The sequence below is a fragment of the Gillisella vitis genome, assembly GCF_001541345.2.
GTDB lineage: Bacteria > Pseudomonadota > Alphaproteobacteria > Rhizobiales > Rhizobiaceae > Allorhizobium > Allorhizobium vitis.
The window spans coordinates 115,344-172,894 of the sequence record NZ_LMVL02000001.1 but is presented as its reverse complement, the minus strand read 5'-3'; the positions used below and the strand labels follow the sequence as shown (position 1 = coordinate 172,894).

Annotated in this window: 52 protein-coding genes and 1 tRNA gene (2 of these 53 cut by a window edge); 25 read left to right on the top strand and 28 right to left on the bottom strand. The window is 56.2% G+C overall.

Going from position 1 to position 57,551, the window contains the following annotated elements:
* A protein-coding gene (locus ASB66_RS00750) for a sensor histidine kinase (protein WP_060716046.1) crosses the window boundary here: on the top strand, nt 1–316 show its 3' end. Its footprint begins 1,007 nt before the window's first position; the window shows 316 of its 1,323 coding nt (coding positions 1,008–1,323); its start codon lies off the left edge, out of view; its stop codon occupies nt 314–316.
* A gap of 8 nt (nt 317–324) precedes the next feature.
* Here ASB66_RS00750 and ASB66_RS00745 read toward each other — a convergent pair whose 3' ends face one another.
* Nucleotides 325–2,796 carry a beta-glucosidase gene (locus ASB66_RS00745; RefSeq protein WP_060716047.1) on the bottom strand — a complete coding sequence of 824 codons (2,472 nt, stop codon included), beginning with the start codon at nt 2,794–2,796 and terminating at the stop codon, nt 325–327.
* Between the two features lie 229 nt (nt 2,797–3,025).
* Between ASB66_RS00745 and ASB66_RS00740 the strand changes: the two genes are divergently transcribed.
* Together ASB66_RS00740 and ASB66_RS00735 are read left to right on the top strand one after the other, a co-directional pair.
* The gene (locus ASB66_RS00740; protein ID WP_060716048.1) at nt 3,026–3,685 is read left to right on the top strand and encodes a TetR/AcrR family transcriptional regulator; all 660 of its coding nucleotides are present in this window, start codon (nt 3,026–3,028) and stop codon (nt 3,683–3,685) included.
* A 158-nt stretch (nt 3,686–3,843) separates the two neighbouring features.
* Nucleotides 3,844–4,236 (top strand): acyl-CoA thioesterase, encoded by a 393-nt coding sequence (locus ASB66_RS00735; protein WP_060716049.1) that lies wholly within the window; start codon nt 3,844–3,846, stop codon nt 4,234–4,236.
* Nucleotides 4,237–4,240: 4 nt separating this feature from the next.
* Here the strand turns inward: ASB66_RS00735 and ASB66_RS00730 are convergent, their stop codons facing one another.
* The 7 genes from ASB66_RS00730 to ASB66_RS00700 form a co-directional block, all read right to left on the bottom strand.
* Nucleotides 4,241–4,996, bottom strand: coding sequence for a copper homeostasis protein CutC (locus ASB66_RS00730; RefSeq protein WP_060716173.1), 756 nt, complete (start codon nt 4,994–4,996; stop codon nt 4,241–4,243).
* A gap of 24 nt (nt 4,997–5,020) precedes the next feature.
* Entirely contained in the window at nt 5,021–6,229 is a 1,209-nt protein-coding gene (locus tag ASB66_RS00725) for an MFS transporter (protein WP_060716050.1), read from the bottom strand.
* Nucleotides 6,230–6,339: 110 nt separating this feature from the next.
* Entirely contained in the window at nt 6,340–7,806 is a 1,467-nt protein-coding gene (locus ASB66_RS00720; RefSeq protein ID WP_060716051.1) for a M81 family metallopeptidase, read from the bottom strand.
* A gap of 11 nt (nt 7,807–7,817) precedes the next feature.
* Nucleotides 7,818–9,737, bottom strand: coding sequence for a beta-N-acetylhexosaminidase (locus ASB66_RS00715; protein WP_060716052.1), 1,920 nt, complete (start codon nt 9,735–9,737; stop codon nt 7,818–7,820).
* A gap of 34 nt (nt 9,738–9,771) precedes the next feature.
* Nucleotides 9,772–10,548 carry an SDR family oxidoreductase gene (locus tag ASB66_RS00710; RefSeq protein WP_060716053.1) on the bottom strand — a complete coding sequence of 259 codons (777 nt, stop codon included), beginning with the start codon at nt 10,546–10,548 and terminating at the stop codon, nt 9,772–9,774.
* Between the two features lies 1 nt (nt 10,549).
* Nucleotides 10,550–11,413 carry a MurR/RpiR family transcriptional regulator gene (locus ASB66_RS00705; protein ID WP_060716054.1) on the bottom strand — a complete coding sequence of 288 codons (864 nt, stop codon included), beginning with the start codon at nt 11,411–11,413 and terminating at the stop codon, nt 10,550–10,552.
* A gap of 19 nt (nt 11,414–11,432) precedes the next feature.
* Nucleotides 11,433–11,819: a RidA family protein gene (locus ASB66_RS00700; protein ID WP_012654461.1), complete on the bottom strand. Its 387-nt coding sequence runs from the start codon at nt 11,817–11,819 to the stop codon at nt 11,433–11,435.
* Nucleotides 11,820–11,931: 112 nt separating this feature from the next.
* On the opposite strand from ASB66_RS00700, the gene ASB66_RS00695 reads away from it, so the two are divergent.
* The 3 genes from ASB66_RS00695 to ASB66_RS00685 are packed head-to-tail and all read left to right on the top strand — an operon-like array spanning nt 11,932 to nt 15,046.
* Nucleotides 11,932–12,423: a hypothetical protein gene (locus ASB66_RS00695; RefSeq protein WP_060716055.1), complete on the top strand. Its 492-nt coding sequence runs from the start codon at nt 11,932–11,934 to the stop codon at nt 12,421–12,423.
* 39 nt (nt 12,424–12,462) lie between these two features.
* A complete protein-coding gene (locus tag ASB66_RS00690) occupies nt 12,463–13,944 on the top strand; it encodes a M81 family metallopeptidase (protein ID WP_060716056.1) in 1,482 nt (493 codons plus the stop codon).
* A gap of 1 nt (nt 13,945) precedes the next feature.
* Nucleotides 13,946–15,046, top strand: a complete 1,101-nt coding sequence (locus ASB66_RS00685; RefSeq protein ID WP_060716057.1) for a D-TA family PLP-dependent enzyme — start codon at nt 13,946–13,948, stop codon at nt 15,044–15,046.
* A 25-nt stretch (nt 15,047–15,071) separates the two neighbouring features.
* Here the strand turns inward: ASB66_RS00685 and ASB66_RS00680 are convergent, their stop codons facing one another.
* The 5 genes from ASB66_RS00680 to ASB66_RS00660 form a co-directional block, all read right to left on the bottom strand.
* Nucleotides 15,072–16,205, bottom strand: coding sequence for an ABC transporter ATP-binding protein (locus ASB66_RS00680; RefSeq protein WP_060716058.1), 1,134 nt, complete (start codon nt 16,203–16,205; stop codon nt 15,072–15,074).
* A gap of 103 nt (nt 16,206–16,308) precedes the next feature.
* The gene (locus ASB66_RS00675) at nt 16,309–17,511 is read right to left on the bottom strand and encodes an extracellular solute-binding protein (RefSeq protein ID WP_411910101.1); all 1,203 of its coding nucleotides are present in this window, start codon (nt 17,509–17,511) and stop codon (nt 16,309–16,311) included.
* Nucleotides 17,512–17,588: 77 nt separating this feature from the next.
* Nucleotides 17,589–18,449, bottom strand: a complete 861-nt coding sequence (locus ASB66_RS00670) for a carbohydrate ABC transporter permease (protein WP_012654455.1) — start codon at nt 18,447–18,449, stop codon at nt 17,589–17,591.
* Nucleotides 18,446–19,330 (bottom strand): carbohydrate ABC transporter permease, encoded by an 885-nt coding sequence (locus ASB66_RS00665; protein WP_060716174.1) that lies wholly within the window; start codon nt 19,328–19,330, stop codon nt 18,446–18,448. Before ASB66_RS00665 ends, ASB66_RS00670 begins: the two co-directional genes overlap by 4 nt.
* 9 nt (nt 19,331–19,339) lie before the next feature.
* Nucleotides 19,340–20,521 (bottom strand): Gfo/Idh/MocA family protein, encoded by a 1,182-nt coding sequence (locus ASB66_RS00660; protein WP_060716060.1) that lies wholly within the window; start codon nt 20,519–20,521, stop codon nt 19,340–19,342.
* Between the two features lie 430 nt (nt 20,522–20,951).
* Here ASB66_RS00660 and ASB66_RS00655 point away from each other — a divergent pair, with 430 nt between their 5' ends.
* The 4 genes from ASB66_RS00655 to ASB66_RS00640 are packed head-to-tail and all read left to right on the top strand — an operon-like array spanning nt 20,952 to nt 24,859.
* Complete coding sequence (locus tag ASB66_RS00655) at nt 20,952–21,704, top strand: GntR family transcriptional regulator (protein WP_060716061.1); 753 nt, start codon at nt 20,952–20,954, stop codon at nt 21,702–21,704.
* A 28-nt stretch (nt 21,705–21,732) separates the two neighbouring features.
* On the top strand, nt 21,733–22,755 hold the full coding sequence (locus tag ASB66_RS00650; RefSeq protein WP_114386149.1) for an SIS domain-containing protein: 1,023 nt from the start codon (nt 21,733–21,735) through the stop codon (nt 22,753–22,755).
* Nucleotides 22,752–23,954 carry an N-acetylglucosamine-6-phosphate deacetylase gene (gene nagA / locus ASB66_RS00645; protein ID WP_060716063.1) on the top strand — a complete coding sequence of 401 codons (1,203 nt, stop codon included), beginning with the start codon at nt 22,752–22,754 and terminating at the stop codon, nt 23,952–23,954. Before ASB66_RS00650 ends, nagA begins: the two co-directional genes overlap by 4 nt.
* Nucleotides 23,951–24,859 carry an ROK family protein gene (locus tag ASB66_RS00640; protein WP_060716064.1) on the top strand — a complete coding sequence of 303 codons (909 nt, stop codon included), beginning with the start codon at nt 23,951–23,953 and terminating at the stop codon, nt 24,857–24,859. Before nagA ends, ASB66_RS00640 begins: the two co-directional genes overlap by 4 nt.
* A 28-nt stretch (nt 24,860–24,887) precedes the next feature.
* Here ASB66_RS00640 and ASB66_RS00635 read toward each other — a convergent pair whose 3' ends face one another.
* Nucleotides 24,888–25,079 carry a hypothetical protein gene (locus tag ASB66_RS00635; protein WP_147273996.1) on the bottom strand — a complete coding sequence of 64 codons (192 nt, stop codon included), beginning with the start codon at nt 25,077–25,079 and terminating at the stop codon, nt 24,888–24,890.
* Between the two features lie 26 nt (nt 25,080–25,105).
* Nucleotides 25,106–25,402, bottom strand: a complete 297-nt coding sequence (locus ASB66_RS00630) for a hypothetical protein (RefSeq protein WP_060716066.1) — start codon at nt 25,400–25,402, stop codon at nt 25,106–25,108.
* 332 nt (nt 25,403–25,734) lie between these two features.
* Here ASB66_RS00630 and ASB66_RS00625 point away from each other — a divergent pair, with 332 nt between their 5' ends.
* Entirely contained in the window at nt 25,735–26,457 is a 723-nt protein-coding gene (locus tag ASB66_RS00625; RefSeq protein WP_060716067.1) for a TetR/AcrR family transcriptional regulator, read from the top strand.
* Between the two features lie 29 nt (nt 26,458–26,486).
* Here ASB66_RS00625 and ASB66_RS00620 read toward each other — a convergent pair whose 3' ends face one another.
* Nucleotides 26,487–27,863 carry a sigma-54-dependent transcriptional regulator gene (locus tag ASB66_RS00620; protein ID WP_060716068.1) on the bottom strand — a complete coding sequence of 459 codons (1,377 nt, stop codon included), beginning with the start codon at nt 27,861–27,863 and terminating at the stop codon, nt 26,487–26,489.
* A complete protein-coding gene (locus ASB66_RS00615) occupies nt 27,860–29,731 on the bottom strand; it encodes a sensor histidine kinase (RefSeq protein WP_060716069.1) in 1,872 nt (623 codons plus the stop codon). The genes ASB66_RS00620 and ASB66_RS00615 overlap by 4 nt, the downstream gene beginning before the upstream one ends.
* 230 nt (nt 29,732–29,961) lie before the next feature.
* Between ASB66_RS00615 and ASB66_RS00605 the strand changes: the two genes are divergently transcribed.
* Nucleotides 29,962–31,296 (top strand): dicarboxylate/amino acid:cation symporter, encoded by a 1,335-nt coding sequence (locus ASB66_RS00605; protein ID WP_060716071.1) that lies wholly within the window; start codon nt 29,962–29,964, stop codon nt 31,294–31,296.
* A gap of 76 nt (nt 31,297–31,372) precedes the next feature.
* Here ASB66_RS00605 and eglC read toward each other — a convergent pair whose 3' ends face one another.
* Nucleotides 31,373–32,800, bottom strand: coding sequence for an endo-1,3-1,4-beta-glycanase EglC (gene eglC, locus ASB66_RS00600; protein WP_060716072.1), 1,428 nt, complete (start codon nt 32,798–32,800; stop codon nt 31,373–31,375).
* A 177-nt stretch (nt 32,801–32,977) separates the two neighbouring features.
* Complete coding sequence (locus tag ASB66_RS00595) at nt 32,978–33,667, bottom strand: NnrU family protein (protein ID WP_060716073.1); 690 nt, start codon at nt 33,665–33,667, stop codon at nt 32,978–32,980.
* A 299-nt stretch (nt 33,668–33,966) separates the two neighbouring features.
* Between ASB66_RS00595 and ASB66_RS00590 the strand changes: the two genes are divergently transcribed.
* Nucleotides 33,967–34,416: a pseudoazurin gene (locus ASB66_RS00590; protein ID WP_060716074.1), complete on the top strand. Its 450-nt coding sequence runs from the start codon at nt 33,967–33,969 to the stop codon at nt 34,414–34,416.
* 113 nt (nt 34,417–34,529) lie between these two features.
* On the opposite strand, the gene ASB66_RS00585 is transcribed toward ASB66_RS00590, so the two are convergent.
* The 3 genes from ASB66_RS00585 to ASB66_RS00575 form a co-directional block, all read right to left on the bottom strand.
* Nucleotides 34,530–35,246: a Bax inhibitor-1/YccA family protein gene (locus tag ASB66_RS00585; protein ID WP_060716075.1), complete on the bottom strand. Its 717-nt coding sequence runs from the start codon at nt 35,244–35,246 to the stop codon at nt 34,530–34,532.
* A gap of 95 nt (nt 35,247–35,341) precedes the next feature.
* Nucleotides 35,342–36,166, bottom strand: a complete 825-nt coding sequence (locus ASB66_RS00580) for an anti-sigma factor (RefSeq protein ID WP_060716076.1) — start codon at nt 36,164–36,166, stop codon at nt 35,342–35,344.
* Nucleotides 36,150–36,749, bottom strand: a complete 600-nt coding sequence (locus ASB66_RS00575; RefSeq protein WP_060716077.1) for a sigma-70 family RNA polymerase sigma factor — start codon at nt 36,747–36,749, stop codon at nt 36,150–36,152. Before ASB66_RS00575 ends, ASB66_RS00580 begins: the two co-directional genes overlap by 17 nt.
* 385 nt (nt 36,750–37,134) lie before the next feature.
* Here ASB66_RS00575 and cyoA point away from each other — a divergent pair, with 385 nt between their 5' ends.
* The 5 genes from cyoA (at nt 37,135) to ASB66_RS00550 (ending at nt 42,191) form a co-directional block, all read left to right on the top strand.
* Complete coding sequence (cyoA, locus tag ASB66_RS00570; RefSeq protein WP_060716078.1) at nt 37,135–38,313, top strand: ubiquinol oxidase subunit II; 1,179 nt, start codon at nt 37,135–37,137, stop codon at nt 38,311–38,313.
* 40 nt (nt 38,314–38,353) lie between these two features.
* Complete coding sequence (gene cyoB, locus ASB66_RS00565) at nt 38,354–40,357, top strand: cytochrome o ubiquinol oxidase subunit I (RefSeq protein ID WP_060716079.1); 2,004 nt, start codon at nt 38,354–38,356, stop codon at nt 40,355–40,357.
* Nucleotides 40,358–40,361: 4 nt separating this feature from the next.
* A complete protein-coding gene (gene cyoC / locus ASB66_RS00560) occupies nt 40,362–40,979 on the top strand; it encodes a cytochrome o ubiquinol oxidase subunit III (protein ID WP_060716080.1) in 618 nt (205 codons plus the stop codon).
* Nucleotides 40,976–41,374 carry a cytochrome o ubiquinol oxidase subunit IV gene (gene cyoD, locus ASB66_RS00555; RefSeq protein WP_060716081.1) on the top strand — a complete coding sequence of 133 codons (399 nt, stop codon included), beginning with the start codon at nt 40,976–40,978 and terminating at the stop codon, nt 41,372–41,374. The genes cyoC and cyoD overlap by 4 nt, the downstream gene beginning before the upstream one ends.
* A gap of 64 nt (nt 41,375–41,438) precedes the next feature.
* Nucleotides 41,439–42,191, top strand: a complete 753-nt coding sequence (locus ASB66_RS00550) for an SURF1 family protein (protein ID WP_060716082.1) — start codon at nt 41,439–41,441, stop codon at nt 42,189–42,191.
* Nucleotides 42,192–42,364: 173 nt separating this feature from the next.
* Here ASB66_RS00550 and ASB66_RS00545 read toward each other — a convergent pair.
* Nucleotides 42,365–42,454 (bottom strand) — tRNA-Ser (locus ASB66_RS00545).
* A 139-nt stretch (nt 42,455–42,593) separates the two neighbouring features.
* Nucleotides 42,594–43,334, bottom strand: coding sequence for a YoaK family protein (locus tag ASB66_RS00540; protein ID WP_234613834.1), 741 nt, complete (start codon nt 43,332–43,334; stop codon nt 42,594–42,596).
* Between the two features lie 270 nt (nt 43,335–43,604).
* Between ASB66_RS00540 and ASB66_RS00535 the strand changes: the two genes are divergently transcribed.
* Together ASB66_RS00535 and ASB66_RS00530 are read left to right on the top strand one after the other, a co-directional pair.
* The gene (locus ASB66_RS00535) at nt 43,605–44,294 is read left to right on the top strand and encodes a response regulator transcription factor (protein WP_060716083.1); all 690 of its coding nucleotides are present in this window, start codon (nt 43,605–43,607) and stop codon (nt 44,292–44,294) included.
* Nucleotides 44,294–45,598, top strand: a complete 1,305-nt coding sequence (locus tag ASB66_RS00530; RefSeq protein ID WP_060716084.1) for a HAMP domain-containing sensor histidine kinase — start codon at nt 44,294–44,296, stop codon at nt 45,596–45,598. Before ASB66_RS00535 ends, ASB66_RS00530 begins: the two co-directional genes overlap by 1 nt.
* Before the next feature lie 62 nt (nt 45,599–45,660).
* Here the strand turns inward: ASB66_RS00530 and ASB66_RS00525 are convergent, their stop codons facing one another.
* From ASB66_RS00525 to ASB66_RS00520, 3 genes are all read right to left on the bottom strand, one after another.
* A complete protein-coding gene (locus ASB66_RS00525; protein WP_060716085.1) occupies nt 45,661–47,472 on the bottom strand; it encodes an ABC transporter ATP-binding protein in 1,812 nt (603 codons plus the stop codon).
* A gap of 488 nt (nt 47,473–47,960) precedes the next feature.
* A complete protein-coding gene (locus tag ASB66_RS26970; RefSeq protein WP_267889532.1) occupies nt 47,961–48,089 on the bottom strand; it encodes a hypothetical protein in 129 nt (42 codons plus the stop codon).
* Nucleotides 48,090–48,228: 139 nt separating this feature from the next.
* The gene (locus ASB66_RS00520; RefSeq protein WP_060716086.1) at nt 48,229–48,591 is read right to left on the bottom strand and encodes a hypothetical protein; all 363 of its coding nucleotides are present in this window, start codon (nt 48,589–48,591) and stop codon (nt 48,229–48,231) included.
* Between the two features lie 222 nt (nt 48,592–48,813).
* Between ASB66_RS00520 and ASB66_RS00515 the strand changes: the two genes are divergently transcribed.
* The 5 genes from ASB66_RS00515 to ASB66_RS00495 all read left to right on the top strand — a co-directional run bounded on the left by ASB66_RS00515 (nt 48,814) and on the right by ASB66_RS00495 (nt 55,757).
* On the top strand, nt 48,814–49,284 hold the full coding sequence (locus ASB66_RS00515; protein WP_060716087.1) for a BA14K family protein: 471 nt from the start codon (nt 48,814–48,816) through the stop codon (nt 49,282–49,284).
* 162 nt (nt 49,285–49,446) lie between these two features.
* Entirely contained in the window at nt 49,447–51,627 is a 2,181-nt protein-coding gene (locus ASB66_RS00510) for a mechanosensitive ion channel family protein (protein WP_158544194.1), read from the top strand.
* Nucleotides 51,628–51,947: 320 nt separating this feature from the next.
* Nucleotides 51,948–52,937 (top strand): iron ABC transporter substrate-binding protein, encoded by a 990-nt coding sequence (locus tag ASB66_RS00505; protein WP_060716090.1) that lies wholly within the window; start codon nt 51,948–51,950, stop codon nt 52,935–52,937.
* Nucleotides 52,938–53,172: 235 nt separating this feature from the next.
* On the top strand, nt 53,173–54,714 hold the full coding sequence (locus tag ASB66_RS00500; RefSeq protein WP_060716091.1) for an ABC transporter permease: 1,542 nt from the start codon (nt 53,173–53,175) through the stop codon (nt 54,712–54,714).
* Nucleotides 54,711–55,757 carry an ABC transporter ATP-binding protein gene (locus ASB66_RS00495; RefSeq protein ID WP_060716092.1) on the top strand — a complete coding sequence of 349 codons (1,047 nt, stop codon included), beginning with the start codon at nt 54,711–54,713 and terminating at the stop codon, nt 55,755–55,757. Before ASB66_RS00500 ends, ASB66_RS00495 begins: the two co-directional genes overlap by 4 nt.
* 224 nt (nt 55,758–55,981) lie before the next feature.
* Here the strand turns inward: ASB66_RS00495 and ASB66_RS00490 are convergent, their stop codons facing one another.
* Nucleotides 55,982–57,551, bottom strand: the 3' portion of a protein-coding gene (locus ASB66_RS00490; RefSeq protein WP_060716093.1) for a DNA translocase FtsK. It continues 1,295 nt past the right edge of the window; the window shows 1,570 of its 2,865 coding nt (coding positions 1,296–2,865); its start codon lies off the right edge, out of view; the stop codon is at nt 55,982–55,984.

Genomic DNA, 57,551 nt, shown 5'->3' with positions numbered 1-57,551 from the left:
CAGCGAAGATGCCTTTGCCATCGTCATCCGTAACATGATCGAGAATGCTGTGCGACATGGAACACAGGGCGTGCCGGTTGAGGTGATGCTTGGCGAAGATGACACGATCAGTGTCATCAATGGCTCTCCAATCTTGCCCCCCGAACAATTGGTGGCCATCCGAAAACGCTTCCAACGCGCCAATGCCACTACGCCCGGGTCAGGCCTTGGCTTGTCGATTATCGAGCGTTTGGCAGAGCAGATGAATGCCCGTTTCGACATCCTTACGCCCGCCAGCGGGCGAAAGGATGGATTTGAAGCCCGGATAAGGATTTAAGCCACCGATCAGATCGTCCTATCGCCAACAGCACCAAGCCATTCCTGCGGATTAGCTATGGTAATGGTGCTGCGAATATCCTGGGCATGGGCACCAATCAGCAGCCGATACTGACCCACAGGCGCCCGGAATGCCGCTGCGTCGACATCGTAATAACTCAGGTCGCGCGGGCTGATTTCAAGGCTCACTTCGCCGCTTTCACCCGCCCTCAAGGCAATCTTGGCGAAGGCCCGCAACTCCTTCAATGGGCGTTCAACGCCAGAGACAGGTGCGTGGACATAAAGTTGCACCACTTCGGACCCCGCCCGTTTTCCGGTATTGGAGATCCTGACGGTAACTTTAATGCCGGATGCGGTCATTTCGGACGCGGAGGCCTTTGGCTCATCCCACTCAAAACTAGTATAACCAAGCCCGAACCCGAAGGGAAAAAGCGGCTCGATGTTACGGCTGTCGTGATGACGGTAACCGACAAAGACACCTTCCTCATAACGCACATGGCCATCTTTGCCGGGATAGATCGACGGGTCATTTGTGATGGCGGAATTATCCGACAACCGCTTTGGAAACGTCTGCGGGAGACGCCCGCCCGGTTCCTGATCGCCAAACAGCATATCGGCCACAGCATTGCCAAGCTCCTGGCCGGGATACCAGACCTGAAGCACCGCCTTGACCTTTTCCAACCAAGGCATTTTAACCGGCCCACCAGTTTGCAGCACAACAACGCAATTCGGATTGACCGCACTGACGCGCTCGATCAATTCCTCCTGGCGACCCGGCAGACGCATATCGGGTAGATCGAGACCTTCCGTATCCCATTGCCCCTCGCGCCCGACAAAGAGTAGCGCCACATCCGCGCCTCTTGCGCATTCGACTGCTTCCACCATAGCGTCTTCACTGAGAATTCTTTCGATACCGAAGCGAATCGCGGTAATATGGATGCCGTATTCCTCTGGCGGTGGCGACAGGTATTCAACTTTGATTGCGTAGCTACGGCCAGCCTTCATCTCCACCGAGTGCCGAATTTCATCATTGGCAGTGCCGAAGAAATTCTCGCCGCGCTTCCAATCGGTATAACCGTCGATCACCAGTTCCCCATCGACATACAGCTTGGCAAGACCCGAATTGGTCATGCCAAGCAAATGTGGACCATCCTCCTGCGGCGTGAAGGTGCCGGTGAACCGCACCGAGAAATCCGTCAGAGACAGATCCGGCGATGGCAGCTCGAACCAGAAAAACTCCCCTGTCTGCACCGCTTCCGTTGCAACAGGAGTACCCTTACAGTTGACGCCCTTGAAATACTCAACAGTGACCGGCTGCGAAAACAGCTTGACCAACCGGCTATTGCCGCAGGCCACACTGTGCCGCACATCAGCAGTGCCTTGCAAAGCCGCGCGAATGCCCTCCAGCGGGCTGATTGTATAATGTGCATTGATCTGGGCGCTGCCGCCGCCCATCACCCGGGCAACAGCCGCATTCGGCCCGATAACCGCTATACGCTTCAGGGATGCCTTTTCCAGCGGCAGGATGTTGTCATTCTTCAGAAGAACCGCGCCTTCTGCACCAATTTTGCGGATTAACGCCCGGTCAGCCAGCAGATCCTCGGCATGTTCGGACAGGTCAGGCGCGGACGAAAACGCCCCTACACGCTCCAATAGAGTGAGAATGCGCCCCGCCGCTTCGCGCACCGTTTCCGGTTTGACAGCACCGTCTCGAACCGCCTGCACCAGCTTTTCGCCACGGTCACGGGTTGGGCCAGGCATTTCCAGATCAAGCCCGGCATTGACGGTTTCGGATGTGGAATGCGAGCCAAACCAGTCGGACATGACAATGCCGTTGAAGCCCCATTGCTCGCGCAACACATCCGTCAACAGCCAGGCATGTTCACTTGTATAGGTACCGTTCAGTCGGTTATAGGAGGACATCACAGCCATGACGCCAGCCTTTTTCACCGCCTGTTCAAAGGGCAGGAGATAGATTTCGCGCAAGGCGCGTTCATCGATATCCGAAGACATGGTCTGCCGTTCGATCTCGGATTCATTGCCCGCGAAATGCTTGATCGTCGCTGCGACACCCTGGCTCTGAACACCCTTGATATAAGCGACAGCCAAAGCCGCCGTCAGCATCGGATCTTCGGAATAGCATTCGAAATTGCGCCCGTTCAACCCGGACCGATGGATATTGACGGTTGGCGCAAGAAGGACGCTCGCGCCCTTGCTCTTCACCTGTCCCGCCAGGGAAACACCCATGGCTTCGATAAGCGCTGGGTTCCAGGTCGCCCCGAGCGCAATCGCAACGGGATAGCAAGTCGCCTTGACGCCGCCAACCAGGGACCCGCCGCCGCGCGCACCATTGGGACCGTCAGTCACCTTGATCTTTGGAATACCAAGCCGCTCCACCGGCACAGTGGTCCAGAAATCCGCACCCGACACCACGGAAACCTGTTCCTCAAGGGTCATCTCATCAAGCAGACTGTCGATCATGTGATACTCCTCCCTATTTACCTACCAACTACTCGGTATTATTATTTATCGCAAGAGATCCTGTCTGCCTTCACCCGGTTTTCGATTGAGTTCTAAAGGCGATAAGGTTCGGATTGAGCCATCACCCTTGGCCTCTTACGTTTTCGTTTGTCTTTTCAGAAAATTGGGTTCCACTTTTCCCAAGACAAGCTCTAAGGATGGCATACGATGCAACCTGAAAGTGAGATAAATGGCAAGACAGGACATATCCGATGCAGGCCTACCTCCCGTCGATACGGTCGCAGGCCGCCGCCGGAATTCGGTGAAAGGGGCCGCGCGGCGAGAAGAAATCCTGCAGGCTGCCCTCAACCGTTTTGCCAAGGATGGCTTTCAAAATGCTGCAATTGCAGACATTGCTGAGGATGTCGGCCTGTCTCTTCCTGGTCTTCTGCATTATTTTCCGACCAAGGTTGACCTTCTCCTGGCGATCCTGGAACGGCGAGACAAAGAGACAGCGCCGGACTTAAACAAGAAAACTCCCCATTGGCGCGATTTCCTCGGCTTATTGGTTGAGGTCACCAACCAAAACATGCAATCGGAAGGGGTTGTGCGGGCATTTTCGATCCTTAACGCCGAAAGCTTGCTTGCAGGGCACCCGGCCCAGGCATGGTTTCACAAACGTAGCCTGCAACTGCGCCACAAACTGGCCAGTATCTTTGCAGAAGGCATTCTGAATCACGAAATCAAATCCGACATCGATCCCCAAGGGATCGCAACGGAAATTATCGGCCTGATGGATGGATTGCAAATGCTCTGGCTGCGGCTGCCCGACAGTACCGATATGGGCGTCCTGTTTTCCGCTTATGTTGAGCGGCTGATCGCATCCATTGAGGTCGCTGAAAAGCCGTAAAATCACAAGGTAAAGCTTTTCGGCAAAGCCGCAGTGTCGCTGGCGCATGCCTGCGCTCTCGACCTTTCCGCGCTGAGAGCCTATTTCTCATTTCGATTAGATGGAGGATTGCGGCGGCACCGCAGGGTCCCCCTCCTCAAGGCGAAAGTTGGAAGACAATGACTGAGATTGACGAGCCTCAGGGCGAATTGACATTACGCACACTCGCCATGCCAGCCGACACCAATCCCGCCGGAGATATTTTCGGTGGCTGGGTTCTGGCACAGATGGACGCAGCCGCTGGCATCCGCTCTTCCGAGCGTGCGAAAGGCCGCACGGTCACGGCAGCGGTCAAGGAAGTCAGCTTCAAACGCCCGGTCAAGGTCGGTGATACCGTGTGCATCTACACATCCATCAGCCACGTCGGTCGCACCTCCATGACACTCTATGTCGAATGCTGGGTCCGCAGGCAGTTTACGCAGGAGCGCCAAAAGGTCACCGACGCCCATTTCATCATGGTGGCGCTAGACGAAAAAGGCGCGCCCCGCCGGGTTGAATCGGAGGCCGTATAATCCATCAGGGCAGAGTGCGGCAGGTCTCGATGGCCGCGGCAAGTCTGCGCACCACATCGCTATCAGTCCGCGCCTGCCCCACCGTGGCAAAACCAAAATCGATCAGAACGGGATCAGCCTCTATCGGTACGCTGCAAGAGGCGTGAAACTCCCGCAGGCCAGCCTGCCAGAACGGCGCTATACGCTCTGGTCGCAACCCGCCACCGGGCATGATGGTGATCCGACCATCTGCCCTCTTTGAAAGCGATTTCAGACGATCGAAACCGGTAACGACGGATTGCTCGCCACCGGACGTGAGGATTCTTCCGAACCCGAGCGCAATCGCCTGCTCCAGCGCTACCTCAAAATCCGGCACAAGATCGAAAGCACGGTGCAATGTCATGGCGAGGCCAGACGCAACCGCCGTGAGATGACCAAGCACCTCAACGTCCAGACATCCGTCAGACCGAGACGCTCCGAGAACGACACCCGCCAGACCTGCCTGCTGTGCGGCCTGGATATCTGCCACCATGACGGTGACCTCATCCGGTGAAAACACGAAACTGCCCGCCCGTGGCCGGATCATCGCAAAAACCGGGATGGGTGCCTGAGCAGCGCGCTGCATCAGACCTGATGTCGGCGTCAGCCCCCCGCAGTCAAGGGCAGCGCAAAGCTCGATCCGGTCGGCACCACCGGCAATCGCCGCCTCCAGCCCCGCAACGGAATCGACGCAGACTTCAAGCAAACCGCCATCGTTCTTTTCTGGTTCACTTCCCGCCATCATGGTCTCTTCTCTGTCTTCCCGTCATTGGGCCCCCCTGAAGGACCGTGGCTTTTCCAGCATCAGCAACAGCAAAATACCGCAGAATCCGGCCAATGCCCCGAGCATTGCCGTGCCGGAATAATTGCTGATGCCGGTGCCGAATGCAAAAAGCAGGGAGTTCAATCCGCCACTCAGGAAAATATTCACCGCAATGAGCGAACTGCCAAGCCCGGCGCGATCGGCAATCAGGTTTTGCAAATAGGTAATCGGCACGCTGATAATCGCCGCCGCCCCGAAACCGGCAATGCCGGAGAGCAGATAGACATGTTCTGGCCGCGAGGCGAGGCCGAGGCCTAGCAGGTAGACGCAATAGATCAGCGAACCGGCAACAAGCGTCGCCACACTGGAGGTTTTGCGCTCCACCCAGCCCCAAAACAGAATGAAGACGATTTCCAGAAAGGCGACGATACCGACGATAATACCGACATCGCCGGTCGTGCCATGCGCTGGCCCGGTCATCACAAGGGGTAGCACGACGCCGTTCATTTGCAGCATGGCCGTGATCAGAGCGATGGCGCCAAGCCGCAACAATAATCCTGGCGAAGCGATTTTCGACAAGGATGAAAAAAACGCCAGACTTGCGGAGGGTTCGGCCCGTGCCTCCGCCTTCGGCAACCAGACCAGAAACAGCACGAAGCAGGCGAGTCCACCAAGGCTGGCAAACAGAAAGGCAGGCAACATGCTTTTCTGACCAGCCAGAAAGAAGCCCACCAGACCCGGCACCAAGACCCAGGAGGCAGAGATAACAGCCCGCACGCCGGAATTGACGGCAATCAGTTCACGTACCGGCATATCCCTGGATGCGGCTCGCACATTGGCAAATATCAGCGAATTCAAGGCGTTATAAACTGGCAGCAAAAGGAGCGCAGAGCCAACGAAGATGAGCTGGTTCGGCTCGAGAAACACCACTCCATAGCCGATCACACCAAACAAGCTGACAATCACCATCGGCATACGGAAATGTCCAAGCCTGTCCGCCAATATCCCCACGGCAACGCTGGCGGCGACATTGACGCAGGAGGCAATGAAAATCAGCAGCGAGTAATGCGCATTGCTCAATCCCAACTCGTGTATGCCGATGATCGACATATAGGGAGCCGTGGTCGCGCCGGACAGGCCGAAGAAGAAAATCGCAATCGCGCTAATCCGAATACCCGGATTACCGGCGATGATGGAGAGAACTGGCGGCATGGACGCGCTATCTTTTTAAAAACAAGATGCCGCTGGATTTTACCGGCGGCATCTTTGAGGAATGAGATCGCTTATCTCTTGTTTTCGGTTTGCCTGGGTATTTGACGGGTTCAATCTGAACTGGACACACTCTCTCTGTCCGTCCACCGCGCCGAGGTCATCGCTTGAGGCTGGAAGTCGAAATCCTTGACGAAGGGATAGGTCGGTTGTTTGCGGCGCTTGCTCGGCAAGGCTTCGATATCCTGGTTGATGACCCCATCGGTCAGCGCCATCAGGTTGGGATTGGAAATTGGCTGAAGCTCGGGAGAAAGATAGCCCGACTTTACCACCAGCAACCGCACCGCTTTCGGATCAATGCCATGGCGAGTGAAATCGGCGAGATTGTGGTAGGGCCTGCGCTTACTGGCGAGAATAACGGTAATACCGCCGATTTTGACGATAGCTTGACGCTCACTTGCCACACCCGGATCGTCCAGCCGAAACACCTCACATTCCACCTCAACCGACGGGCTTGCCGGATCGAGTGATCCACCGATCTTCAACGCCAGTTTTGCACCCTCGCCTGCGGAAAAACAGGCATCGACGCCAGGCTTGTCGGTAATCCCGCCAATCACAGCCCCCTCGAAATCACGGGCAATCAATGCCGCCAAGACATCGGCACGGTCACCGACCCCACCGCCGGTGGGGTTGTCGCCGGAATCGGCCAGAATAATTGGCCGGGTCCGGGTCGTTTCAGCAATGTCGAGCATATCATTCAGAGAACCCGTCACCGGGCCGAACCGGAAGGCTTGGCGCGCCTCCCAGTAAGACTGGGCAATCTCTTCAGCCACCTTTTGCGCCTCGCCTCGATCCACGCCTGTGACCACGGCACAAGCCGTGGCGCGCGGCTCGTCGGCCCAGACATAACCAACCATCAAATTGGCATCCCATATCCCCGGTCGCTGATCATGCTGCGGCAATTGCAGGTAAAGGCTTTTGGCTGGTTCGTCTTCGGTAGAGGTGCGTTCTCCGGGAAGAAGAACCGGCACAGGTGCCCAGGCGACGCCCGGTTTCTCGCCGGTCCGCAGCGCCTTTACCAACATGTCCCAGGCCCGCACCATGGTTTCGCGCACATCGATATGCGGCGCGGTCCGATAACCGGCGAAAATATCCAGCTGATCGATGATTTTCTGGGTGACATTGCCATGCAGATCATAGCTTGCCGCCACCGGGCAATCCGGGCCAACCACGGCACGGGCAGAAGCGATCCAATCACCCTCGGCATCGTCCATGCCCTCGACATTCATGGCGCCATGCATGGCGAGATAGAGCCCGTCCAGCGGCAGAGCGGCCTGTAACCGCTCCAGGAATTCGGTCTTGAAACTGTCATAGGTCTGGCGCGAAACCGGGCCGCCTGGAACGGCGCGGGCATGCAGCAAGGGCAAAGGCTTCACCCCATCCGCGCCAAGAAAGCTGAAATAATCGGCACCTAAGAGATCGTCACCGCGCAACACGCGAAAATCCTCGATCTGCATCAGCACCGGCGATGACGTGCTGCATTCCGTATGAATGCCACCAACGGCAATTCGAAGTTCCATGTCCGATTTCCTTAAAAACGCGGCATCAGCGGCGCGAGCGCTGCAAACCGCAGCCAGTCCTTCTGGTCCCTAGGGGTCCAGGCGGCCTCGGCAACAGCCGGCAGGCGTGGAAAGACCAGGTGGTTGAAGTAATCCCGATTCAGAAAATGCTCCGACCAGATACAGGCCTGCACACCCCGCATCCTCGGCTTTAATGCATCAGGAAATTCCGCGACGGCTTCATAGGTGTAGGTATGGTGCGGCGGCACGGTGCCGGCCCAGCTCGCGCCTGGCTCCTGCCAAGCCTCGTCCTGCACCATGTCGAGATAATAGGCCTGACCCGGCGTCATCACCACGTCATAGCCCTGCCGCGCCAGATCCAACCCAACCTCTGGCTTCTGCCAGGCCATCAGCAGCGTACCCTGCGGGTCGACACCGCCGCCGTGGGATACCTCGTCCCAACCGGCCAGTTTCTTGCCGCGTTCCTTCAACATCTGCTGAATGCGCTTCATGAAATGGCTTTGCAGCCCGAATGTCCCGTCGAGGCCCTCCTGCTCCATCAGCTTTTTCGCCAGTGGCGAGGCCATCCAGGTATTGGCCGCAACCTCGTCGCCACCGACATGCACGAGATTGGATGGAAACAGCGTCGCCATCTCATCCAAGACCTTGCCGAGAAACACATAGGTCTGCTCGATAGCCGGGTTAAGCGCGTTGTTCGGATAGCCCTGGACGGAACGGTAGCTGTCAGGCGCTTCCTGGCCATCGACCAGCTCAGGCAAGGCTGTCAAGATCGCGGTGCTATGACCCGGAATATCGATTTCCGGAACGACTTCGACATGCAGCAAGGCGGCGTGGGCGACGATGTGGGCAACATCCTCCTGGGTGTAAAAGCCACCAACCGGCTCCGCGCCATTGCCAAGCTGCGGCAACATCGGCTCATCCGGGCCACGCAGGACGCCGAGTGTCGTCAACTGCGGATAGGCCTTGATTTCCAGCCGCCAGGCCTCGTCATCGGTCAGATGCCAGTGGAAAATATTCAGCTTCATCCAGGCCATGATGTCGATCAGCCGCAGAACGTCCTGCGTCGGATAAAATTGCCGGGACACATCCAGATGGCAGCCGCGCCAGCCATAACGCGGCGCATCCTTGATCTGGCCCGACGCCGGAAACCGGAACAGCGCGGGGTTCTGTCTTGCTCCGTGGAGCATTTGCGCCAATGCCGTCAGTCCATATTGCCGTCCCGCCTCATCGCCATGAGATAGGGTAATCTCTTCCGTAAAATCGAGCCGATAGGCGGATGCGCCAAGTACGGGATCATGGGCGAGTTTCAAAGCCTTGCCCTGATCGACCGGCGCCAGCGAAAACGGTACATGGCCAACCGCAAACAGCCGCCGGTAAAGCGCATTGATCCGCTCAACCGCCTGCAAGCCGGGAAGATCCGTACCCTTGGTGGGATAGATCGCCACCGGAAAACCATCGCCCGCCATGAGGTTCGCCTCGACGGGCCAGGGCAGCAGCGAAAAAGGCTTACTGACCTCCCCCTTCGGCAACAGAACAGGGGCAGGCTCGCTCACCCGGCCTTGCAACATCAGATCATCGACCGCGACGGCGACATGGCGTCCATCGGCGAGTGTCAGATAAGCCGATTTTGCGCCATCCGTGCGGTGCCGGGCGGGCCGCCAGAGGCCTTGAACCGTAAACTGCCAGCACGCTCCTGGCACGAGGACCAGGCCTTCCGGTGGTGCAAACTGGTGAAAATTGGCATTGCGTCGCAGGAAAACCGCGTTGTCGCAGACCTGACCGTCTTTCACCCGCGTCAAGGCAGTATAGGCAAGCTTGAAACCGCTGATGGGCTCGGAGGATAAATTGTAGAGGGTGAAGACGAAGCCTCCGCCGTCGTCGCCCTCGATAGGATACCAAGCATTGTCCAGACGAAAAGCGACTTCAGCCATGACGGTTCTCCTTAAGGTCTGACAGGATGGAGGATCAATAATGCTCGGACTGTGAAAATGTCCGGGCAAGTTCGCTTTGGCCTGCCGTCAACCCACAATCGACGGGAAGGCAGACTCCGGTAATGGCTGCGGCCTGATCGCCAGCCAGAAAAAACACCGCATTTGCAACATCCTGCGCGGTGGCAATCCGTTGCAGCGCATACCAGCGCTTGGCCTCTTCAAACACGGCAGGATTGGCTGCGGCGCGCGCTTCCCAGGCCTGGGTGCGCACCGTGCCGGGCGCCACCGCATTGGCGCGAATGCCGAATTTCCCATATTCCACCGCGATCAATCGGGTCAGATGGATCAGACCAGCCTTCGCAGCGCTATAGGCGGGATGGCCGAACACGGCCATGCCATTAACAGAGGCAATGTTGATCACCGAGCCTTGTGATTGCTTCAGTTGATTTTCCAACGCTCTAAAGGTCAGAAACGCGGCCTCGAGATTGAGCGCACTATCCTGGCGCCAGATAGCCGCATCGGTATCGTGCAAACTAACAGCCCTTGCCGCCCCGGCATTGTTGACAAGGGTCTTTGCCACCCCAAACTTCTGGACCGCTGAGGCCAGTGCGTCGATGCTGGCCTCGTCGGTGACGTCACAAACGACAGGCACAAATATATCCCCGGACCCGAGGCTGACCGCAGCCGCATTCACCGCGCTCTCATCAATATCGGCCAGCACCACCACATCGTGGCTTCCGGACAGACGGCTGGCAATTGCCCGCCCGATGTCACCGGCGGCACCTGTTACCACAGCCACGGATTTCGCCATCCTAGTCTCCCAGAATCTGACGGTCGTCGCCATCGCGATGTTCGACCAATTGTTGTTTGATATGGCGCAGCGTCACCATAGAAAGCTTGCGATTGCGATAGGCAACCAGGCTGGCGATAACATCGACCATGGCCAGATAGGCAAAGCGTGTCGAAGTCGGACGAAAAATATTGTCGCCCTCCGGCAGATCGATACCAACAACCAGCTCGGCAGCCTTGGCGACAGCGCTGTCACTCTGGGTCAGGGCAATCGTGGTAATGCCATTGTCGCGAGCCAGTTCGAAACAGCGCGCCAGCTCCAGATTGCGGCCAGAGAAGGATGATCCGACAATGATATCATTGCTGCGCGCCGCCGCCGTCAACATCAACTGCATATGGTGATCGGTGCAAGCCGTAACCCGTGACCCCAGCCGAAACAGACGGTTTTGCAATTCCGAAGCAATCATCGAAGAATTGCCGCCAGACCCGAATGCATAGATCATTTCAGCGCGGGAAATCCGGTCCGCGACCTTTTCGATCATGGCTGAATCCAGCGAGCGGTGCATCATGAAAAGCGCGTTCTGCGCCTTGGTGATGACGTCCTCGGCAACATCCTGTGGCTCGGTGCTTTTTGCTTCCGGGTTCAGGTAACGCACACCGACATAGGCAGTCTTCGCCAGATTGACCTTGAAATCCGAAAAGCTTTGGCATCCAAGCCTGCGGCAAAAACGGGTCACGGTCGGCGGCGACACTTGCGCCCGCTCCGCCAACTCGATGATCGATGCGCCGACGGCAAAATCCAGCTCACTCAGGAGGATGTCGGCAATCCGCTGTTCTGAAGGAGAAAACTGCGCACGATCTTCCTGTATGGTGGCAAAGATATCCATAAGCCCTCACAAACCAACCCTATTTGGTCGCCTTATAGGCTATGCAGTCGATCTCGACCTTGCAATCGACCATCATGGAGGCCTGCACGCAGGCGCGGGCTGGCGGATGTTCACCGAAATAGCCCTGATAGATCTTGTTGAAGCTCCAGAAATCACGGGGATCATCAATCCAGACGCCGCAACGCACGACATGCTCCACGCCGTAGCCAGCCTCATGCAAAATGGCGATCAGGTTGCCGATCGCCTTATGACTCTGCTCGACAATCCCACCCTGGATGATCTCGCCGTCTTCCATCGCCACCTGGCCGGAAACATGCAGCCAGCCATCCGCTTCAACCGCTCTGGCAAACGGCAGTTTCTGCCCACCGGCACCTGCTTTTTCTGCGCCATATCGCTTGATCGTCATCTCGCCCTCATGCAAATTATTTTCTTAATCAATTGACAATTCACCATAGAAAACCGAATTTGACTAGGGATTTTCATAGAACATGAAAATAATTTAGACAAAGGTGGCTGAGATGCGCGATCCCTTCAAAAACCCCTTCCCGGCAACCGATGCTGCGCGCCATGCGATCTGGGAGATGCTGGTGCCCCGCGACATCGATGCTTTTCTGGCAGCAGAATGGTCGATGGTGGAAGGTGATTTCGTCGAGGACGGCTTCATCGGTATCAACGGCAATCGCGATCCCAATCCGGACCATTGGCGCCTGACCTTCCCCAATCTCGCGGCCTATCGCGATGAATGGCTGCGCCAAGCCCAGGATTTTGCAGGCCAGAGCCATGGTGAAGACCCGCGCACGGCGATTTTCTTTACCACCACGCTGGAAGAGATCGAAATCGAAGGCGAAACGGCTTTGGTGCGCAAAAAATTCGATGGCGGCATCAAAAAAGCCGATGGCGGCTTTGACACCATGAAGTGGCAAACGCTCTATTATTGCCGTTTGCACGAAGGTCGCTGGAAAATTTCAGGCTTTACCGGTTATCTGCCCAATCCGATGGGCTTAGTCTGAGAGATAACCGTTCCATCAACCGTGATTGGAGGCCACTCCGTGCGCATTTTCACAGCCGCCCTTGCAACGGAAACCAACACGTTCTCGCCGATCTGCATCGACCGGCGTGCTTTCGAGGCTTCCCTTTACGCGCCACCCGGGCAGCACCCGGCAACTCCAACGCTGTGCACCGCGCCGATAACCGTTGGCCGGGAGGTATGCAGTCAGAAAGGCTGGATGCTAATCGAAGGCACCGCCACCTGGGCCGATCCAGCCGGGCTCGTCAATCGCCAGACTTATGAAAGCCTGCGCGATGAAATCCTCGACCAGTTGACGGCAGCACTTCCCGTTGATGCCGTCGTACTTGGCCTGCACGGTGCCATGGTGGCGGATGGCTATCTCGACCCGGAAGGCGATTTCCTGAGCCGCATCCGCGCCATTATCGGACCGGATGTGCTGCTTGCCGCAGAACTGGACCCGCATAGCCACCTCACGGGCAAGCGGGTTGAGGCGGCGGATGTGTTCGTTGTCTTCAAGGAATTTCCCCATACGGATTTCGTTGACCGAGCCCGTGACCTTTGGCGGATCGTCGTCGATACGTTGGAAGGCCGCATCACCCCTGTCATGTCGGTCTTTGACTGCCGGATGATCGATGTCTTTCCCACCTCGCGCCAGCCGATGCGCGGTTTTGTGGACAAAATGATGCAGATCGAACAGGACGATCCCGATGTCCTGTCACTCTCGGTCATTCATGGCTTCATGGCTGGCGACGTACCGGAAATGGGCACAAAAACCATCGCCATCACCAATGGCAAGGCCGAAAAAGGCCAGATTCTGGCCCGCAACCTTGGCCTTGAACTGTTTGAAAAGCGCGGCACGTTCATGATGCCTCAGATTGACGAAAAACAGTCCGTGGCCGAGGCGCTCGCAAATCCAGCCGGGCCGGTGGTGATTGCCGACATGTGGGACAATCCCGGCGGCGGCACGGCGGGTGATGCGACCGTGCTGCTTGAGGAACTTCTGGCCCAAGGCGCAACCAATACCGCGGTCGGAATGATCTGGGACCCGATTGCCGTGCAGATCTGCATGGCGGCTGGCGAAGGTGCGGAAATCCCGCTGCGCTTCGGTGCAAAATCCGCGCCGGGCACCGGCAACCCGATCGATGGGTTGGTGAAGGTGGTAAAGCTGGTAGCCAACGCAGAAATGCGGTTTGGCGAAAGTGTCGCCCCGTTTGGCGACGCCGCTCATATCCACCTAGACGGCATCGACATCGTGCTGAGTTCCGTTCGGGTGCAAAGCTACGACCCTTCGCTGTTCACAGCGCTCGGTATCGATCCCACGTCCAAACATATCCTTGCGATCAAATCCACCAATCATTTCTATGCGGCGTTTTCGAAGATCGCCTCGGAGATCCTTTACTGTTCAGCGGGATCGCCTTATCCCAATAATCCGGCCACCAACCCTTATCGGCGGGTTCGTCGCGATATCTGGCCGATCATTACCGACCCTTTCAACCTTGCCCAGGACACGGAGACTGCCTGAGATGAACCGCCCAATTGACAGACCAGGTCCAAGACCCGGCGATACGGTTCTCTCGCTTTCGACCCCGCTGCCGCTGATTGACGAGGATCGGCTTGCAGCCAATATCGGCCGGGTCCAGACCTATATGGACGCTCACGGACTTGCCTTTCGCCCGCACATCAAGACCCACAAGATTCCAGCCCTGGCCCGCCAGCAGCAAGAGGCAGGCGCTACCGGCATCAATTGCCAGAAAATTACCGAGGCGGAAGTGTTTGCCGATGCCGGGTTCGAGGACATATTGATTACCTTCAATATTCTTGGGCCCGAAAAGCTCGTCAGGCTTGCTGCCCTGAATGAGCGGATTTCCGGCCTGAAGGTGGTGGCCGACAGCATCGTGACCGTCGAAGGTCTTTCAAGCTATTTCGGGGATCGCAAACCTTTGAACGTGCTGGTAGAATGCGACACCGGTGCCGGACGCTGCGGTGTGCAGACACCCGCCGATGCTGTGGCCCTCGCGCAAGCGATTTTCGCCAGCACAACCCTTCGGTTCGGTGGGGTGATGACATATCCCAAGGCTCACACCGAGCTAGCAGTCGAAAGCTTTTTTGCTCAAATCCTTGCCAGCCTTACCACTCTCGGCATTCCCTGTCCGATTGTCTCGAACGGCGGAACACCAAGCCTGTTTTCCGCCCATCTGGTACCATCGGCCACCGAGCATAGGGCCGGAACCTATATCTATAGCGACCGGAGCATGGCAAAGGCAGGACACGGCACGCTTGCCGATTGCGCCATGCATATCCTCGCGACGGTCGTGTCGCGCCCCACGCCGGACCGCGCCATTCTGGATGCTGGCTCCAAAGCGCTGACATCTGACCTGCTTGGCTTTAGCGATTATGGACTGATCGTTGACTATCCAGAGGCTGTCATTACCAGCCTGTCCGAAGAACACGGCACCGTCGATCTCTCGAGGATTACTGGCAGACGACCCGAGATCGGCGAAAAAGTGCGGATCATTCCCAACCACACCTGCGTCGTGTCAAACCTGTTCGACATCATGACATTTCACCGGGATGGTGTGGTGACGCGGGTGGAAGAGGTGGCGGCACGCGGCCTGGTTTGGTAGCCGCGTTTCCACCTATTCGCCTGCCTTACTCCTGAACCGCCTTCAGCGCATCCGGTAGCGTTTCCGCCAGCCAATTGATGTGGCGTTCCAGCGCCTCACCATCAGCATCGAACAGGTGGCAATCGCTGGCCTTGATCGTCGTTGTCATGGGCTGGTCTGGCTGAACGGGCGCAGATCCGGGGAAGACCGCGCAATAGGGCTCACCAGTTGATAGAGATGCATAGGCGATTGTGCTGGCACCGAGCCGCTCGACGACGCTGGGCGTTACAGTGATGGAAAAATCACCTTTGCCGAGCGCCAGATGTTCTGGACGGATGCCAAGTGTCAGGTTCTGTCCCAGCATATCGGGACGACCAGAGACCGGAATGGTCACCATTCGGCCCTCATAGGCGACCGTAACGCCATTGGGTCCAACGCCCTTGCAGGCGACCGGCACGAAATTCATCTTCGGATTGCCGATAAAGCCAGCAACGAACAGGTTTTGCGGCTTGTGATATAGCTCCAGCGGCGCGCCGACCTGGGCAATATGACCACCATGCAGCACGACGATCCGGTCGGCCATGGTCATCGCTTCGACCTGGTCATGGGTGACATAGATCATCGTCGCCTTCAGCTGCCGATGCAGCCGGGTCAACTCGATGCGCATGTCGGCACGCAAGGCCGCGTCGAGGTTGGAAAGTGGCTCATCGAAGAGGAAAATCTTCGGCTCGCGGACGATTGCACGGCCAATGGCCACACGCTGACGCTGGCCGCCGGACAGCTGGCCCGGTTTCTGCTGCAAGCGCTGATCGAGCTGCAAAACCTTGGCCACAGCATCTATCTTTTCATGGATCTTCGCTTCGGGCAGTTTTTCGACCCGCAGCGGAAAGGCAATATTTTCAAACACGGTCATATGTGGATAAAGCGCATAGGACTGGAACACCATGGCAATGCCGCGCTCAACCGGCGGCAGCGCATTGACCCGCGCCCCATCGATAACGATATCGCCGCTGGTGGTATCATCCAGTCCCGCGATCATCCGAAGCAGCGTGGACTTTCCGCAGCCGGATGGGCCGACGAAGACCATGAATTCGCCGTCTTTGATGTCGAGCGAAACGCCCTTGATGACATCGAAATGGCCAAAGGATTTGACGACTTTGTTGAGATAAAGCTGGCCCACCGCGCTGCGTCTCCATACCAACCGGCGACCAATAGGCGACCGGCGAAATTCCAAACAAAAACCGGCTGCGAACCCCTATGATCCGCAGCCGGAACCCCGATGATTACTTGTACTGGTCGATAGCAGCCGACGCCTTTTTCAAGGCATCCGCAGGTTCCGCCTTGCCCGTGACGACAGACTGGACCATTTCGATCATGACGTTTTGGAAACCCTTGTAATCCTTGAACAAAGGCTCAGGACCACCGAAGGCGATGCCATCGATGAACGGCTTCCAATAGGGCTTGTCCTTGATCAACTGCTCAACCTTAGCGGAAGGACGAAGCGGCGTCAGGCCGGAATCGGTCGTCAGCTCGTATTCTTCCTGCGGTTCCGGCGAGGTGATGTATTTGGCAAATTCTGTTGCCTTGTCTTCGACACCCGAGCCCTTGAAGATTGCCAGGCTGTCGGTGATCAGCAGCGTTCCGGGACCCTTGGCCGAAGGGCCGAGCGGCAAGGTCGTCACACCCCAGTGGATGTCGGTCTTCAGCAGGCGATAGGCCGCACCCGTGCTGTTCTGAATCATGCCTGCCTTGCCGTCGAGGAAGATGGCGCGGATTTCGTTCTGCTCGTAGGCAGTTGCCCCTTCAACCGAATAGGGGGCGATGTCCTTGTAAGCATGAAGCGCTGCCAGCACTTCCGGGCTGTCCATGACAATCTTGCCATCCTTGTCCATCACCTGACCGTTATTGGTATACACCCAATGCATGAACTGGTGCATGGTGTTGTCGAAGGTCTTGGCAGGCATGCCGTAACCGGCAATACCGGTCTTTTCCTTGATCTGCTTGGCAAAGGCAATTTCCTCAGCCCAGGTCTTCGGTGGGGTTTCCGGGTCAAGACCGGCCTTCTTGAACAGGTCCTTGTTCCAGAACAGCGCCTTGGTGGAGAAGGCAATCGGCACGCCCCACTGCGTATCGTCAAAGGTCACGGTATCGACGATGTTCGGATAATAGCTCTTCTTTTCGGCATCCGTCATCGGAACCTTGACGATCAGGTCGTTCTCGGCAAATTCCTTCAACGTGCGTGAGCCGACATAGGCCATGGCAACCGGCGTTCCGGCGGCAGCCAAGGTGGTTGCCTTATCCTGGCACTGTTCCCAGCCAACCACTTCAGGCGCAATCTTCCAGCCTGGGTTTTTGCCTTCCCAGACCTTGATATATTTCTCATGGATCGGGTCGATCTTATCGCCGCAATAGATCCAGCTGATTTCCTTATCCGCCGCAAAACTCGACAGAGCCGAGCTTGCCAGCAGCGCCAGCGCGCCCGCCATGATGGTCAAAGTGTTTTTCATCGATGGTTCCCCTTTGTTGACATTAAACGTGTCTTGGTTGTTTCGAAACCGGCTGCCTACTTGACTGCACCCGCCGTCAGGCCACTGACCAGATAGCGTTGCAGGAAGAAGATCATGATCATCGCCGGCGCAATACCGACGAAACTTGCGGCCATCAGCTCGTTCCAGATCACTTCCTGACGGCCGAAATAGGCAAACAAGCCAATCGGCAACGGCATGTATTCCGTCTTCGAGTTGAAGGTCAGCGCGAAGATGAAATGCTGCGCATAGGCGGTAATGAAGGTCGTGATGCCGACGACGGCAATCCCCGGCATGGCAAGCGGCAGAACTACGCGCCGGAACGTATAGAAATAGCTGGCCCCATCCACATATGCCGCTTCCTCAAGCTCGCGTGGAATCCGCATCATATATGTTCGCAGCAACCAGATGGCGGTCGGGATCAGGAAGGCGATCAGCGGCACGATAAGAGCGAAATAGGTGTTCAGCATTCCTGAAATGCGCATCAACCGAAAGATCGGAATGAGCAGGACAGCGCCTGAAAACATGTTGACGGCAAGGAAGGTACCCAGCAACACGCCCCTGCCCCGAAATTCGAAACGGGCAAAGGCGTAGGCCGCTGGCACGACGAGCAGCAGAACCACAACGGTTGCGGTTATCGATATGAAGAAGGAGTTGAAGATATAGCGGCCAAAGCCCGGAACGTGGTCCCACATGGTTCGATAGGCTTCAAAAGAGCCATTCTCCGGCCAGAACCGATAAGGCGACGAAAACAGCTGGCTGAGCGGCTTCAACGACACCAGGAACCCTTCCACGAAAGGCGCCAGCACGAAGGTGAGAAACACCGCGACACCGCAATAGATGCCGATGATTTCATACCATTTGTAGCGATTGATCATCGCCTGCCTGTTGGTGCTCATCGGGAATGCTCCTGCGAAAGGCGGCTGGTGACGCGGAAGTAGAAATAGCTGAAGATCGACAGGAAAATGCAGATCAGCACGGCGCGCGCCGCCCCTTCACCGTATTTGTACGACCCGATTGCCGTCTTATAGGTATCGATGATCATTGTCGTCGTGCCACCGCTCGGGCCGCCACGGGTCAGGATCCAGATGATATCGAAGGAATTGAAGGTGGAGATCAGCGAAATCATCGACATGGTGATCATCGCTGGCATCAGCAGCGGCAGGGTGATGCGGCGGAACCGGTAGAACCGCCCAGCCCCGTCTGTCCATGCCGCCTCATGCAGATCTTGCGGGATCGCCTGCATCGCCGCCAACAGATAAAGCGTCACCATCGGCACGCCGATCCATACATCGGTGAAAATCGTCGCCCAGAACGCCGTCGATCCATAGGCAAGGAAGGCAACCGGGCCATCGACCAGACCGAACCGCTGCAACATGCCGGAAATCATCCCGAACTGGCCGTTATACATCCAGCCCCACATGAAAATGCCAATCGCCATCGGCACGATCCAGGGCGGCATGGTCAGGATGCGAAACAAGGTTCGTCCCGGTACGGCAGTGTTCAGAAGCGTCGCGCCAAACGTGCCGATAATCATCTTGAACAGCACGGAGAAGAACGTCCACACGAAGGTGCGGATGATAACATCGGCAAAGGTCGCGTTGAAAATCTTGTTGTAATTATCCCAACCAACCCAGTTCGTTACCCGTTTCAACGACGCATCGGTGAAAGACAGGATGAACGTATCGACCAGCGGATAAGCAACGATGATGGCGATATAGATGGTTGCTGGCAACAACAGGCACCAGGCGAAGAAAACAGCTCTGCGTTTCGCCTCCATGACCATCCCCTATGCCGACTTTGCAGGGGCTGCGGACGCCTCGCCATGCAGGCAGGCATCATAACGTGCCCAGACAGGCGCAAGATCCACCACCTTGCGCTCGGCTCGCGCCTGATCCAGCGCCAGGGCCAGAATGCCCGCCTCGATAGCGTCGAGAGCCGAAACCGGTTGTTTCGCACCGGTTTCGATAAAGGCCAGCACATCGGCTGCCATTTGTTCGTCGGCGCCGTAATGCTGCGACTTTTCCGACGGGGCGCTATAGGTGTTTGCAATGACCTTGTCATTGTTGCGAGCATTGTGGACATCGAGGAAACCGCGCACGAAATCACCCTCAGCCATGCCCTTTGAGCCGATCACGCAGAAACGGCGAAACTGATCGGGCACATTGAGATTGGTATGAAATGTCATCGCCACGCCATTCTCATATTCGATGATCGCGGTCTGGTAATCGATAATGTCGGCATCACTGTCGAAGACCTTATCGGAGCCCAACCAACCGCTTGGCTTGCGGTGATAGACTTCCATGTCGTTGACGCCATCCTGCTCCGGCGCATTTTCCGGAATGAAGCTCTTGCGACCACCAAAACTGGCGACGAAACGGGGCCGCGCACCAACCACACCATTGTAAAGATCAAGATCGTGAAAGCATTTCTCCAGCATGAAGCCGCCGGTATAGCGCCCGTAACGGCGCCAATCGCGCATGAAGAATGCGCCATGATAAGGCTCGATATGTTCCGACGCCTCGATGGAGACGACATTGCCAAGCAGGCCATCCGCCTGCGCCTGACGCAAATCGCGGTAAAGCGGCGAATAACGAAGAACGAGACCAACCAACAAGCGGTCATGACCGTAGGTATGGAGAAGCGAAGCGAGTTCGAGGCTTTCCTCGATGGAAATCACGATCGGCTTTTCGGTAAACACCGTCAGTCCGGCTTCAAGCCCTAACCGGATATGCTGGATATGCAGGTGATTTGGCGAACCGATCATCAGCAGATCAAAGCCGCCCCCGGCAATCAGTTGTTCCGGTGTTTCATATACCTTGCCTGGCGATACACCCGCTTCAACCAATCCCGGCAGGCCCGCTGGATCAGGATCGACATAGCCGACAATCTCGAAAGATGGATCGATCTCGCTGAGCACCCGACCGAGATAACCAAGCCGGAAACCAAGCCCGATAATGGCGACTTTCATGCTGGAACTTTCCCCGTTCACGTAATTTATTTTCTTGAGACTGCGAATTTTCGGCAGTTTCGTCAATAGAAAAAGCAATTCGCCGCAAGGTCGTGAAATTTATTTTCACACTCAGCGATGACCGCCCAAACCGTTCACAACTTCATCATCGTTTCAGTGCGCACCCTGGAACATTGAGTTCGACGAGCTATGCACGATTGTTCCATTTATTTATTCTTGTTAATGAATAATACCAAAAAAATGCCAATCGTCCAGACTGAATGATAATTTCCCCTATTTTTTGAGGGAAATATATGTTTTTTCAGCAAAATTTGCATCATTGCCTGGACTTTGAAGAGACCAATGAAACATTATTGCCAAATTGGTATTGTCTTGGTACTGTAATCAAAAGATAACCATATGCATTCGGGCTAGGTACGGGGAACGTGACATGCAGACGGATGTGCTTGCTTTTGCGAGCCTGCAATCCAGCAGAGGCGGCCCGCTTTATATCAAGTTGAAGACGCTAATCGAAGATGCCGTCGAGGCCGGACAGCTTAAGCATGGCGACGCCCTGCCAGCGGAGCGCGACATTGCCGAGGCTGCAGGTATCAGCCGCGTCACGGTGCGCAAGGCAATAGACGACCTTGTTGCTGAAGGTCTTCTGGTTCGGCGCCGAGGTGCTGGAACCTTTGTCGTCAAGCCCGTTAAGCGCATGCAGCAACCGCTGACACGGCTGACATCCTTTACCGAGGATATGGCCCGGCGTGGCATGGTCAGCGGTTCACGTTGGCTGGAGCGCGGCTTGTTTTTGCCAACGCCGGAAGAAACCATGGCGCTTGGGCTTTCCGGCACAGCTCGAGTAGCACGGCTGGTGCGGCTGCGCACCGCTAGCGACATGCCGATTGCGTTGGAACGTACCAATCTGCCGGATGATCTGCTGCCGGAACCCTCCCGCGTCGAGAACTCTCTCTATGCAGCACTTGGCAGCGTTGGGATTAGACCCGTGCGCGCCAATCAGCGCATTTCGGCGGTCATATTGACGGATGACGATGCCAAACTGCTCGGCATGCCGCCGGGCTCGGCCGCGCTTTCGGTGCAGCGGATCGCCTACCTGGACACAGGCCGGGTAATGGAAGTGTCGCGGGCGCTATACCGCAGCGACGCCTATGACCTGGTTGCGGAATTGACCATCGGCTCCTGATTGGAAGCCGCAGGATAAGGAAAATACGATGACGACCACCATGCGCCAGGAAATAAACGAGATTCCACAGGCGGTCAGCAGGCTGCTTAGCGATAGCCGTGCGAGTTTGGAACAAGCGGGCGCAGCACTCCGCAAGCGCGATCCGGCGGTGCTGGTCACCATTGCGCGTGGTTCTTCCGACCATGCCGCCCATTTCCTGAAATATGCCGTCGAACTGGAGCTCGGGATCGTCGTTGCCTCGCTCGGCCCGTCTCTCGCCTCGATTTATCAGGCGCCGCTGAAACTGGAGCGGGCTGCGGCACTCGCAATCTCCCAATCAGGCGCCAGCCCGGACCTCGTAGCGCTCGCCAAGTCTGCCGTGGCCGGTGGAGCAACGACAATTTCGCTGCTCAATACTATTTCTTCGCCGCTGGCCGCAGCCTCTGATATCGCTATCGACATTCAAGCCGGACCGGAAATTGCGGTTGCGGCGACAAAATCCTTTGTTAATTCCATTGTTGCTGGCTTGTCATTGATCAGCGCCTGGAGTGACAACGCCCGCCTGGCAGTCGCAGTTAATGCCCTCCCCACCCATCTGGAAAAAGCGCTGGCCCTGGATTGGAGTGGCTTGGTCGAGGTGCTGAAAGATGCCGATTCGCTCTACATGCTCGGGCGCGGCCCGACGCTCGCCATTGCCTGCGAAGCGGCGCTGAAATGCAAGGAAACATCTGAACTGCATGCGGAGGCCTATTCTTCGGCTGAAGTGTTGCATGGTCCGGTCTCCCTGGTGTCTGCGAATTTCCCGATCATCGGCTTTGCCGCCCGCGATAAGGCGGAAGCGTCGATCGCCGCGACGGCCAATGGACTTGCTGCCAAGAATGCCTCTGTGTTCCTGACATCGTCATTGGCAAAGGAGGCAAACCACTTGCCTTTCATCGAAACCGGCCATCCGCTGACCGATGCGCTGGCATTGATTGTACCCTATTATGGCATGGTGGAATCACTGTCGCGCGCCCGTGGCCTTGATCCGGACAAGCCAGCCGCCCTGAAGAAAGTAACGGAAACCCGATGATCTCGTCTCTTACGGCTCCCTCCACTTTCGCTGTAACGGGCGGACGGATTTTCGACGGCGTGCGTTTCCAGGACGACCAGGCTCTGATTATCGATCGGGGGCGAATTGCTGACATAGTCCCCGAAAATTTTGTGCCTTCAACGCTTGCAAGGATCGATGCAGGCTCCAACATGGTCGTGCCTGGCTTTATCGATCTGCAAGTCAATGGCGGCGGCGGTGTGTTGCTGAACAACCAGCCGGATATTGGTGGTATCCGGACGATTTGCGCCGCCCATGCACGTTTCGGCACCACAGCTCTGCTGCCGACATTAATTACTGACCGCCCTGCCCTGCGCGATCAAGTTCTGAGCCTTGGCGCCCAAGCCCTGGCTGAGAAAATTCCCGGCTATCTCGGACTTCACCTGGAAGGTCCGCATCTGTCGCTGGCACGCAAGGGTACCCATGATCCCGCCCTGATCAGACCGATGGACGATGACGATTTGGCAAAGCTTATTGCCGCTGCCGGTACATTTGGCACCGCGCTGACCACCATTGCGCCGGAAAGCGTTACCCCGCAGCAGGTGACAGCTCTGAGAGCGGCGGGTTATCACATCAGCCTGGGCCACACGGATGCAAGTTGCGCGCAGATTGGCGCCTATGTCGAGGCGGGCGCGACGCTCGTCACTCACTTGTTCAACGCCATGAGCCAGATGGGCAATCGCGAACCCGGCCTTGTCGGAGCCGCCCTGGCTTCAAACACACTGTCCTGCGGGATTATCGCGGACGGTTTCCATGTCGATCCGGTCTCGATGGGCATTGCCCTTCGCGCCAAACGCGGGTCTGGACGGATTTTCCTGGTCACCGACGCCATGTCGAGCATCGGCACCGATGAAACCGGCTTCATGCTGAATGGTCGCCCGGTCTACCGCCAGGGCGGACGGTTGACTTTAGCCGATGGAACACTTGCTGGTGCCGATATCGATATGCTGTCCTGCATTCGGTTTGTCCACGACAAGCTTGCAATAACGCTGGAGGAAGCGCTGAACATGGCGTCGCTTTATCCAGCCGAGGCGATTGGATGCGAGACGAAAGGCCAGCTTGCGCCAGGCAAGGACGCCGACTTCCTGTTGCTCACCCCGCAACTCGATCTGGTTTCCACCTGGATCGCTGGCACATGCGTTCATAGCACAGCAACACATTCCGAGGCCCGGCGCGCATGATCGTCTGTTTCGATATCGGCGGAACCGCCATCAAGGGCGCGGTGGCCTATTCGCCTGAGGATATCCGTCCCTTTCCACGCCAGCCAACACCGGGACAGGATTTCGACGCATTTGTCGGTGTCATAAGGTCAATCATTGCTGAAGCCGGAGAAACGCCAAGCTGCGTGGCAATTTCCATCTGTGGCATTATAGATGTGGATACCCGCCGCGCTGTCGTCGCCAATATACCCTGCATCCATGGTCGTTTGCTGCAACAGGATCTGGAAGAAGCGCTGGGTCTGCCTGTGCTGATCGCCAATGATGCCGACTGTTTCGCAATCGCTGAGGCCGGACTGGGCGCGGGCCGCGGCCACCGCGTGGTATTCGGTGTTATTCTCGGCACTGGCGTCGGCGGCGGCCTGGTGGTCGATGGCAGGCTGATCAACAGCGAAGGCGGCTTTGCCGGAGAATGGGGCCATGGACCAATTGCTGCGACCGAGGTCGGCGATCCGCCCGTCACCATCCCTCGGTTTCAATGCGGATGCGGCCAGAAAGGTTGTATCGACGCTATCTGTAGCGCGCGCGGCATGGAAAAGCTCCATACGTACCTGAGCGGCGAAGACCAAAACAGCGAGGAGATCGTCAAAGCTTGGGAAGCCGGCGCCCTCAAGGCAAGCCAGACCATCGCGGCATTTGTCGAATTGCTTTCCAGTCCATTGGCTATGGTCGTCAATACGACGGGAGCGAGCATACTGCCGGTCGGCGGTGGCCTGTCCAATGCGACGAAACTGCTAGAGGCCATCGATTTAGCCGTCAGAGCCAAAATCTTGCGGCGCTTCAACCACCCTATCGTGGTTCCCGCGCAATGCCGACTTGAACCTGGCCTGGTCGGCGCAGCCTTGCTGGGGCTTGCAAGGCCGAATTAACGCCTGCCGTCAATTGCCGCTTTTCCTGTCAAATCCCCACAATCATAGCCGCGACAAACAGGAAGGCGGCGGCGCAAACGACAAAGGGAACTGCCCGGTCGATCTTGTCACGAATACCAATCGAATGGTCCGTGACAGACTGGCTGGCAGATTGAGAGGCTCCGGCATTAGCCAATATAGGCGAGACGGCATCAAGCATCAGACGTTCAACAATACTCATCACAGCCTCCTTCACAAGCGAGCTTTTCACAAAATCGGGAAGAAACCACCGAGGAGAATTGCGTGGCAATTCTTGCGATCCTCCCGAAGCTTTTGCTCCTGCTCGGCATCTCGATCCTTGCCGGGCTGATCGTTAGCTGGGCTGCCGTTCCAGAACCTCGAAAACAACGATGATTTCTCAACCTTCCGGCTCATTACTGACTTCGCCACAACAGTCTTCTCTGTATGGCCCTCACTGCGAGATTTGCTGTCTTCAACCAGATCGAGCGGAACCCGTGTTAACCCAAACAGATCGTAAGAAAACATATTTACAGCTATCGGCATCGTCACCCCTTTTGAAAATTGCAGGATATTTGTCCCGTTTATTTTCACTCCAACGCTACGCAATGGTGACAGTGATGCGCGTTTTCGTCAATATAGTCTATAAAATTGCTATTCTACTTTTGCAGACAAATGGAGAAATTTTGTTTTCAAAACATCGAAAAGCCTAAAAGACGCTGTCCAGATCGGCGCCTCCGCATCTCAGCCGATCATTCACATCGTATTCACAGCCTCCAATCACAATTTACAGATTCTGCATGCACGTAATTAACCGACGCAATGTATTTCATGTAAATCTAATTTTCTATTTCAAAATACCATGAAGTGAGATTCCCATGACAGGCCAGCGGCTGGAACAGACTTTCGAGGAAGGGCCTGATCCTGAAGCGGAAAACCCAGCACCTGTGCAATGCCGTCAGGGGCGTATGATCCGCCATCCCGATGCAACTCGGGCAATTATTCTGGATGCCGCCATTCAAGAGTTTGCCGCCAAGGGTTTCGCTGGCGCCAGGGTCGATGCCATCGCCTTGCGATCGAAAACCAACAAACGAATGCTCTACCATTTCTTTGGAGACAAGGAGGGCCTTTACGTCGCGGTTCTCGAGGTGATTTTCTCCAATGTCACCGCTGCTGGAAAAAGCCTTCACCTGTCGCGACGTCAACCGCTTGATGGCATACGTGAACTGGCCTTGCACACCTGGAACTATTTTCTAACCCACCCGGAATTCGTCAGCCTGCTTGCCACCGAAAATATTCTGAGGGCTGAATATTCGAGCCGGTCCAAGACTATTCCCTCGACCCATGGTCCATTGCTCGCGGAAATCGAAAAGCTTCTGCAGCGAGGGATTGAGCAAGGTGTGTTTCGTGCCGATATCAATCCCGTGACCGTTTATATGACGATTGCCGGGTTGAGCTTCTTCTACATCAACAATCGCTATACACTGGCGCTCAATCTCAACCCGAACGTCTGGCAACCGGCTGCTATCGACGCCTGGGGCGAACATATTGTGACGGTGACGCTGGCCTTTCTTGCACCGGAAACCCAAGCGGGCATCTGACCGTCCGTCATCGCATATATCTCAACCGCTCAGCCTTCCTCGCCCCCGGCAAATGCCTTACGCACAATGCCATGACGCTGAAGTTTATCGTAAAAGGTCTTGCGGGGAATTTTCAGGGCCTCGATGGTCTTGCGCACATCGCCCTCATAATGGCTAAGGGTCTCGCGCATGATATCCGCCTCATAGCGATCCAGCCGTTCTGGCAAGGATAAACCGGGCAGGTCAGCAGCAACGGCAATCCCGCCCCCTGCATCCATATCTTCCAATCCAAGAACGAAGCGTTCGGCAAAATGCGTCAATTCACGCACATTTCCCGGCCAGTCGTGGTCCCGCAAATAACGCTCAACACCAGCTGACACCGGTGGTGGCTCGCGACGGAACCGGCTAGCGGCGCGCTCGATGAAATGGGCAAACAACAATGGCACGTCATCACGGCGTTCGCGCAACGGCGGGATGGTCAGCGTCACCACATTCAGGCGGTAATAAAGGTCCTCGCGAAATTCACCGCGCTGGGCAGGATCACTAAGATCGACTTTGGCCGCAGCAACCACGCGCAGATCCACCGGGCGCACTTCGTTGATCCCGAGTGGCGAGACTTCGCGCATTTCCAGCACTCGCAGCATCTGCACCTGGGTCGCCGCAGGCATGCTCTCGATTTCATCGAGAAACAATGTGCCGCCGCTGGCATGTTCGATCCGGCCGATCCGCTTTTTCTGCGCACCGGTAAAGGCGCCGGCTTCATGGCCGAACAACTCGCTCTCGATCATGCTTTCCGGCAGGGTGCCGCAGTTCAAAGCGACAAAATTGCCCTTTGCACGTCGGCTCCAGCTGTGTAGCAGGCTCGCCACGACTTCCTTGCCACTGCCGGTTTCCCCTGTCACCAGCACATCGACGTCGGTGTCGGCGATTTGGCGCAAAGTGCGCCGTAGCCGTTCCATGGCCGGTGTCTGGCCAATCAGCGGCAATCCATCCTGGGCCGCATCGGCCACCTGACGCAGCTTGCGATTTTCTAGCACAAGCCGTCGCATTTCCGCGGCGCGGTGGACGCTCTGTTGTAGTCGGTCGGTGGCAAAGGGCTTGGTGATAAAATCATAGGCGCCGTCCTTGATGGCCTGTACCGCCATGGCGATATCACCATGGCCGGTGACCAGAATGACTGGCAGATCCGAATCCAATCTCTTGACCCTGCTGAACAATTCCAAGCCATCGACGTCAGGCATGCGAATATCGGACACAATCACGCCACGAAAATCACTGGAAATTAGACGAAGCGCCTCCAGCGGCGCTGAGAATGCCTGAACGGAAAATCCTGCCAACTCAAGGGTCTGCCCTGTCGCCGCCAACAGATCCCGATCATTGTCGATCAGGATGACATTATTGGTCGTCGTCGCCTGCGATGACGTCATGATATATCCGCTTTCAAAAGATGAATGGTAAAGCATGTCCCGGATGGCGTGCTTTCGACACCGAGCCGGCCACCATAATCACTGATGATGTCACGGGAAATCACCAGGCCAAGACCCAGGCCTTTTTCCTTTGACGTGGTGAAAGGGGTAAACAGCAGACGCCTGATGTCCTCTGGAATGCCCGGTCCATTATCCTCGATGGTTACCACCACGTTTTGCTCGGTCTCTTGGACTGAAACGTCGACCCGGCCATCGCTGTGCTGCTCCAATGCTTCGAGCGCATTCTGCAGAAGATTGATCAAGACCTGCTCCAGGCGAACCCTATTGCCTTTTACCATCAGATCCGGCGCCACATCAGGAAGGGAAAGCGCCTCCAGCCGCCCGGCAAAACGGCTGCGCAGCAACATGACCGCACCCTCGATCGCGGCCCCAAGCGGCACTGGTTCCGGCGCGGTTCGCCCCTTGCGGGCAAAAGCCTTCAATTCTTCGGTGATCGTGCCGATCCGCTCCGTCAGCGCGGCAATGGCGCCAAGATTGCTGTTTGCCTGCTCCGGCTGCGCACGCTCCAGAAACACCCTGGCATTTTCCGCATAGGCCCGGATTGTGGCAACAGGCTGGTTGATTTCATGGGCAACGCCCGCCGCCACCTGCCCCAGGATCGCCAGTCTGTTGGCCTGGACCAATTCCTGCTGCACGCCTTGCAGCCGCTGTTCGGTCGTTTTGTGCCCGGCGATCTCCAATTCCAGCCTGTCTCGAGCCTGTGAAAGATCACGAGTTCGTTCATCAACCCGCCGCTCCAGTTCCAACTGGTCGGCCTCCACCCGCGCAAGACGGATCACCGTTGCCTGTCGTCGCCAAAGCACCAGCGAGACGACCAGAAAAAAAGGCGCCAGCAGAGCCAGGGTCAACAGTCGCCATTCCCGCGTCGAGGCTGCGATTGCCGGTTCAGTCGGGACGAGATAATTGAGATGCCAGTTGGTGGTCGGCACAGCAACCGATAGATCAAGGTAGTCAGCGGGTATGGCGCCGGGAAAAATCGTCCGCACCAGAAGCTCATCCGGTATAGCGCTGCCTGGCACCTGCTGGGCGCGATTGATCGGCAAGGCCTGCAAAGGCGCATCGCCGAACTGCAAACTGTTGCGTATTTGGGTCAATTCCTCTGGCTGCAACGTCGATAATGTCATGAAGCGCCAGGATGGAAGACTGGAAATCAGCACCACCCCATTCCCATCGGTGACAAAAGCCGCTCGGCTCTCCTCTCGCCAATCGCTTTCCAATTGCGCGAACTCTGCCTTCACGACGACAACCCCCAAGGGGGCATCAACCGGACCGACACGCCTTGAAATATAGAGGCCTGGACGCTTGCTAATGTTACCGAGCGCGAAATGTTCGGCGGCACCGATCGCCATGGATCGACGAAAATAGTCTCGAAAAGAATAATCGACACCAACAAAGCTGACTGGCTCGCGCCAATTGCTGGAGGCAATGGCATGTCCTGTGGTGTCCGTAACGTAAAGAACCGAAGCACTTGTACCGGCAACCAAACGCTCGAGCTTGTCGTTCAACCGTTCCGTCGCGGCCACGGTGCGCAGGCTCAAGGCATCGACAACCTGCTGATCCTCCGACAACAGCAGTGGCAAGGAGCGCGGCCTCTCCAACACTGCCCGCAGAAAGGCGACCTTGAGATTAGCGCTGGTGCGCGCCTGTTCGGACAAATCCTCCAACGCGGCATTGCGGGCGTAAAGGCCAATCAAATAAAGCGCCAGAACTGTGACAACACACGCAAGAAAAGCCAGCAAAAGCCATGGCTTTCTTGGGCGCCGGGCATAAGCCGAGCCGGATCTGGGCTTGTCTTGCGTCATAATCATTATCGACTTTGTGCATTTTTCCGCACAACACACAAGGCACTGAGCGAAAGATCGCGCGAAAATCCGCCATGGATCATGGCTGAAACACGGCTTTTCAAAGGCTTGGCGCAAAGCGACAATCTGGCACGGCGATTGCATTGACGATCCCGAACATCGGTGCCGATGTTGACACGTTGCATAAGCTCCCGGGAGGCCGATGAATCGGTTGGGAGCACCTACCGGAGGATCCGATGCATATTTCTACCACCACCGCCCCGCAGGGCGGCAAGCTCCCATTTTACCGTCATCTGTATTTCCAGGTTATCGTCGCGATTATTGGCGGCATCCTGCTCGGTCATTTTTATCCACAAACAGGCGAATCTCTCAAACCGCTTGGTGATGCTTTCATCAAGCTCGTTAAGATGGTTATCGCGCCGGTTATCTTCCTGACCGTGGCCACCGGCATTGCTGGCATGTCCGACCTGAAGAAGGTTGGTCGCGTTGCGGGCAAGGCAATGATCTACTTTCTTTGCTTCTCCACGCTGGCGCTCGTCGTCGGCATGCTGGTGTCGAATATCCTGCAGCCCGGCGCAGGCATGCACATCAATCCGGCGACCCTGGATGGCAAGGCTGTTGCCAGCTATGCGCAGCAGGCCCATGATTCGACGATCACCGGCTTCTTGATGAACATCATCCCCGACACGATTGTCGGCGCTTTCGCCAAGGGTGACATTCTCCAGGTCCTGTTCTTCTCAGTGCTGTTCGGCTTGGCTCTCGCCATGGTCGGCGACCTTGGTAAGCCGGTCACCAACTTCTTGCAGGCCTTGACCGCACCGGTCTTCAAGCTGGTCGCCATCCTGATGAAGGCAGCACCCATCGGCGCTTTCGGCGCAATGGCCTTCACCATCGGCAAATACGGCATTGGCTCGATCGCCAACCTGGCTTTCCTGATCGGGACATTCTACCTGACGTCGCTGCTGTTTGTTCTCGTCGTGCTGGGCGGCGTTGCCCGCTATAACGGCTTCTCCATTCTGGCCCTGATCCGCTACATTAAAGAGGAGCTGCTGCTGGTACTGGGAACCTCGTCTTCAGAAGCTGCCCTTCCCGGCCTGATGGCAAAGATGGAACGCGCAGGGTGCAAGCGCTCGGTTGTCGGTCTGGTCATTCCAACCGGCTATTCCTTCAACCTTGATGGCACCAACATCTACATGACTTTGGCAGCCCTGTTCATCGCCCAGGCGACGGATATCCAGCTTTCGCTCGGCGACCAGATTCTTCTGCTGCTGGTGGCGATGCTCAGCTCCAAGGGTGCCGCAGGTATCACTGGCGCCGGCTTCATCACCTTGGCTGCAACGCTGTCCGTTGTTCCCTCGGTCCCAGTCGCCGGTATGGCGCTGATCCTCGGCATCGACCGTTTCATGTCCGAATGCCGGGCACTGACCAATTTCATCGGCAATGCTGTCGCAACCGTCGTCGTCGCCCGCTGGGAGAACGAACTCGACCAGACACAGTTCCGCGCCGCCATGGCGGGTGAATTACCGGAAGAAATCGATGTCGTGGCCGAACCGGTTCCAACCGCCGCGTGATAAACTTCTAACGTGCAAACACAAAAAGCCCCGGCCAATCCAGCCGGGGCTTTTTGTTTGAGGAATGCAGACCTGATCAAAGAATATGATCGGTGGTCGTTGTGGTGGCCGCCGCATACTCATCAAGGGAATAGGCCTTGATATAATCGACCTTCAACTCTGAGCCATCACTGAAATCAGAACTGCTTGGCGTCCCAGCCATCCCGCCAACCGCCAGATTGACCACCATATACATCGGCTCATGCATATCTGACGGCGTATCCGTTTGATGCACGGCAACGTCATCAATATACCAGGTCAACGTCGTTTCCGTCCACAACACCCCGTAGGTATGATAGCCTTCGGTATCGGTGTAAACCGTCGTGGCATCGGATGTTTGTTCGCCAGTTTCATTGCTGTGCGCGGTCACAATGACTTCGCCTTGGTTCTGGCCACGCATTTCAACCACATCCAGTTCCGGTGGCCAACTCCCGTCCGCCGGCAACAGCCAGAATGCCGGCCATGCGCCCTGATCATCAGGCATATCGGCGCGGATTTCGAAATAACCGTAGGTCTGGCTAAACGTGGACTCGGTGCTGAGCATGCCCGAGGTATACTCATAGCCATTGATCTGGCTCTGGATATCTTCCGAAGCAACGGATGCGGTGATGGTCAACACACCGTCAGAGATGGAGAAAGGATTCACCGACGACGTCGCCTCATAGGACGGATTGATATACCATTGCAACTCGCTGTTATCGACCAAAGTGCCGCCATTGGACGCAAACCAGCTATAGCCCGTATCCCACGTTCCGCTCGTGCCGTCATGCAGGGATAAGCTGTTGAAATCATCTGAAAATGTTTGCGTGAGATTTGTGCGATCCAGTGTCAGCTGAAACTGGTCGGAGGTAAAATCGGAAATTACGGTATCGCTGAACAGGATGCTTTCGCCATTGCCGAGGTCGAGTGAAACATCACTTCCGGTCTGGGTCATATGACTTTGCACCTCGGTAAAGTCCGAGAAATCATAATTCTGCAAGCGCACGGTATCATCGCTGGAGAAATCAGTGATCCTGTCGCTGCCATTGCCGCTGCTGAACACGAAGGTATCGGCGCCGCCGCCGCCGATCAGGACATCGTTGCCACCATAGCCGTCAATGGTCTGGATACCTGTGCCGCCGGTGATGATGTTGTTCAGGCTATTGCCGAAAGCATAGCGGTTATCGCCTGTCACGACCAGGTTTTCAATGCCATCACCAAGCGTGTAACTCATCCAGGTATTGACTGTGTCAACACCCGCCCCCCCTGATTCACTGGCTCGATTAATACTGGAATAGAGATAATAGACGTCGTCACCCGTGCCACCATTCATAGTGACATTAACCGAGCTATCACCATACATTGCATCGTTGCCGCTTGACCCATTCAGCGTCAGGCCACTTCCCGTTGCTGAATACCAACGGGTCGGATCGCCGCTATAATAAAGCGCCTCGCCCAAGCTGTTGAGAAGATATTTGCTGGCCATGCGAACCTCTTTCAGTTGCAGTCAACACCTTACCCCTTTGGGAATGATAGGACTTTATTCGCCGAGAACCAAACGATCTTTCCCGTAATGGTAATGTTTTTTCAATTCCGTAGGCCTTGAACGAGCCATCTTGGCTGATTTCGAAGCGACCGTATCAAAATAGAACAATTACATCGCTTAAACCCCGTAGAGCGCCAGCAGCAGGGGATCGACACCGAACAACACTTCATGGAAGGCAAACAGCAAAGCGAAGGTGCCGGCTGCGGTCAGGACAAGCGCGATTGCCATCTCGCGGTCCAGTCGCAATCTGGCACGGCCAGACAAAATGGCGGCGAAGGGCAAAACTGATGTTGCGGCACCCAATTCCGGGCCGGCTGCGTCAATAGTTGTCCGGCTTCGGCGGTCCAGTACCGCCATTCCCACCAGCGAGAAAAGCGAAAATCCCCCAAATAGAATAACGCCACGCATTTCACCATTTGGGAAAATATGACCGAAAGCCCAGAGGAAAAAACCCCATAAAACCGGATGACGCGTTATCGAAACAATGGCTCCAGGCTTTCGCCCTGCCCTGAAGGTCACCGAATATGGATTGGGGCTGATCAATCCGCACACCACCAGATAAAGGCCGATCGGCACGAGCACCAGCGTCAGCCATGCCTGCCAGGCCCTGTCCATCCACAGCGCCACATCATCGGCTTCCATGAAGGCGTAGAAAATCCACAGCAAGCCTACCAGTGACAGGATGGAATAAAGAACCATATAGCTCGTCCGGCCCAGACGGGACACAAGCCGACCTTTGATGCCGAGTAGTGCCGGGACGGAATGCGTCAACACAAAGAAAATCAGCGCAAGGACCAGGTTAGCCATGTAACCCTCCCATAACGCACACATCAATGATAGACAGCAAACCACACACTCCTACGGCCGAGGCGCTGCATCATGATCGCAGGGCAACGACAAGGTCCAACCTGGACCTAAGCAACCCCGACGATTCCTGATAGCACGTCGCTTTTCAAGGAAACCGCATTCCACCTTTCCCGGATAAACTCAAGCCAAGCCCCCACCTTTTGAGGGTCACAAATGCGCGATTTGCGCAAGATCAAAGTGATGCCGCATCCAGTGATTTAAAAGCGTGAGCGAAGAGACACAAAAGAGAGTGAAACACCATGCATATCGCCTTGAAGCGCCTCGCCGCCCTGACCATCATCGGCGCGATGTCAACGGCATCGGCTTTCGCCGCCGATTACGAAATCCATATGCTGAACAAGGGCGCCGATGGCACAGCCATGGTGTTCGAGCCCGCCGCGCTGAAAATCGCTCCTGGCGACACCGTAACCTTCATCCCGACCGACAAGGCTCACAGCGCGGAAGCCATCACTGGCCTGGTGCCAGAGGGTGCGGAGGTCTTCAAAGGCAAGATCAATGAAACTGTGAAGGTCACATTCACGCAACCCGGTGCTTACGGCATCAAATGCGCACCGCATGTTGGCATGGGCATGGTCGCCGTTGTGGTGGTCGGCGATGTTCCGCCCGCCAACGCTAGCGCCTTTGCAGCCTCGACCCTGCCCAAAAAAGCCAAGGACAAATTGCTGGCTGAACTGGATACCCTGCACTGAACCCCAACCGCATAGGCCGAAGGGCCACTATAAACATAAAGCCGCCGATCCCTCAGGACCGGCGGCTTTATTGTCAATATTGCATTTCAGCCAAGACTATTCGCGTTCAAAGACTATTCACGTTCACCGGTGAAATTCAGCAGAAGCTGGAAGATATTGACGAAGTTCAGGTAAAGCGACAGGGCGCCGAACACTGCAAGCTTCTGACGCGATTCCTGATCGATATTCTCGGCATATTGCTCCTTGATACTCTGGGTGTCCCAAGCCGTCAGGCCGACGAAAACCAGAATACCGATCACCGAGATGGCAAATTGCAGGGCGCTGGAGCCCAGGAAAATGTTGACGATGGAGGCAATGACCACGCCGATCAGGCCCATCATCAGGAAGGAGCCGAATTTCGACAGGTCACGCTTCGTGGTATAGCCGTAAAGGCTCATGGAGCCGAACATGGTGGCGGCGATGAAGAATGTCCGGGCGATGCTGGTGCCGGTAAACACCAGGAAGACCGATGCCATCGACAAGCCCATGACCGCACAAAACGCCCAGAATGCCATCTGCGCCGCACTGGCCGACATGGTCTGGATGCGGAAGGAGAAGAAAAATACGAAGGCGAGCGGCGCCAGCATCACCACCCATTTCAGGGGCGACTGGAAAATCGGCACGTAAAGCGCCGGTGTCGAGCCGACGATAAACGCCACGATACCGGTGATGACAAGGCCAAGACCCATATAATTGTAAACGCTTAGCATATGCCTACGCAGGCCCTGATCGAACAAGGCGCCCGCCTGCGCCTGCGCGCCGAAGGGATAATGTTTATTCACAGGTTCCATGATCGAGATCTCCTCTTGATGTTCAAGCTGACAATGGATGTCACGCCGTAAGTCATTGCAGGCGCGCCGATTTTTCACGCCGCGCCAACCCGGTTTCAGTAAAGCGTCCTGGCAAGCTGGCTCGCCACGTCTTTCAATTCGTCGCCTGAGCGGTCCTTGGATACCAGCGCATAAGCCACCTCGCCGATCTGCCAATAAGCAGCCTTTGCACCATCCGTCTGGGCGAGCGTGACATTCTGGACAGCGAAGGAGCCGGTGCGGGCGGCAAACAACGTCACCTCCGAGCCTCGCTTCGGCTTGACGGCGATTTCAACACTCGGCCCGTAAGCCGAAGGGAAAATCTGGCTATCCGCAATCGTCCAATTGCCGGGCAGATCCGGCATAACGATGCCAGTGGCGGAGCGAATTTCCTTGCGATCAAACATTGGTGCCGCGGATTGCCCCTGACTCCCTTGAGCCTGCGTGACCTGATGAGGATGAAGGCTTTCCCGCAACAATGTCGTTTCATGGGCTTGCAATGCTTCGCGCACGAAGGCCGGTGTCGGCACGGAGGCGATAACCTGGGTGGCCGCGAATGGATTGATAACGGAATGCGCGACCCAACCAACGCCGATAAAAATCGCCACCGCAGCCGCCCGGCGCAGCACTGTCATACGGCCTGCCTGCATCAAAGCCTGCTCAAGCCGGCGGGCCGCATCCCGGGTTTCCGGCCGCGCCGCGCCTAAATCAAGCGCCACTCGGTCATGGGCCAGGCCCAAGCGCAATTCGTCCCGCACACGCAGATCGGCCATCATCCGCGCGGCCGCATCGGGATGCCTGGAAAGATAGGCCTCGACCTCAATCCGCCGCTGAACGTTCAGTTGATCGTCAATATAGGCCTGTAGATCGAAATCCAAAATCGGATCAGGATGGTGTGTCATCGGAACCTCCAACAATGCGAAGGCCTACCGGTTTGGAGCCGCCCTGCCCTCTCTGGGCTGGTTTCTCAACCGGTGGCGGTAGCGCCCGCCGTCCCGCATCTGTCATTTCAAGATCACGCAGCCGCGCCCGCGCCCGCGCCAGCCGCGACATCAACGTGCCAACCGGAATATCAAGAACATCCGCAGCCTCCTGATAGGAAAGCTCCTCAATCGCCACCAGATGGAGCGCTTGGCGCTGCTCTTCCGGCAAATCCAGAAAGGCCCGGCGCACCTGAGCCAGCCGCACAACATGCTCCTGCTCCGCGCCGATGACCGGATCAACAAGATCGGCTGCCAGCGCATCCCGTCTTGCCGCAGATCGCCTGCGTCGTAAGCTATCCACATGGGTATTGTGCAGGATCGAAAACAACCAGTGGCGGATATTGCCCCCACGCCGGAAGCTGTTCTGATGCTCATAGGCCCTGACCAGCGCATCATTGACCAGATCCTCGGCTTCATCGGCATTACGCACAAGCGACAGGGCATAACGCCTCAGCGCTGCCAATTGTCCAATCACGTCAAAGGGGCCGGATCTGTTGTTCATACCCCTATATACGCAGGAGGAACCGTTCTTATTCCCGGGGACAAATAATTTTTTGCCGTTTTTCCGATTCCGCGTGAAACTGGTGCCGCACCCACAATGGCCAGCCAGTTTTTCAAGGGTGCGACAATTTGATTATTGCCATTTCGGGCCTTTATACCACGACAAAAAGTGGCATTTTTCATCTCGCAACTGCGAAGAGAATTCGGGCAGAACCCACTGAATCGGAAGGGTTTTTGAAAGTCGTCTCTGCAGCACCGCGATAGCAAACAACAACCATAGGAGGATATATTTCCTATATTAGCGACACTCCCTGCGACAAAACGCGCATTTAATCTCACCGGAAAAGGATTAATTCGCGCTTATGCGCTTGATGAGAGTCAAAGTAATGAAAAAATTCCCGATCCTATCCGCCCTCCTGCTTTTGCCCATGCTGCTGCTTTCGGGCTGCAACATGGTGGTGATGTCCCCCGCCGGTGACATTGCAGCGCAGCAACGCGACCTGGTGGTCTTCGCCACCGTGTTGATGCTGATCATTATCGTCCCGGTGATCCTGCTGACGTTTTTCTTTGCGTGGAAATACCGCGCTTCCAACACCTCGGCGGTCTACCTGCCGGATTGGAACCATTCCACCAAGATCGAAATCCTGATCTGGTCGGCGCCGGTCGCCATCATTCTGGTTCTGGGAACGGTCACCTGGATCTCCACGCATAAGCTCGATCCTTACCGCCCTCTGGAGCGGATCGATGCAGAACGCACCATTCCCGCCGACGTAAAGCCGCTGACGGTTGAAGTCGTCGCTCTCGACTGGAAATGGATGTTTATCTATCCGGACCTCGGGATTGCGACGGTCAACGAACTGGCCGCACCTGTCGATGTTCCGATCAATTTTAAGATTACCGCCCAGTCGGTGATGAACTCCTTCTATATCCCGGCACTTGCCGGCCAGATCTACGCCATGCCCGGCATGCAGACCAAGCTGCACGGCGTGATCAACAAGGAAGGCGTTTATGAAGGCTTCTCGGCCAACTATTCCGGCGCCGGCTTTTCCCACATGCGCTTCAAGTTCCACGGTCTGAGCGATCAGGGCTTTGCCGACTGGGTAGCCCAGGTCAAGGCGAAAGGCACCGCACTCAATCGCGACGCCTATATCAAGCTTGAAAAGCCAAGCGAAAAAGATCCGGTGCGCTACTTCGCATCTGCCGACAAGGATCTCTTCAACGCCATCATCAATATGTGTGTCGATCCTGCCAAAATGTGCATGAGCAACATGATGCATATCGACATGATGGGCGGAGCTGGCAAGGAAAGCGCAGAGAACCGCGAGAAGCTGCAATACGACAACCGTGGTGTCGATCTGAGTGTCACCCCAGGCCACGGCGCCGATGCGCATGCACCACAGGATCATTCGCAGGCAGCTCCAGCTACCGACGCCATGCCTGTCGCATCAACAACTGATGCCGGCAACCACACAATGCATCATTCGATGGCCGATCATTCCATGCCTGGAATGGACATGCCTGACACAGATAACGGCGCGACCGCGCCAGCTCAGCCTAAAAACTGAGCCGGCAATCTCGCGATATTCAACTTAAACGGGGCCTCCCATGTTCTCAAACCCTGACCTTATGAAGTTCATCTTCGGCCGGTTGACCCTAGATGCGATCCCGTATCACGAACCCATTCTCGTGCTGACCTTTCTGGCTGTCGCGATCGGTGGCATTGCCGTGCTCGGCGCCGTTACCTATTTCCGCCTCTGGGGCTATCTCTGGAATGAATGGTTCACCAGCGTCGACCACAAGAAGATCGGCGTGATGTATGTCATTCTGGCGCTGATCATGCTGTTGCGTGGCTTTGCCGATGCCTTGATGATGCGTGGCCAGCAGGCCATGGCCTTCAATGGCAATGAAGGTTTCCTGCCGCCGCATCACTATGACCAGGTCTTCACCGCGCATGGCGTAATCATGATCTTCTTCATGGCCATGCCGTTTGTAACCGGCTTGATGAACCTCGTCGTTCCCTTGCAAATCGGCGCGCGCGATGTGTCCTTCCCGTTCCTCAACAACTTCTCCTTCTGGATGACGGTTGCTGGCGCGGTGATCGTGATGATTTCGCTGTTCGTCGGTGAATTCGCTCGCACCGGTTGGCTGGCCTATCCGCCGCTTTCGGGTGGCGATTACAGCCCCGGCGTCGGTGTCGATTATTACATCTGGGGACTTCAGGTGGCCGGTGTCGGAACGACATTATCAGGCATCAACCTGATTGCGACCATCGTCAAGATGCGCGCTCCGGGCATGACTATGATGAAGATGCCAATCTTCACCTGGACCTCGCTCTGCACCAACGTGTTGATCGTTGCCAGCTTCCCGATCCTGACCGCGACTTTGGCCCTGCTGACGCTTGACCGTTATGTCGGCACCAATTTCTTCACCAACGATCTCGGTGGCAACCCGATGATGTATGTGAACCTGATCTGGATCTGGGGTCACCCGGAAGTCTATATCCTGGTTCTGCCTGCATTCGGCATTTTCTCGGAAGTGGTCTCGACCTTCTCCGGCAAGCGCCTGTTTGGCTATACATCGATGGTTTACGCCACGGTCTGTATTACGGTCCTGTCCTACCTGGTGTGGCTGCATCACTTCTTCACCATGGGTTCGGGCGCCAGCGTCAACTCGTTCTTCGGCATTACCACGATGATCATCTCGATCCCGACGGGTGCGAAGATCTTCAACTGGCTGTTCACGATGTATCGTGGCCGTATCCGGTTCGAAGTGCCGATGTTGTGGACCATGGGCTTCATGGTGACATTCGTCATCGGCGGCATGACCGGCGTTCTTCTCGCCGTGCCACCAGCTGACTTCGTCCTCCACAACTCGCTGTTCCTGATCGCCCACTTCCATAATGTCATCATCGGCGGCGTGGTGTTCGGGCTTATGGCTGGCGTCACCTTCTGGTTCCCGAAAGCATTCGGCTACAAGCTTGATCCGTTCTGGGGCAAGATGTCCTTCTGGTTCTGGCTGGTCGGCTTCTACTTCGCCTTCATGCCGCTTTACGTTCTCGGCCTGATGGGTGTGACCCGCCGCATGAGCCAGTTCGACGATCCGTCGCTGCAAATCTGGTTCATCATCGCTGCATTCGGCGCCTGCCTGATTGCGCTTGGTATCGCCTCCTTCGTCATCCAGCTTGTGGTCAGCTATTTCAGGCGCCACGAACTGGCCGACCTGACGGGCGACCCATGGAATGGCCGGACCCTGGAGTGGTCGATTTCTTCGCCGCCACCGGCCTATAACTTCGCTTTCACACCTGTGGTCCATGACAGTGACGCATGGGACGACATGAAGAGGCGTGGCTATAGCCGTCCTCTGCTGGGCTTCAAGCCGATCCATATGCCGAAGAACACCGGCACGGGGGTTATCCTTGCGGGTCTCAGCGTCGCCATGGCATTCGGCCTGATCTGGTACATGTGGTGGTTGGCCATCGTGTCTTTCGTGGCGATCGTTGCAGTGTCGATCTCGCACACGTTCAACTACAACCGCGACTTCTATATCTCCGCCGAAGAGGTGGTGAATACTGAGGCAACGCGGACCGCGCTTTTGGCAAGGAAGGGGTGATCAGATGGATCCCAGAACTTTAAAAACCGCAAAGCCGGAGTTCTATCTGACGGAAGAGCATCATCCGGAAAGCAGCACGAACCTTGGGTTCTGGCTCTATCTGATGAGCGACTGCCTGATCTTCGCAATGCTTTTTGCCACCTATGCCGTGCTCGGCCGCAATTATGCGGCTGGCCCGGCTCCGGCCGACCTGTTCGACCTGAAACTGGTCGCGATCAACACGGCAATGCTGCTGTTTTCGTCGATCACCTATGGCTTTGCCATGCTGTCGATGGAGAAGAACAACAAGGCCTCCACGCTGATCTGGCTTGGCATCACCGGTGTATTCGGCGCAATCTTCCTGGCGCTCGAACTCTATGAGTTCGCTCACTTGATCCATGAAGGAGCAGGTCCAAATCGCAGCGCCTTCCTGTCAGCCTTCTTTACGCTGGTCGGCACCCACGGTTTGCACGTGACCTTCGGTATCATCTGGCTGGTGACGCTGATGGCCCAGGTCGGCAAGCATGGACTGATCGAAGCAAATCGCCGTCGCCTGATGTGCCTCTCGATGTTCTGGCACTTCCTCGACGTTATCTGGATTGGCGTATTCTCCTACGTCTACCTGCTGGGAGTGATCGGATGAACGACAATTCGCACGCACATTCGCATGGCCACGGCCATGATCATCACCATGGCGGTCACGAGGCCAGCCATGGCTCGATGAAAACCTATATGATCGGCTTTATCCTGTCGGTCATCCTGACGGCCATACCGTTCTATCTGGTGATGAGCGGCAGCCTGACCAACAAGGCCCTGCTCGCAGGTATCGTCATGGGGCTTGGCGCTATCCAGGTCGTGGTTCATATGATCTACTTCCTGCATATGAATACAAAGTCGGAAGGCGGCTGGAACATGATGGCGCTGATCTTCACGATCATCGTCGTTGTTATCGCACTTTCGGGTTCGCTTTGGGTCATGCATCACTTGAACACCAATATGATGCCGATGAGCCCTGAAATGATGCGCAACGTCCCGTAAGGACACCAATATCTGATCGGGCGGCATATCCATGTCGCCCGATCCGTTTCAGGACGATTGATACATGTCAGACCAGCAGGCCATTAGGCGTTTTCCCATGAAGAAGGTTGCCCTATCCAGCTTTCTCCTGCTGGCAACGGCCTTGTTCATCGCACTCGGCATCTGGCAAATTGAACGTCTGGGCTGGAAAAAAGCATTGATCGCTCGTGTCGACGCCCGTGTTCATGCCGAACCGGTGGACGCACCTTCCCCAGCGCAATGGCCTTCCGTCAATCGCGACGCCGATGAATACCGCCATATCAAGACTTCCGGCATTTACGAACACGACAAGGAAACCTTGGTCTACGCCTCCACGGAATTGGGCGCTGGCTATTGGGTCATGACCCCCCTCAAGACTGAAAAAGACGGAACCCTGTTGATCAACAGGGGCTTTGTACCGATTGACCGCAAAGACCCGACACGCCGGGCACAAGGTCAGATTCCCGGAACCGTGACCGTAAGCGGCCTTCTGCGCATCAGCGAACCGAATGGAACCTTGCTGCGCTCCAATGATCCAAATGCCGATCGCTGGTATTCACGCGACGTTTCCGCCATTGCCGCCAAACGCAATCTGACGCAAGTCGCGCCGTTCTTTATGGACGCCGACAAAAGCGATGTGCCGGGCGGCTATCCGGTCGGTGGTTTAACGCAGATCCGTTTTCCCAATAGCCATCTTCAATATGCAGTAACCTGGTTTGCAATGGCCGTGATGAGCCTGGCATTCCTCTGGTTCCTGCTGAAACGCAAGAACGCCACAGAAGACGCGCACGACATGTGATCGAGACCAAGGTTGCTGTAAACAGCAGCGCTATTTCCTAATGATACAATCACCCAAGACGCCCCTCCCCTTCGAAGCAGGAGGTGAAACGAGAACATAAATTGTCAAACCGTGCCTAATAGCTTGGCAATTCAGCATGCAACTATTTGATTTTATTGATATTTTTTTCAGCATGGCGGAAGAGGTGGGATTCGAACCCACGGTACGGTCTCCCGCACGCCGGTTTTCAAGACCGGTTCCTTAAACCACTCGGACACTCTTCCTAAGCCCGATGCCGTATGCCGACATCCAGACTCTGTCTGGTTTGCAACAGAATCTCTGGCAGGCGTTATATCCAGCCGATCAAGAACGTCAACCACTTTACGGCGCGTCAATGACACAACATGCAGACCAGACTTGCCTTCAGCGCTGCTTTTGGGAGGAATAGTCCTCTAGCATCGGGTAGAGAGCGGCAAGCGCCAGAGGTATCGCCAAAAAGGCCGCAGCGGAAACGCCGATTTGTTGAAACAGGATAGCCCCGACCACGCCACCGCCGAAAAACAGCCCAACCATGCGCACCAGCAGCCAAAGCTTCGCTAAATCGGCCCGGACCGGTGGGTACGTGACTTTACCATTTGAGTATCCGTTCCAATAGAACAGTTTGCCAAGTTCAATGCCGGTATCGGTGACCAAGCCCGTCACATGGGTCGTTCTGATCCGCGCGCCGGAGAGTTTTGTGATGATGGCATTCTGCAGGCCCATGATGAAGCAGAGAAGCATGACGACGAAAGCCACGGCCTCGCCCTTCTCGCTGAAACTGATTGCCCCGGAAAGGGCAAACACCCCCATCAACCACGCCTCGACCGCCAATGGCAGCGCATAGACCGACCTCAAATCTCGCCTGCGGCCCCAATTGATCAAAATTGCGGAAAAGCCAGCGCCTGCAAGAAAGAAACACAGCGCGAGCAACCCCATCAGCAAAAGTTTTAAATCGCCCAGCACCAGATTGTCAGCCATGGACGAGACAATGCCCGACATGTGAGAGGTATATTGACCAACCGCCATAAAGCCGCCAGCATTGGCCGCGCCGGCAATGAAGGTCAGATAAAATGCCAGATGGCGGTCGCTCGTCTCGGTGCGGTCGCGATGGGCAAGACTTTTCAAGTGGCTTTTCATGATGGATACGAGTCGGGCAAGCGCCAAGTTGGCGGGTTAAAGATGCGATTTTCCGTCCGGCCTGATCGATTTGCAAGCCCAGTCATGGGCCGATGGAGCCAATCCTATGCGCCGGTAACATCATGGCGGCACTAAACGAGCATGAACTGCCACCACATGTCGGCACAACATCTACCATAAGCACGTAAACTTATGTAAAACTTGAACCCCCTGGTCGATTTTCACTTATAACAGGCCACCGCCACGAAGAGCTGAAAAATGACGCGTGTTCTTTTGATTGATGACGACCTGGAATTTACTGGGTTGCTTTGCGAATATCTGACGGATGAAGGGTTTGATGTACTCGCGACAGACGATGGCGCCAAGGGGCTTGCTTTTGTCGACAGTGGGGCGACAGACATCATCGTTCTCGACGTCATGATGCCGATCATGAATGGTGTCGATGTCTTGCAGAATATCCGAAAATCCAGTGAAATTCCTATCGTCATGCTGACAGCCAGGGGGGATGACAAGGACCGGATTACCGGGCTGGATCTTGGTGCCGACGATTACGTCTCCAAGCCCTGTTCACCCGGCGAACTGGTGGCGCGGCTGCGGGCAATATTGCGTCGGACGGGCAAAACGCCACCCGAACATCCGTCTCAACCGCTCAAAAGCGGCGAACTTGTTCTTTATCCAACAAGCAGGCAGGCGCATATCAATGGTGAGGCTCTCGCCTTGACCGGGACGGAATACAATCTCCTGGAACTTCTGGTTCGCAATGGCGGCAAGGTCGTTTCCAAACACGATATTTCCCAAAGCGTATTCGGCAGGCCCCTGACGCCTTTCGACCGGCGTATCGATGTTCATCTCAGCAGCATCCGCCAGAAACTCGGCCTCAGAAAAGACAAGCAAAGCTGGATCCAATCTGTTCGGGGGCAGGGTTATATTCTGCTACAGGATAACTGATGCCACGGCTTTTCTGGCGTTTTTTCGTCATTGTCTGGCTGACAATCACGCTGACAACGATGTTGGGCATATCGCTTCCACGATTCAATGGCCAACTTCCGCCGCATATGCGCATCGCTGAGGTGCAGAACGAGATCATTGCCGCACAAATTGCCGAGATGCTCCAACGTGTCGGGCCGCAGGAGACGCAGGCGTTTATCCGCAGCATAACACCTCCGGGAGACGAGGGGCATTTCCTACTCCAGGCGGTGCCGGCAGCTGCCCCGCAAACCTGCGCCAAGGATCGATTTCCGGGCAGCATTGTTATATCCTACGCCAACCAATGCTATACTCTCACCATCGATAAATCGACTATCGGCAATGACTGGCCTCTTGTGTTGCCTTGGCTGATCGGCCTTGTCGCCAGCTTGTTTTCCGCCTACCTGCTGACCAAATATCTGCTGACACCCATTGAGCGGCTTCGCCATGGGTTGAAAATGCTGGCAGAAGGCCACTTCAGCATCCGCATCCATGATCCTGTCAAAAATCGCAGGGATGAGATTGGAATACTGACACAGCATTTCGACATCAGTGCCATCCGCCTGCAGGAGCTGCATGAGAGCCGAGAACGGCTGTTTCATGATATTTCCCACGAACTACGCTCACCCTTGTCACGCCTGCAAGCCGTTACCGGTATCCTGCGAAAAAACCCAGGACGCCTGCCCAGCCTGCTGGATCGCATGGACCACGAAATTGAGCGACTGGATCGGCTGGTCGGTGAGATCCTCACCCTGGCCAGGCTGTCCTCCAAGACAGATGAAGAAAATCAACTCCTGGTCATCGATATTCTCGACATTCTCGATGAGATTGTTCAGGACGCCACTTTTGAGGCCCAAGAAAAGGCCGTATCAATTGACTTTCAACGCAGTGGCAGTTTTGTCGCCGCAGTCAATGGCGAGCTTATCTATCGCGCCATTGAAAATGTCTTGCGCAATGCGATCAAATATACCGGAGAAGCGACAGTCATCCGGATTTCGACGAACATTTCACCGATTGGCCTGACACTCACCTTTACGGACGAAGGTCCAGGCGTCAAGGAAGATGACCTTGAAAGTATTTTTCGCCCCTTTATCAGTTCAGGCAGCAGCGGCAGTGCATCCGGATACGGCCTTGGCCTGGCAATTGCCAAGACGGCCGTCGAACGGCATGGCGGCAAGGTCTTTGCCGGCAATGTCAAGCCGAAAGGCTTGCGGATCACCATGATATTGCCCGGCGATGGCGACACACGGTCGGAAAGCCACAACAACACCATGCGCCAGATCTGATACCAAGGGCCATCTCCAATGACCCTTGGTATGAAGCAAAGCATTTTCTTCTCTTGAAAAGCCTATTCTCCGAACACCATGCCCTTGGTCAATTCCAACGCCTGACGCTCGAAAAGACCACGGTAAATACCTGACTTCATCCTGATCAGGCTCTCATGCGTCCCCTCCTCAGCGATCCGGCCGTGATCGAAGACCAGCAGCCGGTCGAGCGCCCGCACGGTCGACAACCGATGCGCCACGACCAGTGTGGTTCTGCCCTGCATAAGCCGTTCCATGGCTTCCTGGATCAGCATTTCCGATTCCGAATCCAGGCTTGACGTTGCCTCATCCAGAATAAGGATCGGCGCATCGGCAAGAAAGGCACGCGCAATCGCAATCCGCTGGCGTTCACCACCCGAAAGCTTGATGCCACGCTCACCCACCAGTGTGCCATACCCCTTCGGCAAGGCCTCGATAAAGCCATGGGCGCTGGCAAGTCTTGCAGCAGTTTCAATTTCCTGCTGGCTAGCCGAAGGTCTTGCATAGGCAATGTTTTCCGCAAGCGAGCGATGGAACAGGATCGGCTCCTGCTGCACGATGGCGATCTGCTGGCGTAACGAGGTTTGAGCAACGAGCGCAATATCCTGACCATCGATCCGGATCGCCCCCCCGTTGACGTCATGCAAGCGCTGAATGAGCTTGATGAACGTCGTCTTGCCGGAGCCGGAATGGCCAACCAGCCCAACCTTCTCACCGGGCTGGATCACAACGGAAAAGTCCTTGTAGAGCGGCGCAAAATGATTGCCGTAATGAAAGGACACCCGATCGAATTCAATCTTGCCGCGTTCGATGACAACAGGTTTTGCACCGGCCACATCCACGACGCCAAGGGGTTGACCATGCAGGAAAACCAGTTCCTCCATATCATTGACTGACCGTTGCAAGTTACGGATATGCATACCAATTTCCCGCAGATAGCCCTGTAGGATGAAAAAGGCCGTCAGCACGAACGTGATGTCACCAGGGCTGGCTTTTCCAGCACTCCATAGCCACAGAGCCAGACCCAAAACGCCGCCGCGCAGCACCATCAACAAGGTTGCTTGCAGGCTGCCATTCAGCGTGCCGCGCGTCCAGGTACGGCGCGTCCTGTCCTGCCATTTTTGCAGAACCCAGCTCAGACGGGTTTCCTCGCGGCTTTCTCCACCGAAGGCCTTGACCACGGCATTACAGGTCACAGCATCGGCCAAGGAACCACCCAGCTTCGTGTCCCAGCTATTGGCCATGCTGGCCATTGGCGCGACGTAGCGCAGAGCCATGATTGCCGTAAACAACACGAAGCAAACGGACCCGACCCCGACCAACAGGCCCATCATCGGCCAATGCCAGGTCATGAGCACAGTGGAACCGATCAGCATGACAAGCGAGGGAAACAGCGCGACGAAAACCGTGTCGTTCAACAGGTCGAGTGCCCACATGCCGCGTGTCACTTTGCGCACCGTCGAGCCAGCGAAACTATTGGCATGCCAATCGCTGGAAAAGCGCTGAATGCGAGAGAAGGCATCGGCGGCAATGTCCGACATGGAGCGCAGCGTAAAGCCGATAATGGCGGTAAACGTTGCATGGCGCAGCAAGACAGCTCCGGCGGAAAGCGCCATCAGCCAGGCGAAGGCGGCAAGCGCGCTGTTCCACGCAAGGCTGTCATCGGCACGGCCCGAGACAACCGCGTCGACCAAACGACCGGAAAACAGCGGCGTCAACACATCCGCCAAAGTGGAAAGCAATACGGCAAACAGCATGAACACCACACGCCCCGGCTGCCGGCGCCAATGAACCGCACAAAAACCGAAAACGCTGCGAAATGCCCCGCCACGGCGAGATTTATAACCTAAAGCCATAGGAAAATTCCGGCGCGAGCCGGCTCCAACATATGAATAGAATGGAAACCGCGCGGAGACGCGATAAAGTGGCGTTAGAGGGAGAAATTTCTATTCCCGGACCAGCCGGATTCAACACAAGGTAACGGACTGACCGTTACGCACACGCAGGTTAACTGCGGATGGCGCCTACCAACATGAAATTGGCGCTGGCCACCGGGGAGGTGGAAAAATATGCCATAAAGCCTCCCTGATTGGTGTTGAACATAAATGGTTTTTAGATCGACTCGATTCTGAAGCCAATAAGTGATTTGCAATTTTGGGATAAAACGCAGGGACTGCGGTATTTCGGCAACAGCCGACCTTCTGCTAAGGAAGGCTGTTGCGCCGTGACTGGATGATTTCAGAAGCGTAAGTCACGAAGAGCGACTACACAGGAAGCCATTGTTTTCTCTTATATATATGAAATATCAGCTTCTGTTTTCTCGCTCTGATGCTGAAAGCAGACCTTACGGGTTAGTTTGGCTGGAGCTGTTGAGTGGGTTTTCTGGTTCCACTTCACCGGGATGATAGCCAATCACGTAGTAGCCACCGATAAGGCAGCCAATGATGAAAAGGGAGCCGACGAAAATCTGCATGCGACGTCTTGGTTTGCTAGCGTGTTGTGTCATGTCATCTCAAAATTGTGTTTGACTTGGAATGTTGTCTGGCAGTCATGCATTCCCAGCTCCGAAGTGCCACCTCTCGGCAATCCTTCAAGGATATGCAGCAAAGCCGTTATTTTCTGTTCATCAACGCCTGCATTTCCTCGAAACGGCGGCGGCGGTCGTCGGCGCGCTCCCCTGGCGAATAGCAGGTGCTGGAAATGCAGAACTTGGTCAGACCGAAAGGTGCGGTCGCTTTTTGAAACTCGCAATCGATGACATCATCCATCTTCGAGGCATCGGCATCCTGTCGCTCGGAAAAGGTGATGCGTGCCCCTGGAGGGGTTAATTCAGGAAAGCTCTGCGTCTGGCCGATTTTCACATCCGGCTTCATCAGAAAATTTTGCAGCACCGTATGACAAGCCTGTTCGAGCTGCGGCGATTGGGCCATGGCCGGCATTGCTGTGACCAATAGAATTGGGAAAATATATTTCATCGAGAACCGCTCCCGTTTGTGAAGTTCGTAATAAAGCCGCCACAAACGACTTTGTTCCCGAAAAGGTGAGTTTACGCGGGATGTTCACTGAGATGGCAAAATACCATCCCGTATGTTTCAGCACGTGCCGTAAAATACGAGGCCCTAAACTCCCAACCCGGGGAACTTTTCTTGCTGGCAAACAGTTTACCGGTGAAATCAAAGACAGAAACAGGTGAGGAAATGAAAAAAATTGCCGCAATTCTGCTGTCAGCGGCGACACTGCTGACAGGTATGGCGCCGGTTGGCGCATCCGCCGCACCAACAGCACTTTCGCAACCTGCACAGACGCAGAGCGTTCCGAGCGCAGGACAGGGCGGCGTCCAAGTGGCGGAAAATAGTTGGGCTGATGATCGCCGCCAACGCCGCTATGTTCCTGGTCCCCGTCGCCATAGCGATCGCAATTGGGACGGCCGTCGCGGCTATAACCGCTACGATCGTGACAGATATCACCGTCGCCATAACCGCAGCAATGCGGGCGCGATTATTGGTGGTTTGGCCGCAGGTGCTATCATTGGCGGCGCCCTCAGCGCACGGCCACAGGGTGGAAACTCGCATACTCAATGGTGCTATAATCGCTACCGGTCCTACCGGGCCTCGGACAATACGTTCCAGCCCAATTATGGCCCACGCCGCCAGTGCGTTTCCCCGTAATTCTCTCTTCATCAACGGTAAAATGGCGCGAGACTCTGTCTCGCGCCATTTTTGCATGAAATTTCGCATGGCTTCGCGATGGCTTTGCTGATTTTTCAGAAAATCGCGATAATACTTCCCAAGGCATAGCATAGCCGGATGGCTAAACGCCGGGGGAACGAGATGACACAGCTTATCGCAAGGTGCCGGCATACCGGCCTGATCATCGCCATCCTCTTCCTCTCAAGCCTTTCCAGCGGAATAACGTCACGGGTTGCCGCACAGGACAGCACTAAGGTTCCGGCCAAGGTCTCTGTGGAGCAGAACAATGCGGTCCTCCAGCAAGCGCCACCCACAAGCCTTCCTTTATCGTCCACACCGTCCGGAGTAACCACCGCCCAACCTGCGCAATCCAGTTCCGCCAGCATGGAAGCTGACATGATGACGGCTGCTTACGCAGAGGTGGCAAACGCCCTTCGGCGTGGCGGGACCGTCGCTTTAACGGGTCTGCAAAGCTTGCCAGCAGCGTTTAGCAACAGCATGCAATCTTTGCATGAAGAGCAAACAGGCATGAAGGAACTCAGCCTAACGGCCGCGGGCGCTATCGTTGCCGGGCTCGCGACATCAGCCGTGTTTCTAATGGCGTTCGCACGGCTCATGCCCCGTCTTGGTCCGGATCGCGGGCCACTTGGCAAGGCTTTATGGGCAGGCCTGCGGCTGGCCGGAGATCTGCTTGCGGTCGTCATTTTCGTGGTTTTGGCGCGCAATGGCGCCCATATGGGCATGGTCTCCGGCTCATTTGGCAAAGAGGTCACCTCCAGCTTCATTCATATCGCCATGACGACAGCGATCTTTGCCAGTTTCGGTCGCCTGCTCTTTGCCAGGATCAATGGTTTCGAACCGTTATTCGATATCGCCAAACCATCCTGGCATCTCAAAATGATGGTGGGCTTCGGGTTTCTGTCCGGCTTTACCCATAGCAGCCTTAATCTGGCCGATGCCCGCGGGCTAGCCCCGATGGCGGTGGATGGCTGGCTGTTCCTCAGCTCCACTATCGTCACCGCCTATCTGCTGGTCTGGTTTATCGTGGGGCGGCGCGACATCGCCAACTCTCATTCTGGCCATGTCAACGGATGGCAGCGTATTACCGGCAATTTGATCGTCAATTTCTACATCGTTTCCACAATTGTTATATGGCTGCTCGGTCTTCTGGTTGCCGGCACGGCTCAAAACGTCCTTTGGGTGCGCGTGTCAGGCATCAGCCAGATCGTGTTCATACTGATTCCCATCCTGCATCGCGGTGTCTCTGGCCTGTTTCAATATCTGGCAATACGACGGGAAGCCGTCTATGGCCCCGGTTTCCACTCGGTCCTGCTCTGGGCGTTGCGCATCCCGTTTTCCGGCGCGATCTGGCTGATTGGAATTCACATCACCGTCATCTTGTGGCAACCGCTTCTGGCCAATGCCGGGGTGGATGCCTCCTACTGGCTGAACCATTTACAGCAATTTGGCATTACCATTGTCTGCAGCGCCTTTGTCTGCGGCTTTCTCTGGAAGTTTTTCGAGACCATATCCCCGGTCAACACCGTCAAGCTACCGGGTCACGAGGATGATGGCGAACAGAAAACCACGAGCCGGTTGTCCACGGTTCTGCCTGTCGTGCGCAATCTGGTCATGGGCGCGGTGCTCGCCGTCGCACTTCTGGTCATCCTGTCCTCGCTCGGCGTCAATGTCGCGCCGCTTCTCGCAGGCTTCGGCGTGCTTGGCCTTGCCGTCTCGTTCGGATCGCAAGCGCTCGTCAAGGATGTCGTTTCCGGCATATTTTTCCTGGCGGAAGACGCCTTCCGGATCGATGAATATATTGATGTTGGCAAGCTACAGGGCACTGTCGAGCAGATTTCGCTGCGCTCCGTTCGTTTGCGCCACCACAATGGCCCTGTGCATACAGTGCCCTTTGGCCAGATCGCCGCCGTTACCAACTACAGTCGCGATTGGGGCACGATTAAATTCGAATTGCGCTTCGACCGCGACGCCGATCTGGAAATGATCCGCAAGACGGCCAAAAAAGTCGGTCTGTCACTGTTAGAAGAACCGGAATTTGCGGGCGATTTTCTCATTCCTCTCAAAATGCAGGGCATTCAGGAGGTCAATGAGAATTCCATGGTCATCCGGTTCAAATTCACTTGCCGACCCGGCAATCCCAGCCTGATCAAGCGCGAGGGTATCAAACGCCTGCTCGCCGCCTTCAAGGCCGCGGGGCTCAATCTCGCTTCCAATGCGGTCGTCGTACGTTCCGATGGCACCGCAATCAATGATGCGGCGGCAGCTTCGACCCTATCCGCAAAAGCCGCCAACGCGCCGTAAAAAGCGTTGAAATTTGCCCTCTCAAATCGACGGTTCCCTTCCCCAGGGTACAATTCATCGTGATCAGAAAAGCAATACTGATTGCAACCGTAATGCGACAAAAGGCGTCAAGCCCCTCATTCCCATGCTCATAGGCATACGCAACCGTCATTCTAGAAACAGCATACAGCTAAACCGTTCAACAGCCACAGACCTCCCAACCAAGAGTAACTTGACTTCGATACTCAGCTTACCTAACCAAGGTCCAGATTTGTGACTTCCTTCTGCCCTTCGACAAGGAGACTGACTTGAAAATCTCTCGCATTTCCAACCTCCGCGCTATGGCTGTTCTTTCCGCGCTCTTCGCCACGACTGCAATTGCGCCGGCTTTCGCCGCCGATGGCGACGGCATTGTCGTCTACAATGCCCAGCATGAAAGTCTGGGCCGGGAATGGGTCGAAGCCTTTACCAAGCAGACGGGCATCAAGGTGACGATGCGCCAGGGCAGCGACATGCAATTTGCCAATCAGCTCTTGCAGGAGGGCGAAGCCTCACCAGCCGATGTGTTTCTGACGGAAAATTCGCCAGCCATGACGCTGGTCGATCAAGCTGGCCTGTTTGCTCCTGTTGATGCCGATACTCTGGCGCAAGTGCCGGAAGAGTTTCGTCCAGCCAATGGCCAATGGATCGGCATTGCTGCCCGCTCCACCGTGTTTGCCTATGACAAGACCAAGCTCAGCGAAGACAAACTGCCAAAATCCCTGCTCGATCTTGCCGATCCGGCGTGGAAAGGCCGTTGGGCAGCCTCTCCATCAGGTGCGGATTTCCAGGCCATCGTCAGCGCCCTCCTGGAGCTGAATGGTGAGGAAGCCACCGCCAAGTGGCTGAAGGCCTTGAAGGAAAATGCGACCTTCTACAAGGGCAACAGCGTTGCCATGAAGGCCGTGAATGCCGGTGAAGTCGAAGGTGCGGTGATCTATCATTATTACTGGTTCGGCGATCAGGCCAAGACCGCAGAAAACAGCGGTAACGTGGCGCTGCATTATTTCAAGCATCAGGACCCGGGCGCCTTCCTCAGCATTTCCGGCGGCGGCATCATCAAGTCCACCCAACATATGAAGGATGCCCAGGCCTTCTTGAAATTCATGACTAGCAAGGAAGGCCAGGCGATCCTGAAAACCGGCACGTCCTATGAATATGCCGTGGGCAAGGGTGCGGAGTCGAATGCCAAGTTGGTGCCGATCAAGGATCTGGACGCACCGAAGGTTGAGCCGACCAAGCTGAACAGCAAGAAGGTCACTGAAATGATGACGGCTGCCGGGATTCTCTAAAACAGAAGGCACGTATTACGGCAACCGGCCCCGCTGACTGCCAGACATCGCCTTTGCTTCGAAACTATTGTCTTTCCCTCAAGAAAGGCTTAGGGCAATCGCCAATCGGCGATTGCCTTTTTTAGAGTCATTTTGGCTTTTCCAGACACCGCCCGCATCGATATTGCCATAACAAGAAGATCGAATACCGTTGTTGCAGGACAATAGGCGAACAGCGCCCAAAGCGCAGACAGGGATGACGGCAGGGCGCCAGCACCGGCCCGCCGGGCATATCGGTCTGCTGGTGATTGCAGGCTTCGTTGCCGCGTTCAGCCTTGTGCCACTTGGTTTTATCGCCTGGGTTACCGTCGATGTCGGCTGGGAGACGGTGAAAGCCCTGGTCTTTCGCGGTCGTGTCGGCGACCTGCTGATCAATACGGTCCTGCTGGAAGCGGCAACCATTCCCATTACCGTCGTGCTTGCCGTGGCCCTTGCCTGGTTGATCGAGCGGACACACCTGCCTTGGGCCGGGCTTTGGTCCTGGCTGATGGTGACGCCGCTGGCAGTTCCGGCTTTCGTGCACAGCTATGCCTGGATCGGTATTGCCCCCGGCATGCACGGGCTGTGGAGCGCTGTCCTAATTTCGGTGCTTGCCTATTTCCCGTTTCTCTACTTACCTGTTGCCGCCTCTCTTCGCCGGCTCGATCCGGCCATAGAGGATGCCGCAGCCTCGCTCGGCCTTGGGCCATGGCAGGTTTTCTTCCGCGTGGTCTTGCCGCAATTGCGTCTGGCCATTCTTGGTGGCGCTTTGCTGGTGGCGCTGCATCTGTTGTCCGAATACGGCTTGTTCGTGATGATCCGGTTCGACACTTTTGCGACCGCCATCGTCGACCAGTTTCAATCGGCCTATAACAGCCCCGCCGCCAATATGCTGAGCGGCGTTCTGGTGTTCTGCTGCTTGCTGCTCTTGGGTCTTGACGGGATTTTGCGCGGCAGCGAGCGCTATGCACGCGTCGGCTCCGGCGCCATCCGGCCGTCTCTGCGTCACCGGTTGGGCGGATTTGTCGTTCCAGCCTTGTTGCTGCTGCTCAGCGTGACGGTGCTGGCGCTTGGCGTGCCTGTCTATACGCTGCTGCGATGGCTCTATATTGGTGGCTTGCAGGCATGGCAGAATGACATGGTCTGGACGGCCTTTGTGGAAACAATCGTGCTGGCGCTTACCGGCGGCATTCTCTCTATGTTGGCCGCAGCACCGATGGCCTGGTTATCAGTGCGCGCACCGGGACGCCTGCAAAAGCTGCTGGAGGCCTGCCATTATTATGTCGGCTCTCTGCCCGGCGTCGTCGTGGCACTGGCGCTGGTGACCATCACGGTGCGGGTGGCCCTGCCCTTCTACCAGACATTCGCGACGCTGATCGCTGCCTATATCCTGCTTTTCCTGCCGCGTGCCATGGTGGGTTTACGCTCCAGCATTTCGCAGGCTCCGGTGGAACTGGAAAGAGCCGCCATGAGCCTTGGTAAAAGCCCGACCCAAGCGGTCTGGCTGACAACGATGCGGCTGGCCGCACCCGGAGCCGCCGCCAGTATCGCGCTGGTTGCCATGGGTATCACCAATGAACTGACCGCAACGCTGATGCTGGCTCCCAACGGGGTCGACACGCTTGCCACCAAATTCTGGTCACTAACCAGCGAAATCGACTATGTGGCAGCGGCTCCCTTCGCCTTGATGATGGTGGTCCTCTCTCTGCCCCTTACCCTGCTTTTGCAGTCGCAATCCAAACGCACGGCTGGCCAATGACCTTTCTCGATATTCAATCCGTCAGCAAACAATACGGTCATGTACAGGCTTTGAACGATGTCTCGCTGGCTATTCCCGCCGGCAGCCGCACCGCCATCGTCGGCCCCTCTGGCTCAGGGAAAACCACACTTTTGCGGTTGATCGCTGGCTTTGAAATGCCGAATTCGGGCCGGATCAGCCTTGGTGGCGCGCTTCAGGCCGAGCCGGGCTTCATGCAGCCAGCCCATAAACGCGGCATTGGCATCGTCTCTCAGGACGGCGCGCTGTTTCCCCATCTGAGCGTTGCCGACAATATCGCCTTCGGATTTGAACGCGGGCTAAAGAACCGCGAGGAACGGATCAGGAATTTGGCCGAAATGGTCGAGCTTGATCCTAGCATGCTGGCCCGGCGTCCCCACCAATTGTCCGGTGGCCAGCAGCAGCGGGTGGCGCTGGCGCGCGCCCTTGGTCGCCAACCGCGACTGATGTTGCTGGATGAACCTTTTTCGGCACTGGACACGGGTTTGAGGGAAACCATGCGCAAGGCAGTATCCAAACTGCTGGCCGCCGCTGGGATTACCACCATCCTCGTCACCCATGACCAGACGGAGGCACTGTCCTTCGCTGACCAGCTTGCTGTTTTGCGTGATGGAAAGCTGGTGCAGGCCGGTGCGCCCAGAGACCTTTACGAGCGGCCAATTGACCGCCAAACAGCGCTTTTCCTGGGCGAAGCCATCGTTCTTCCCGCAATATTTGCAACTGGACAAGCCAATTGCGCACTTGGAACCATCCCTGTCGAAAGCGGCAACACTGGCAACGGTGATATCATGTTGCGACCGGAGCAGATCTGCATCAAACCGGCCATGACAGATGCAAGCAGACCGGTGCGGGTCCTGGATGTCGAATTTTCAGGAGCAAGTGGTACGGTGACCTTGCAATTGCAGGGTAACGATGTCGCAATACCGACCCTTTCCGTGAGGATGTCCCGCCTTGATCTGCCAAGGCCGGGCGATCTGTCTTATTTGACCGTTATCGGCAGCGCCCACATCCTGCCGCCAGAATAATCGGTTCCCAATAGCCGTAGAATGCAAAACGCCGTACCTCTGTGAGAGGCACGGCGTTGGTGTGTATTCTGCGCCTAGGATCTGTCAGGTTCAGATTGAACCAGACAGATCCTAGGTTCTTTTGTTTTCGTTTGTCTTTTCGGGAAAACCGGGTTCCACTTTTCCCTGACAAACTCTGATCATCTCCATCATCAGGAATGACGCAGTCGCCACGGTCCCTCACGTCAATCGACCTCATCAAAACCTATGCCGCTCCCGACTGGATCGGATGAAGAACCGGCAATGATTTCCCGCTTGCCAACATGGTTTGCCGGACCAACCAGACCTTCCCGCTCCATCCGTTCCACGAGCGAAGCAGCGCGGTTATAGCCAATCGACAGGCGACGCTGGATGTAGGATGTCGAGCATTTCTGGTCCCGCAGCACCACCTTGACGGCCTTTTCATAGACCTCGTCGCTTTCCTCGCTGCCACCGCCAACCGGAGCACGGTCATAGGTCTCTTCAACGGCATGGGCGCTGGCCATGGGTTCGCCGCCATCTTCCTCAGTCACCGTGCCGAGATATTCAGGACGGCCCTGGGTTTTCAGATGTGCCACGACTTGCTCGACTTCCGCATCCGAAACGAATGGTCCGTGGACACGGCAAACCCGGCCGCCGCCAACCATGTGCAGCATATCACCTTGGCCCAGCAGATGTTCCGCACCCTGCTCGCCCAGAATCGTGCGGCTGTCGATCTTGGATGTCACCTGGAAGGAAATCCGGGTCGGGAAATTCGCCTTGATCGTGCCGGTGATGACATCGACGGACGGCCGCTGGGTCGCCATGATCAAGTGAATGCCCGCCGCGCGCGCCATCTGCGCCAGACGCTGGATTGCGCCTTCGATTTCCTTGCCAGCCACCATCATCAGGTCGGCCATTTCGTCGACGATGATGACGATATAGGGCATATGCGACATGTCGAGATCCTGATCCTCATAGAGGATCTCGCCTGAATGACGATCAAATCCGACCTGGACGCTGACGGTAATCACCTCGTTCTTCTCGCGGGCCTGGGCAGCGCGGGCGTTATAGCCATCGATATTGCGCACGCCGAGCCGCGACATCTTGCGATAGCGGTCTTCCATTTCGCGAACCGCCCATTTCAGCGCCATGACGGCCTTTTTCGGATCCGTCACGACAGGGGTCAGCAGATGCGGAATGCCGTCATAAACAGAGAGTTCCAGCATTTTCGGATCGACCATGATCAACCGGCACTCCTCCGGCTTCAGCCGGTAGAGCAGCGACAGGATCATAGTGTTGATGGCCACGGATTTGCCTGAACCGGTCGTGCCTGCCACCAGAAGATGCGGCATCTTGGCGAGTTCAGCGATAACAGGTTCGCCGCCAATCGATTTGCCGAGGCAAAGCGCCAGCTTGAACCGGCTTTCCCAATAATCCTCGCATTCGATCAGTTCGCGCAGATAAACGGTTTCGCGCACGGCATTGGGCAATTCGATACCGATGACATTGCGACCGGGGACGACGGCAACACGGGCCGAGAGCGCCGACATGGAGCGCGCTATATCATCGGCAAGGCCGATGATCCGCGACGACTTGATGCCCGGGGCTGGTTCAAATTCATACAACGTTACGACCGGACCGGGGCGCACGTCGATGACCTCGCCGCGAATGCCGAAATCCTCCAGCACGCTTTCCAGCAGACCGGCGCTCTGCTCCAGCGCTTCCGGCAACATCGCCTCGGCGCGAGCAGCCGGCGGCTCCTGCAACAGGCTGATCGACGGGAATACGAAATCA

What these genes read in the sequence shown, in the direction of transcription:
- ASB66_RS00630 (WP_060716066.1), bottom strand. Translation starts at nt 25,402, where the DNA reads ATGCCGATAGCTGTAAATATGTTTTCTTACGATCTGTTTGGGTTAACA.
- ASB66_RS00700 (WP_012654461.1), bottom strand. Translation starts at nt 11,819, where the DNA reads ATGACGATCAAGCGATATGGCGCAGAAAAAGCAGGTGCCGGTGGGCAG.
- ASB66_RS00640 (WP_060716064.1), top strand. Translation starts at nt 23,951, where the DNA reads ATGATCGTCTGTTTCGATATCGGCGGAACCGCCATCAAGGGCGCGGTG.
- ASB66_RS26970 (WP_267889532.1), bottom strand. Translation starts at nt 48,089, where the DNA reads ATGCAGATTTTCGTCGGCTCCCTTTTCATCATTGGCTGCCTTATCGGT.
- ASB66_RS00585 (WP_060716075.1), bottom strand. Translation starts at nt 35,246, where the DNA reads ATGGAACCTGTGAATAAACATTATCCCTTCGGCGCGCAGGCGCAGGCG.
- ASB66_RS00615 (WP_060716069.1), bottom strand. Translation starts at nt 29,731, where the DNA reads ATGATTATGACGCAAGACAAGCCCAGATCCGGCTCGGCTTATGCCCGG.
- ASB66_RS00720 (WP_060716051.1), bottom strand. Translation starts at nt 7,806, where the DNA reads ATGGAACTTCGAATTGCCGTTGGTGGCATTCATACGGAATGCAGCACG.
- ASB66_RS00535 (WP_060716083.1), top strand. Translation starts at nt 43,605, where the DNA reads ATGACGCGTGTTCTTTTGATTGATGACGACCTGGAATTTACTGGGTTG.
- ASB66_RS00725 (WP_060716050.1), bottom strand. Translation starts at nt 6,229, where the DNA reads ATGCCGCCAGTTCTCTCCATCATCGCCGGTAATCCGGGTATTCGGATT.
- ASB66_RS00715 (WP_060716052.1), bottom strand. Translation starts at nt 9,737, where the DNA reads ATGGCTGAAGTCGCTTTTCGTCTGGACAATGCTTGGTATCCTATCGAG.
- ASB66_RS00635 (WP_147273996.1), bottom strand. Translation starts at nt 25,079, where the DNA reads ATGAGTATTGTTGAACGTCTGATGCTTGATGCCGTCTCGCCTATATTG.
- ASB66_RS00660 (WP_060716060.1), bottom strand. Translation starts at nt 20,521, where the DNA reads ATGAAAGTCGCCATTATCGGGCTTGGTTTCCGGCTTGGTTATCTCGGT.
- ASB66_RS00705 (WP_060716054.1), bottom strand. Translation starts at nt 11,413, where the DNA reads ATGGATATCTTTGCCACCATACAGGAAGATCGTGCGCAGTTTTCTCCT.
- ASB66_RS00590 (WP_060716074.1), top strand. Translation starts at nt 33,967, where the DNA reads ATGCATATCGCCTTGAAGCGCCTCGCCGCCCTGACCATCATCGGCGCG.
- ASB66_RS00495 (WP_060716092.1), top strand. Translation starts at nt 54,711, where the DNA reads ATGACCTTTCTCGATATTCAATCCGTCAGCAAACAATACGGTCATGTA.
- ASB66_RS00655 (WP_060716061.1), top strand. Translation starts at nt 20,952, where the DNA reads ATGCAGACGGATGTGCTTGCTTTTGCGAGCCTGCAATCCAGCAGAGGC.
- nagA (WP_060716063.1), top strand. Translation starts at nt 22,752, where the DNA reads ATGATCTCGTCTCTTACGGCTCCCTCCACTTTCGCTGTAACGGGCGGA.
- ASB66_RS00710 (WP_060716053.1), bottom strand. Translation starts at nt 10,548, where the DNA reads ATGGCGAAATCCGTGGCTGTGGTAACAGGTGCCGCCGGTGACATCGGG.
- ASB66_RS00650 (WP_114386149.1), top strand. Translation starts at nt 21,733, where the DNA reads ATGACGACCACCATGCGCCAGGAAATAAACGAGATTCCACAGGCGGTC.
- ASB66_RS00625 (WP_060716067.1), top strand. Translation starts at nt 25,735, where the DNA reads ATGACAGGCCAGCGGCTGGAACAGACTTTCGAGGAAGGGCCTGATCCT.
- ASB66_RS00695 (WP_060716055.1), top strand. Translation starts at nt 11,932, where the DNA reads ATGCGCGATCCCTTCAAAAACCCCTTCCCGGCAACCGATGCTGCGCGC.
- eglC (WP_060716072.1), bottom strand. Translation starts at nt 32,800, where the DNA reads ATGGCCAGCAAATATCTTCTCAACAGCTTGGGCGAGGCGCTTTATTAT.
- ASB66_RS00740 (WP_060716048.1), top strand. Translation starts at nt 3,026, where the DNA reads ATGGCAAGACAGGACATATCCGATGCAGGCCTACCTCCCGTCGATACG.
- ASB66_RS00735 (WP_060716049.1), top strand. Translation starts at nt 3,844, where the DNA reads ATGACTGAGATTGACGAGCCTCAGGGCGAATTGACATTACGCACACTC.
- ASB66_RS00665 (WP_060716174.1), bottom strand. Translation starts at nt 19,330, where the DNA reads ATGGAGGCGAAACGCAGAGCTGTTTTCTTCGCCTGGTGCCTGTTGTTG.
- ASB66_RS00675 (WP_411910101.1), bottom strand. Translation starts at nt 17,511, where the DNA reads ATGGCGGGCGCGCTGGCGCTGCTGGCAAGCTCGGCTCTGTCGAGTTTT.
- ASB66_RS00510 (WP_158544194.1), top strand. Translation starts at nt 49,447, where the DNA reads ATGACACAGCTTATCGCAAGGTGCCGGCATACCGGCCTGATCATCGCC.
- ASB66_RS00515 (WP_060716087.1), top strand. Translation starts at nt 48,814, where the DNA reads ATGAAAAAAATTGCCGCAATTCTGCTGTCAGCGGCGACACTGCTGACA.
- cyoA (WP_060716078.1), top strand. Translation starts at nt 37,135, where the DNA reads ATGAAAAAATTCCCGATCCTATCCGCCCTCCTGCTTTTGCCCATGCTG.
- ASB66_RS00550 (WP_060716082.1), top strand. Translation starts at nt 41,439, where the DNA reads ATGTCAGACCAGCAGGCCATTAGGCGTTTTCCCATGAAGAAGGTTGCC.
- ASB66_RS00605 (WP_060716071.1), top strand. Translation starts at nt 29,962, where the DNA reads ATGCATATTTCTACCACCACCGCCCCGCAGGGCGGCAAGCTCCCATTT.
- ASB66_RS00580 (WP_060716076.1), bottom strand. Translation starts at nt 36,166, where the DNA reads ATGACACACCATCCTGATCCGATTTTGGATTTCGATCTACAGGCCTAT.
- ASB66_RS00685 (WP_060716057.1), top strand. Translation starts at nt 13,946, where the DNA reads ATGAACCGCCCAATTGACAGACCAGGTCCAAGACCCGGCGATACGGTT.
- ASB66_RS00670 (WP_012654455.1), bottom strand. Translation starts at nt 18,449, where the DNA reads ATGAGCACCAACAGGCAGGCGATGATCAATCGCTACAAATGGTATGAA.
- ASB66_RS00575 (WP_060716077.1), bottom strand. Translation starts at nt 36,749, where the DNA reads ATGAACAACAGATCCGGCCCCTTTGACGTGATTGGACAATTGGCAGCG.
- ASB66_RS00500 (WP_060716091.1), top strand. Translation starts at nt 53,173, where the DNA reads ATGACGGCAGGGCGCCAGCACCGGCCCGCCGGGCATATCGGTCTGCTG.
- ASB66_RS00520 (WP_060716086.1), bottom strand. Translation starts at nt 48,591, where the DNA reads ATGAAATATATTTTCCCAATTCTATTGGTCACAGCAATGCCGGCCATG.
- ASB66_RS00595 (WP_060716073.1), bottom strand. Translation starts at nt 33,667, where the DNA reads ATGGCTAACCTGGTCCTTGCGCTGATTTTCTTTGTGTTGACGCATTCC.
- cyoB (WP_060716079.1), top strand. Translation starts at nt 38,354, where the DNA reads ATGTTCTCAAACCCTGACCTTATGAAGTTCATCTTCGGCCGGTTGACC.
- ASB66_RS00745 (WP_060716047.1), bottom strand. Translation starts at nt 2,796, where the DNA reads ATGATCGACAGTCTGCTTGATGAGATGACCCTTGAGGAACAGGTTTCC.
- cyoC (WP_060716080.1), top strand. Translation starts at nt 40,362, where the DNA reads ATGGATCCCAGAACTTTAAAAACCGCAAAGCCGGAGTTCTATCTGACG.
- ASB66_RS00525 (WP_060716085.1), bottom strand. Translation starts at nt 47,472, where the DNA reads ATGGCTTTAGGTTATAAATCTCGCCGTGGCGGGGCATTTCGCAGCGTT.
- ASB66_RS00620 (WP_060716068.1), bottom strand. Translation starts at nt 27,863, where the DNA reads ATGACGTCATCGCAGGCGACGACGACCAATAATGTCATCCTGATCGAC.
- ASB66_RS00530 (WP_060716084.1), top strand. Translation starts at nt 44,294, where the DNA reads ATGCCACGGCTTTTCTGGCGTTTTTTCGTCATTGTCTGGCTGACAATC.
- cyoD (WP_060716081.1), top strand. Translation starts at nt 40,976, where the DNA reads ATGAACGACAATTCGCACGCACATTCGCATGGCCACGGCCATGATCAT.
- ASB66_RS00730 (WP_060716173.1), bottom strand. Translation starts at nt 4,996, where the DNA reads ATGGCGGGAAGTGAACCAGAAAAGAACGATGGCGGTTTGCTTGAAGTC.
- ASB66_RS00505 (WP_060716090.1), top strand. Translation starts at nt 51,948, where the DNA reads ATGGCTGTTCTTTCCGCGCTCTTCGCCACGACTGCAATTGCGCCGGCT.